At 69.0% G+C, this 57,671-nt stretch carries 47 protein-coding genes and 1 riboswitch (2 of these 48 running past the window's edge); of the genes, 26 read left to right on the forward strand and 21 right to left on the reverse strand.

Annotation, left to right across the window (positions count from 1 at the left end; translation table 11 throughout):
* The 4 genes from DFS13_RS28450 to DFS13_RS28465 all read left to right on the forward strand — a co-directional run.
* Positions 1-106, forward strand: partial view of an ABC transporter permease gene (locus DFS13_RS28450; protein WP_111442393.1) — the end only. 797 nt of this gene lie to the left of the window's left edge; the window shows 106 of its 903 coding nt (coding positions 798-903); the start codon falls outside the window, past its left edge; the stop codon is at positions 104-106.
* A 13-nt stretch (positions 107-119) separates the two neighbouring features.
* Entirely contained in the window at positions 120-1,151 is a 1,032-nt protein-coding gene (locus tag DFS13_RS28455) for an ABC transporter ATP-binding protein (RefSeq protein WP_048989208.1), read from the forward strand.
* Positions 1,152-1,235: 84 nt separating this feature from the next.
* Positions 1,236-2,060 carry a phosphodiesterase gene (locus tag DFS13_RS28460; RefSeq protein WP_006497657.1) on the forward strand — a complete coding sequence of 275 codons (825 nt, stop codon included), beginning with the start codon at positions 1,236-1,238 and terminating at the stop codon, positions 2,058-2,060.
* Between the two features lie 174 nt (positions 2,061-2,234).
* Positions 2,235-3,434 carry an MFS transporter gene (locus DFS13_RS28465; protein WP_111442404.1) on the forward strand — a complete coding sequence of 400 codons (1,200 nt, stop codon included), beginning with the start codon at positions 2,235-2,237 and terminating at the stop codon, positions 3,432-3,434.
* A 21-nt stretch (positions 3,435-3,455) separates the two neighbouring features.
* On the opposite strand, the gene DFS13_RS28470 is transcribed toward DFS13_RS28465, so the two are convergent.
* Positions 3,456-4,631 carry an EamA family transporter gene (locus tag DFS13_RS28470; RefSeq protein WP_048989211.1) on the reverse strand — a complete coding sequence of 392 codons (1,176 nt, stop codon included), beginning with the start codon at positions 4,629-4,631 and terminating at the stop codon, positions 3,456-3,458.
* Positions 4,632-5,122: 491 nt separating this feature from the next.
* On the opposite strand from DFS13_RS28470, the gene DFS13_RS28475 reads away from it, so the two are divergent.
* Both DFS13_RS28475 and DFS13_RS28480 read left to right on the forward strand, forming a co-directional pair.
* Entirely contained in the window at positions 5,123-5,476 is a 354-nt protein-coding gene (locus DFS13_RS28475) for a type II toxin-antitoxin system RelE/ParE family toxin (RefSeq protein ID WP_034200791.1), read from the forward strand.
* Positions 5,473-5,754, forward strand: coding sequence for a helix-turn-helix domain-containing protein (locus DFS13_RS28480; RefSeq protein WP_077020035.1), 282 nt, complete (start codon positions 5,473-5,475; stop codon positions 5,752-5,754). Before DFS13_RS28475 ends, DFS13_RS28480 begins: the two co-directional genes overlap by 4 nt.
* A 34-nt stretch (positions 5,755-5,788) precedes the next feature.
* Here DFS13_RS28480 and DFS13_RS28485 read toward each other — a convergent pair whose 3' ends face one another.
* The 3 genes from DFS13_RS28485 to DFS13_RS28495 all read right to left on the reverse strand — a co-directional run bounded on the left by DFS13_RS28485 (position 5,789) and on the right by DFS13_RS28495 (position 7,573).
* Complete coding sequence (locus DFS13_RS28485; RefSeq protein ID WP_006483716.1) at positions 5,789-6,577, reverse strand: molybdopterin-dependent oxidoreductase; 789 nt, start codon at positions 6,575-6,577, stop codon at positions 5,789-5,791.
* A 29-nt stretch (positions 6,578-6,606) separates the two neighbouring features.
* Positions 6,607-7,239 (reverse strand): cytochrome b/b6 domain-containing protein, encoded by a 633-nt coding sequence (locus tag DFS13_RS28490; RefSeq protein ID WP_048989213.1) that lies wholly within the window; start codon positions 7,237-7,239, stop codon positions 6,607-6,609.
* A gap of 76 nt (positions 7,240-7,315) precedes the next feature.
* A complete protein-coding gene (locus tag DFS13_RS28495; protein ID WP_006483713.1) occupies positions 7,316-7,573 on the reverse strand; it encodes a pentapeptide MXKDX repeat protein in 258 nt (85 codons plus the stop codon).
* A 270-nt stretch (positions 7,574-7,843) separates the two neighbouring features.
* A riboswitch (TPP riboswitch) is annotated at positions 7,844-7,960 on the forward strand.
* A gap of 75 nt (positions 7,961-8,035) precedes the next feature.
* Between DFS13_RS28495 and thiC the strand changes: the two genes are divergently transcribed.
* The 4 genes from thiC (at position 8,036) to DFS13_RS28515 (ending at position 11,972) form a co-directional block, all read left to right on the forward strand.
* Positions 8,036-9,967 carry a phosphomethylpyrimidine synthase ThiC gene (gene thiC / locus DFS13_RS28500; protein WP_006483722.1) on the forward strand — a complete coding sequence of 644 codons (1,932 nt, stop codon included), beginning with the start codon at positions 8,036-8,038 and terminating at the stop codon, positions 9,965-9,967.
* Between the two features lie 245 nt (positions 9,968-10,212).
* Entirely contained in the window at positions 10,213-10,425 is a 213-nt protein-coding gene (locus DFS13_RS28505; protein ID WP_011545020.1) for a glycine zipper 2TM domain-containing protein, read from the forward strand.
* Positions 10,426-10,641: 216 nt separating this feature from the next.
* Positions 10,642-10,896, forward strand: coding sequence for a hypothetical protein (locus DFS13_RS28510; RefSeq protein WP_006497666.1), 255 nt, complete (start codon positions 10,642-10,644; stop codon positions 10,894-10,896).
* 149 nt (positions 10,897-11,045) lie between these two features.
* Positions 11,046-11,972, forward strand: coding sequence for a DMT family transporter (locus DFS13_RS28515; RefSeq protein ID WP_006483721.1), 927 nt, complete (start codon positions 11,046-11,048; stop codon positions 11,970-11,972).
* 41 nt (positions 11,973-12,013) lie between these two features.
* On the opposite strand, the gene DFS13_RS40410 is transcribed toward DFS13_RS28515, so the two are convergent.
* Positions 12,014-12,235, reverse strand: a complete 222-nt coding sequence (locus DFS13_RS40410; RefSeq protein ID WP_155123394.1) for a hypothetical protein — start codon at positions 12,233-12,235, stop codon at positions 12,014-12,016.
* 243 nt (positions 12,236-12,478) lie between these two features.
* On the opposite strand from DFS13_RS40410, the gene DFS13_RS28525 reads away from it, so the two are divergent.
* The gene (locus DFS13_RS28525) at positions 12,479-13,759 is read left to right on the forward strand and encodes an EAL domain-containing protein (protein ID WP_006483719.1); all 1,281 of its coding nucleotides are present in this window, start codon (positions 12,479-12,481) and stop codon (positions 13,757-13,759) included.
* 60 nt (positions 13,760-13,819) lie between these two features.
* Here DFS13_RS28525 and arfB read toward each other — a convergent pair whose 3' ends face one another.
* From arfB to recC, 4 genes are read right to left on the reverse strand one after another with little or no spacing between them, the layout of a single operon-like run.
* Complete coding sequence (arfB, locus tag DFS13_RS28530; protein ID WP_006483724.1) at positions 13,820-14,224, reverse strand: alternative ribosome rescue aminoacyl-tRNA hydrolase ArfB; 405 nt, start codon at positions 14,222-14,224, stop codon at positions 13,820-13,822.
* Complete coding sequence (locus DFS13_RS28535; protein WP_111442394.1) at positions 14,221-16,527, reverse strand: AAA family ATPase; 2,307 nt, start codon at positions 16,525-16,527, stop codon at positions 14,221-14,223. Before DFS13_RS28535 ends, arfB begins: the two co-directional genes overlap by 4 nt.
* Positions 16,524-20,231 (reverse strand): exodeoxyribonuclease V subunit beta, encoded by a 3,708-nt coding sequence (gene recB, locus DFS13_RS28540; protein WP_111442395.1) that lies wholly within the window; start codon positions 20,229-20,231, stop codon positions 16,524-16,526. Before recB ends, DFS13_RS28535 begins: the two co-directional genes overlap by 4 nt.
* Entirely contained in the window at positions 20,228-23,566 is a 3,339-nt protein-coding gene (recC, locus tag DFS13_RS28545) for an exodeoxyribonuclease V subunit gamma (protein WP_111442396.1), read from the reverse strand. Before recC ends, recB begins: the two co-directional genes overlap by 4 nt.
* Positions 23,567-23,747: 181 nt before the next feature.
* On the opposite strand from recC, the gene DFS13_RS28550 reads away from it, so the two are divergent.
* Positions 23,748-26,039 carry an FUSC family membrane protein gene (locus DFS13_RS28550; RefSeq protein WP_006493074.1) on the forward strand — a complete coding sequence of 764 codons (2,292 nt, stop codon included), beginning with the start codon at positions 23,748-23,750 and terminating at the stop codon, positions 26,037-26,039.
* A gap of 290 nt (positions 26,040-26,329) precedes the next feature.
* On the forward strand, positions 26,330-27,697 hold the full coding sequence (locus DFS13_RS28555) for an amino acid permease (protein ID WP_006497673.1): 1,368 nt from the start codon (positions 26,330-26,332) through the stop codon (positions 27,695-27,697).
* Positions 27,698-27,844: 147 nt separating this feature from the next.
* On the opposite strand, the gene DFS13_RS28560 is transcribed toward DFS13_RS28555, so the two are convergent.
* The gene (locus DFS13_RS28560; protein ID WP_006476417.1) at positions 27,845-28,006 is read right to left on the reverse strand and encodes a hypothetical protein; all 162 of its coding nucleotides are present in this window, start codon (positions 28,004-28,006) and stop codon (positions 27,845-27,847) included.
* Positions 28,007-28,250: 244 nt separating this feature from the next.
* Here DFS13_RS28560 and DFS13_RS28565 point away from each other — a divergent pair, with 244 nt between their 5' ends.
* From DFS13_RS28565 to DFS13_RS28575, 3 genes are read left to right on the forward strand one after another with little or no spacing between them, the layout of a single operon-like run.
* The gene (locus DFS13_RS28565) at positions 28,251-29,294 is read left to right on the forward strand and encodes a Fe(3+) ABC transporter substrate-binding protein (protein WP_006490794.1); all 1,044 of its coding nucleotides are present in this window, start codon (positions 28,251-28,253) and stop codon (positions 29,292-29,294) included.
* Positions 29,284-30,972 (forward strand): iron ABC transporter permease, encoded by a 1,689-nt coding sequence (locus DFS13_RS28570; protein ID WP_111442397.1) that lies wholly within the window; start codon positions 29,284-29,286, stop codon positions 30,970-30,972. The genes DFS13_RS28565 and DFS13_RS28570 overlap by 11 nt, the downstream gene beginning before the upstream one ends.
* 4 nt (positions 30,973-30,976) lie before the next feature.
* On the forward strand, positions 30,977-31,750 hold the full coding sequence (locus tag DFS13_RS28575) for an ABC transporter ATP-binding protein (protein WP_048989219.1): 774 nt from the start codon (positions 30,977-30,979) through the stop codon (positions 31,748-31,750).
* Positions 31,751-31,780: 30 nt separating this feature from the next.
* Here the strand turns inward: DFS13_RS28575 and DFS13_RS28580 are convergent, their stop codons facing one another.
* The 4 genes from DFS13_RS28580 to DFS13_RS28595 form a co-directional block, all read right to left on the reverse strand.
* Positions 31,781-32,251: an Lrp/AsnC family transcriptional regulator gene (locus tag DFS13_RS28580; RefSeq protein WP_006484401.1), complete on the reverse strand. Its 471-nt coding sequence runs from the start codon at positions 32,249-32,251 to the stop codon at positions 31,781-31,783.
* Positions 32,252-32,497: 246 nt separating this feature from the next.
* Entirely contained in the window at positions 32,498-33,139 is a 642-nt protein-coding gene (locus DFS13_RS28585) for an NAD(P)-dependent oxidoreductase (RefSeq protein WP_062884648.1), read from the reverse strand.
* Between the two features lie 155 nt (positions 33,140-33,294).
* Positions 33,295-33,750, reverse strand: coding sequence for an Rrf2 family transcriptional regulator (locus tag DFS13_RS28590; RefSeq protein WP_006484400.1), 456 nt, complete (start codon positions 33,748-33,750; stop codon positions 33,295-33,297).
* Between the two features lie 90 nt (positions 33,751-33,840).
* Positions 33,841-34,269: a hypothetical protein gene (locus DFS13_RS28595; protein ID WP_006484403.1), complete on the reverse strand. Its 429-nt coding sequence runs from the start codon at positions 34,267-34,269 to the stop codon at positions 33,841-33,843.
* A 199-nt stretch (positions 34,270-34,468) separates the two neighbouring features.
* Between DFS13_RS28595 and DFS13_RS28600 the strand changes: the two genes are divergently transcribed.
* The 7 genes from DFS13_RS28600 (at position 34,469) to DFS13_RS28630 (ending at position 47,901) form a co-directional block, all read left to right on the forward strand.
* Positions 34,469-34,804, forward strand: coding sequence for a hypothetical protein (locus DFS13_RS28600; RefSeq protein ID WP_006493329.1), 336 nt, complete (start codon positions 34,469-34,471; stop codon positions 34,802-34,804).
* A 253-nt stretch (positions 34,805-35,057) separates the two neighbouring features.
* Positions 35,058-36,251, forward strand: coding sequence for an ammonium transporter (locus tag DFS13_RS28605; RefSeq protein WP_111442398.1), 1,194 nt, complete (start codon positions 35,058-35,060; stop codon positions 36,249-36,251).
* Between the two features lie 159 nt (positions 36,252-36,410).
* Positions 36,411-38,375, forward strand: coding sequence for a PhoX family phosphatase (locus tag DFS13_RS28610; protein ID WP_060263105.1), 1,965 nt, complete (start codon positions 36,411-36,413; stop codon positions 38,373-38,375).
* A 625-nt stretch (positions 38,376-39,000) separates the two neighbouring features.
* Positions 39,001-39,825 carry an IclR family transcriptional regulator gene (locus DFS13_RS28615; protein ID WP_006497679.1) on the forward strand — a complete coding sequence of 275 codons (825 nt, stop codon included), beginning with the start codon at positions 39,001-39,003 and terminating at the stop codon, positions 39,823-39,825.
* A gap of 255 nt (positions 39,826-40,080) precedes the next feature.
* Positions 40,081-41,454: an MdtA/MuxA family multidrug efflux RND transporter periplasmic adaptor subunit gene (locus DFS13_RS28620; protein WP_006497680.1), complete on the forward strand. Its 1,374-nt coding sequence runs from the start codon at positions 40,081-40,083 to the stop codon at positions 41,452-41,454.
* A gap of 15 nt (positions 41,455-41,469) precedes the next feature.
* Positions 41,470-44,589: an MdtB/MuxB family multidrug efflux RND transporter permease subunit gene (locus DFS13_RS28625; protein ID WP_111442399.1), complete on the forward strand. Its 3,120-nt coding sequence runs from the start codon at positions 41,470-41,472 to the stop codon at positions 44,587-44,589.
* Between the two features lie 3 nt (positions 44,590-44,592).
* On the forward strand, positions 44,593-47,901 hold the full coding sequence (locus DFS13_RS28630) for an efflux RND transporter permease subunit (protein WP_111442400.1): 3,309 nt from the start codon (positions 44,593-44,595) through the stop codon (positions 47,899-47,901).
* Between the two features lie 151 nt (positions 47,902-48,052).
* On the opposite strand, the gene DFS13_RS28635 is transcribed toward DFS13_RS28630, so the two are convergent.
* The 5 genes from DFS13_RS28635 to DFS13_RS28655 form a co-directional block, all read right to left on the reverse strand.
* On the reverse strand, positions 48,053-48,748 hold the full coding sequence (locus DFS13_RS28635) for a helix-turn-helix domain-containing protein (RefSeq protein WP_111442401.1): 696 nt from the start codon (positions 48,746-48,748) through the stop codon (positions 48,053-48,055).
* A complete protein-coding gene (locus tag DFS13_RS28640) occupies positions 48,726-49,688 on the reverse strand; it encodes an AraC family transcriptional regulator (protein ID WP_006491252.1) in 963 nt (320 codons plus the stop codon). Before DFS13_RS28640 ends, DFS13_RS28635 begins: the two co-directional genes overlap by 23 nt.
* 31 nt (positions 49,689-49,719) lie before the next feature.
* Positions 49,720-50,811 (reverse strand): porin, encoded by a 1,092-nt coding sequence (locus DFS13_RS28645; RefSeq protein WP_034200806.1) that lies wholly within the window; start codon positions 50,809-50,811, stop codon positions 49,720-49,722.
* A gap of 88 nt (positions 50,812-50,899) precedes the next feature.
* Positions 50,900-53,104 carry a xanthine dehydrogenase family protein molybdopterin-binding subunit gene (locus tag DFS13_RS28650; RefSeq protein ID WP_111442402.1) on the reverse strand — a complete coding sequence of 735 codons (2,205 nt, stop codon included), beginning with the start codon at positions 53,102-53,104 and terminating at the stop codon, positions 50,900-50,902.
* Positions 53,088-53,528: a (2Fe-2S)-binding protein gene (locus DFS13_RS28655; RefSeq protein WP_006491242.1), complete on the reverse strand. Its 441-nt coding sequence runs from the start codon at positions 53,526-53,528 to the stop codon at positions 53,088-53,090. Before DFS13_RS28655 ends, DFS13_RS28650 begins: the two co-directional genes overlap by 17 nt.
* A gap of 251 nt (positions 53,529-53,779) precedes the next feature.
* On the opposite strand from DFS13_RS28655, the gene DFS13_RS28660 reads away from it, so the two are divergent.
* Positions 53,780-54,163, forward strand: coding sequence for a VOC family protein (locus tag DFS13_RS28660; RefSeq protein WP_006491250.1), 384 nt, complete (start codon positions 53,780-53,782; stop codon positions 54,161-54,163).
* Between the two features lie 100 nt (positions 54,164-54,263).
* Here the strand turns inward: DFS13_RS28660 and DFS13_RS28665 are convergent, their stop codons facing one another.
* Positions 54,264-55,739 carry an NYN domain-containing protein gene (locus DFS13_RS28665; RefSeq protein WP_111442403.1) on the reverse strand — a complete coding sequence of 492 codons (1,476 nt, stop codon included), beginning with the start codon at positions 55,737-55,739 and terminating at the stop codon, positions 54,264-54,266.
* Between the two features lie 297 nt (positions 55,740-56,036).
* Between DFS13_RS28665 and DFS13_RS28670 the strand changes: the two genes are divergently transcribed.
* A complete protein-coding gene (locus tag DFS13_RS28670) occupies positions 56,037-56,666 on the forward strand; it encodes an SDR family oxidoreductase (protein ID WP_034200810.1) in 630 nt (209 codons plus the stop codon).
* 85 nt (positions 56,667-56,751) lie between these two features.
* On the opposite strand, the gene DFS13_RS28675 is transcribed toward DFS13_RS28670, so the two are convergent.
* Complete coding sequence (locus DFS13_RS28675; RefSeq protein ID WP_006497688.1) at positions 56,752-57,300, reverse strand: peroxiredoxin; 549 nt, start codon at positions 57,298-57,300, stop codon at positions 56,752-56,754.
* 278 nt (positions 57,301-57,578) lie between these two features.
* Between DFS13_RS28675 and cdpA the strand changes: the two genes are divergently transcribed.
* Positions 57,579-57,671 carry the 5' end (the start) of a cyclic di-GMP phosphodiesterase CdpA gene (gene cdpA, locus DFS13_RS28680; protein ID WP_012492445.1) on the forward strand. 1,650 nt of this gene lie beyond the right edge of the window, so the window shows 93 of its 1,743 coding nt (coding positions 1-93); it begins with the start codon at positions 57,579-57,581; the stop codon falls past the right edge of the window.

Here is a 57,671-nt window from a genome sequence, read left to right on the forward strand (position 1 = left end):
GTACACGATCCTGTTCCTGCTGATGACGCTGCCGCTGCTCGTCGCGATGCAGTGGCTCGGCGTCGATCCGTCCGGTACGCGCGCGCCGAAGCAGCGCCCGCGCTGATTTTTTCGCAGACATGAAACTCGATTCCACTCCCATCACCCTGACCGGCTGCGCGAAGACCTTCCGCGGCACACGCGTGCTCGAACCGCTCGACCTGTCGATCGGCGCCGGCGAAACGCTCGTGCTGCTCGGGCCGTCGGGCTGCGGCAAGACGACCACGCTGCGCCTGATCGCGGGCCTCGACACACCCGATGCCGGCGGCACCATCGCGTTCGGCGACGACGACGTCACCCTGCTTCCGATCGAGCGCCGGCAGGTCGGCATGGTGTTCCAGAACTACGCGCTGTTTCCGAACCTGACGGTGCGCGGCAACGTCGGCTACGGGCTGAAGATCCGCAAGACCGAGCCGCGTGCGTTGCGCGAACGCGTCGACGAGCTGCTCGCGATGATGCGACTCGACGCGCACGCGGACAAACCGGTCGATCAACTGTCGGGCGGCCAGCGTCAGCGCGTCGCGCTGGCGCGCGCGCTCGCGGTGCGGCCGCGCGTGCTGCTGCTCGACGAACCGCTGACCGCGCTCGACGCGAAGCTGCGCGACGTGCTGCGCCGCGACATGAACACGCTGCTGCGCACGCTCGGCGTGACGACCGTCTACGTCACGCACGACCAGGCCGAAGCGATGGAACTCGGCGACCGGATCGTCGTGATGGGTGCGGGCCGCATCGAGCAGATCGGCACGCCGCGCGAGATCTACTACCGCCCCGCGAACCGCACGGTCGCACAGTTCATCGGCACGCTGAACCGGCTGGCGGGCCAGTGGCGCGACGGCGCGCTCGAAACGACCGGCGGCGCGATCGTCACGCCGCATGCGGCCGACGAATGGTTCTTCCGCCCCGAGGACGCGCAGCTCGCCGATCCCGCGCATGCGCCGCTGCGCGGCGCGGTCGGCGCGTGCGCGTTCCTCGGCGAGCGCACGCGCCTCACGATCGAGCATGCGGCACCCGACGCGCTCGTGATCGACGTGCCGGGCCGCATCGCGCTCGCACGCGGCACGGCGGTCGGCCTCGCGATCGCGCCGGAAGGTCTGATCGCGCTCGGCGCGTAAGGCGTCGATCGGGCATCATTCATGCAGCACCCCACGGCGGCGCACACCGCCGCGACAACAACCAGACGATTCCGAGGAACGACGATGCTGCTTGCTCAAATCAGCGATCTCCACATCAAGCGTCCGGGCCAGCTCGCGTACCGGCGCGTCGACACGGCGGCCGCGCTCGCGCGCTGCATCGCGAAGCTGAATGCGCTCGTGCCGCGGCCCGACGCCGTGCTCGTCACCGGCGACCTGACCGACTTCGGCCATGACGACGAATACGGCAACCTGCGCGGGCTGCTCGCGGCGCTCGAGATCCCGTACTACCTGATGATCGGCAATCACGACGACCGCGCCGGATTGCGCCGCGCGTTCGCCGATCGCGCCGAGTTGCAGGACGGCGAATTCGTGCAATACGCGCTCGACGTCGGCGCGGTGCGCGTGCTCGCGCTCGATTCGCAGGTGCCGGGCGCGAGCCATGGCGACCTGTGCGACGCACGGCTCGCGTGGCTTGCCGCACAGCTCGACGCCGCACGCGAGCGGCCGGTGATCGTCGCGCTGCATCACCCGCCGTTCGTGTCGGGCATCGGCCACATGGACAAGCTGCGTCTCGCGCCCGCCGCCGCCGCGAAACTCGACGCGCTGCTGCGCGGTCATCCGAACGTCGAGCGCGTACTGTGCGGTCACGTGCACCGCACGATGTTCACGCGCTTCGGCGGCACGCTCGCGTCCGCGGTGCCGTCGCCCGCGCACCAGGTCGCCTTCGACCTGCGGGCCGATGGGCCATCCGCGTTCCGGCTCGAACCGCCGGCGTTCGCGGTCCACCACCATGCACCCGATACGGGAATGACGTCGCATCACGTCTATGTGGACGAAGGCGCGGGGCCGTATCCGTTCTACGAGCCGACGGGCGAGCTGGTCGACTGACCACGGGACGCGCGGCGCGTGCCGTGACGGGCGGTAGCTGGCCCGTCGCGCCGGCTGCCGCCGGCAGGATTCACGTCGCTCCGGTATGATCGGCAGCCTCGACCGGCGCCCGGCTCGCCGGCGCACCTGATGCGTGCGCCGCCTGCCGGGCCGCCCAACTCCGTGCCTGCCGCCATGTCCACTTCCTCCACCGACCGTTCGACCGACGCCGCCTCGCCCCACTACTCGCGCAGCCTGCTGTTGCTGCTCGCGACGATCGCGGGCGTGTCGGTCGCGAACATCTACTACAACCAGCCGCTGCTCGACAGCTTCCGTTCGGCCTTTCCGGACGGCGCATCGTGGATCGGCGCGGTACCGACCGCGACGCAGCTGGGTTACGCGGCCGGCATGTTCCTGCTCGCGCCGCTCGGCGACCGTTTCGATCGCCGCGGGCTGATCCTGCTGCAGATCGCCGGGCTGTCGATCGCGCTGATCGTGGCGGCCGCCGCGCCGTCGCTGGCCGTGCTCGCGGTCTCCAGCCTCGCGATCGGCATCCTCGCGACCATCGCGCAGCAGGCCGTGCCGTTCGCCGCCGAAATCGCGCCGCCGGCCGAACGCGGCCACGCAGTCGGCACCGTGATGAGCGGCCTGCTGCTCGGCATCCTGCTCGCGCGTACCGCGGCCGGCTTCGTCGCCGAGTATTTCGGCTGGCGCGCGGTGTTCGCCGCGTCGGTCGCGGCGCTCGTCGCACTCGCCGTCGTGATCGTGCTGCGGCTGCCGCGCAGTTCGCCGACGTCGACGCTGTCGTACGGCAAGCTGCTCGGCTCGATGTGGCATCTGGCCGTCGAACTGCGCGGGCTGCGCGAGGCGTCGCTGACGGGCGCCGCGCTGTTCGCGGCGTTCAGCGCGTTCTGGCCGGTGCTCACGCTGCTGCTCGCCGGCGCGCCGTTCCATCTCGGCCCGCAGGCGGCCGGCCTGTTCGGGATCGTCGGCGCCGCGGGCGCGCTCGCCGCGCCGTATGCGGGCCGCTTCGCGGACCAGCGCGGCCCGCGCGCGATCATCTCGCTCGCGATCGCGCTGCTCGCGCTGTCGTTCGTGATCTTCGCGCTGTCGGGATCGAGCCTCGTCGGGCTCGTGATCGGCGTGATCGTGCTGGACGTGGGCGTACAGGCCGCGCAGATCTCGAACCAGTCGCGCATCTATGCGCTGAAGCCCGAGGCGCGCAGCCGCGTCAACACGGTGTACATGGTGTGCTATTTCATCGGCGGCGCGCTCGGCTCGTCGGCCGGCGTCGCCGCATGGCGCGCGTTCGGCTGGACCGGCATGTGCGCGGCCGGCCTGCTGTTTACGGCGCTCGCCGGCTGGTTCCACCATCGCGGCGGCCGGCGCGGCTGAGCGCGACCGGCCACGGCGGCGTCACGCGTCGGTGCGCGACGCGGCCGGCTCGACGGCGGCGGGCGGCGGCGCGAACGCCGGGGCCGGATCGATCACCGCGGCGGGATCCATCACCGCTGCGGGCGTCGGCACCGCGAGCGGAACAGCGGAAGGCGCGAGGATCGGCGCCGCCTCCGGCGCGGCGATCGGCTCGACGACGGGCGAAGCGTCCGCCGTCGGCGCCTGCTCGGCCGCCACGGCCGGTGAACTGGTCGCCGCCGCCGCGGGCCGGCGCGCCGGATCGAACACGAACGACAACCCGACGCTGCCGAGGATCGCGACGGTCGCGACCACGGTCGCCATCGTCACCGGCTCGCCCAGCAGCAGCGCGCCGAGCGCGACCGCGACGATCGGGTTCACGTACATGCAGCTGCTCGCGATGATCGGGCTCGTGTGGCGGATCAGGTAGCCGTACGCGACGTACGCGGCCATCGTGCAGAACACCATCAGGTACGCGAACGCGAACACGGGCCCGACGGCCAGTTGCTCGACGCGTTCGCCGAGCAGCCACGCGACGATCGTCGACATCAGCCCGCCGAGGCCGATCTGCAGCGACGTCGACAGGAACAGGTCGGACGGCAGCTTGAGGCGCGTCGCGAGATGCGCGCCGCCCGCCCAGAACAGTGCGCCGGCCAGCACGCAGATCGTGCCGAGCGCCGAATTCGCGGCGGCCGCGCCGCCCGAATTCAGCACGACGATGCCGACCATCCCGAGCGCGACGGCCGCCCATTCGCCCTTCGTCACCGGCCGCCCCGCCACCGCCGCGATCACGGTCGCGAACAGCGGCACCGTGGCCACCATCACCGCGGCCGAACCGCTGCTGACCGTGCGCATGCCGAGCGCGATCGTGCCGGACGACAGCGCGACGAGCATCGTGCCGACGATCGCCGAGTTGCGGATTTCCAGCAGCGTCGGCCATTCGGGCTTGCGCCGCAGCGCGAAGATGAACAGGCCGATCCCGCCGAGCAGGTTGCGCAGCCCCGACAGCAGCAGCGGCGGGAACGACTGCAGCGCGAAATGCAGCCCGCTGTAGGTCGAGCCCCAGACGAAATAGATGAAGACGAGCGCGAGCGCCACGCGGCCGCCGCGGCTTTGCGGCAGGCGGATCCGGAACGAAAAGCGGGCAAGGAAATCGAGGAGGCGGTCGAGCGGCGTCATCGAGCCACCTGCCCGCACGTCACGCCGCGTGCTCCGCTGAAAGACGCCGGCGATGCCGGCAAACGGTCCACGCGGGACCGGGAAGGCAGAGCGAACGTGCGGAACGACATGGCAGTGCGAACGGCGACGAAAGAGAACCGGCAAGCGGCGGCAAAGGGACAAAAACGGGCAAAAAAAACGTGCGCACCCGCGTCGGCTGCACACGCTCGGCATTATGGCATCAAGGATTCGAAAGCATCGTCGGACCTGTCTGAAAGCCTATCGACTGATGTTTCGGCGCGACATTTTTCGCGCGGCGGTGCGGCGAAATCCGGGGCCGGATACGCAAGGCGCGGAGCGCCGGCGCCGCCATTCGCCCCCCTTGATCCAGCATCGGCCTGACGACCAGTTTGTGCGTCGGCGCGTCGTGACGCGCCTATCGTGACGGACGGCGCGCGCTCCTGGTGGCGCCCGCGGCTTCTTTCCGACACCTGCACAGACCATACAAAATTTTGTATAATCCAGACATTCTTCCGCCGAAGCCCGTCGTTTTCGTCGGCAGCGCGCTGGCCGATCTCCGCGGCTTTCCGTTGCCTGCGCGACGCGAAGCCGGCCCCCCGATCGATCAGGTGCAGCGCGGCCTCGCACCCGACGACTGGAAACCGATGCGCACGATCGGTGTCGGCGTGCGGGAAATTCGCCTGCGCGATGCAAGCGGCGCATTCCGGATCGTCTACGTCGCGACTTTCACCGAGGCCGTCTACGTCCTGCACTGCTTGCGCAAGCAATCGACGCGCACGAACAAGACCGATATCGACCTCGCCGCCCGCCGCTATCGGACGCTGACGATGGAGTTGAAACGATGACCGATGAACGTTACGCGAACGTCTGGGACGCAATCGAGCGCGAGCAGGCGGAAGCCGCGAACATGAAGCTGCGCTCCGAACTGATGATCGCGCTCAAGCAGCGCATCGCGCGGCTCGAACTGAGTCAGGCCGAGGCCGCGAAGCAGCTGGGCGTCACGCAGCCGCGCGTCTCCGACCTGATGCGCGGCAAGATCAACCTGTTCGGGCTCGACGCGCTCGTGAACATGGCCTCGGCAGTCGGCCTGCGCGTCGATCTGCAGGTGCGCGATTCCGCGTGACGCACACGCAAGCGGTGCACGCCGCGCGCACCGCTCACGATCCGCCGAACCAGTTGTAGCCCTGATCGACCCAGTAGCCGCCCGGGAACGTATCGGTCACGAAGATTTCCATGATGTGCTTCGGGTTCTTGTAGCCGAGCTTGGTCGGCATCCGCAGCTTCATCGGAAACCCGTATTCCGGCGGCAGCCGACGGCCGTCGTAATCGAACGCGAGCAGCGTCTGCGGATGCAGCGCGGTCGGCATGTCGATGCTTTCGTAGTAGTCGTCCGCGCACTTGAAGCCCACGTATTTCGCCCGCGTGTCGGCGCCGGCGCGCGCGAGGAATGCGCCGAACGGCGTGCCGCCCCAGCGGCCGATCGCACTCCACCCTTCCACGCAGATGTGCCGCGTGATCTGTTCCGCGTGCGGCAGCGCGCGAAGCTCGTCGAGCGTCCACACGCGCTTGCCCGTTACACGGCCGGACAACACGAGCCGATACGTCGATTCGTCGACGTGCGGCACGTCGTCGATCCCGTAGTACGCGTTGAACGGAAACGGTCGCGTGATATCGGCTTCGGCATAGGTCGGCGCGAGCCGGTCGGGATTGAACAGCCACGCCTGCACGCGATCGTTCATGCGCGACACTTTCTCGAGGAACGTGTTGACCGACGCGTCGTCCTGCAGCGTGCAGCCGGTCAGCATCGCGAGGCCGCCGAGCGTCAGCACGCGCCGGTTGAAGAGGCGTCGCGACGGCATCTCGAGCGTGCGGCGCACGTCGAGCTCGAGCGATTGCCGGTCGAGCGTCCAGCGCGGCGCGCTCCGGTTTTTTTCGGATTCCGACATGATGATTTCCTTCGCCCGCGACGCGCGGGTCAGCGGCCGCGCAGCATCGCGAGCAGCGAGCGCGGCACCAGCAACGCCATCGCGACGTGGACGACCACGAATGCGACCAGCAGCCCCATCGCCCAGAAGTGCACGATGCGCGCGTTGTCGTAACCGCCGAACAATTCGCGCAACAGCGGGAACTGCACGGACTTCCAGATCGTGAGCCCCGACAGCACCAGCACGACGAGATCGACGATCGCGGTCAGGTATGCGGCACGCTGCACTGCGTTGTAGACGCTCAGGTCGTCGTGCGACAGCCGTCCGCCGAGCGCGGCGCGTACGTCGCGCCACACCGACGCGGGCGTCACGGGCAGCAACTTGCGCGCGAAGCGCCCGGTCGCGATCGACATCGCGAGATAGAACAGCCCGTTGCCGAACAGCAGCCACATCGCCGCGAAATGCCATTGCAGCGCACCGCCGAGCCAGCCGCCCAGCGTGATGCCGTGCGCGAACGTGAACGACGGATAGATCGGCGACGCGTCGTAGATGCGCCAGCCGGACAACGCCATCAGGACCGCCGCGAGCGCGTTGAGCCAATGGCTCGCGCGCACCCAGCGCGGATGGATCGTCGGTGCGGGCGGCGGCGCGCCCGCGCGATCCGTGACAGGAACCGTTTGCATGATGAAGACTCCCGGGATGATGCAGCGGGACGCGACGCGCGCCGGTAACCGGGCGGCCGCGCCCCGCACGCATTCGTCAGTTCGACGGGCTCATCGCGTCCTTCTTCATCGCGTCGCCCTTCTTCATCGCGTCGTGGCCCATCGCATCCTTCTTCATCGCATGCTTCTTCATGCCGTCCTTCTTCATCGCGCCGTCCTTCGCCATCGCGTCGTGGCCCATCGCGTCCTTCGACATCGACATGCCGTCCTTCGACATCGCATCGTTCTGCGCGTAGGCCCCCGTGGCAATCGTGGCGAGTGCGGCGACACAGGCGGCGACGAATACGTTTTTCATGACATCTCTCCGATACATGGGTTTAGGAGTCGAATAGACGGAGCACGCGGCCGGAAATGACAGCGCTTGCGAAAATTTTTTCGAAGCCGGGAATAAGGGAAGGAAATGCTGCACTGCGCGCCGCTTGTGTCCGGGGCCGCGTGGCGGGTCGACGGCAACGCTTGCTGCGGCGCACCGTGCGCACGCCGGCGGCCACGAGCGGGCCATCGCCCGGCGGCATCCGCGCCGCACCCGGTTGAAACCGCCGCCAAGCCGGTGTATCGTGTGCCCTTGCTAACGCGGGGGTCCTGCAATGCGTTCGGTCAAACAACCGGCATTGCGGGTGAGAAATACCCTTTGAACCTGATCTGGATAATGCCAGCGCAGGGAAGCGTACGGATTTCGCCGTCATCCCTCTGACGAAACCCGCCGCCTCACGAATCTCGTCTCCTGCTTAGCTAGCGCCCCACATCAGGAGATTGCATGAACGCCAATCCGAAGTTTCTGTCCGCCGACGCCCACGTCGATGCCGCTGCTGTCGCGCCGCTGCCCAATTCGCGCAAGGTGTATGTGACCGGTTCGCAACCCGACATCCGCGTGCCGATGCGCGAAATCACGCAGGCCGACACGCCGACCGGCTTCGGCGGCGAGAAGAATCCGCCGATCTACGTGTACGACACGTCGGGCCCGTACACCGATCCGGACGCGAAGATCGACATCCGCGCGGGCTTGCCGGCGCTGCGCCAGCGCTGGATCGAAGCGCGCGGCGACACCGAAGTGCTCCCCGGCCTGTCGAGCCAGTACGGCCTCGAGCGCGCGGCCGATCCGGCCACGGCCGAGCTGCGTTTCCCGGGCCTGCACCGCAACCCGCGCCGCGCGCAGGCCGGCAAGAACGTCACGCAGATGCACTATGCGCGCCAGGGCATCATCACGCCGGAAATGGAATACATCGCGATCCGCGAGAACCAGCGCCGCGCCGAGTACATCGAGAGCCTGAAGTCGAGCGGCCCGAACGGCGCGAAGCTCGCCGCGATGATGGGCCGCCAGCACCCGGGCCAGGCATTCGGCGCCGCGGCCTTCGGCGCGAACGCGCTGGCCGAGATCACGCCGGAATTCGTGCGCGACGAAGTCGCGCGCGGCCGCGCGATCATCCCGGCGAACATCAACCACCCGGAATCCGAGCCGATGATCATCGGCCGCAACTTCCTCGTGAAGATCAACGCGAACATCGGCAACTCGGCCGTCACGTCGTCGATCGGCGAGGAAGTCGACAAGATGACGTGGGCGATCCGCTGGGGCGGCGACACGGTGATGGACCTGTCGACCGGCAAGCACATCCATGAAACGCGCGAGTGGATCATCCGCAACAGCCCGGTGCCGATCGGCACGGTGCCGATCTACCAGGCGCTCGAAAAGGTCAACGGCAAGGCCGAAGATCTCACCTGGGAAATCTTCCGCGACACGCTGATCGAGCAGGCCGAGCAAGGCGTCGACTACTTCACGATCCATGCGGGCGTGCGCCTGCAGTACGTGCCGCTCACCGCGAACCGGATGACGGGCATCGTGTCGCGCGGCGGCTCGATCATGGCGAAGTGGTGTCTCGCGCATCACAAGGAAAGCTTCCTGTACGAACACTTCGAAGAGATCTGCGAGATCATGAAGGCGTACGACGTGAGCTTCTCGCTCGGCGACGGCCTGCGTCCCGGCTCGATCTACGACGCGAACGACGAAGCGCAGCTCGGCGAACTGAAGACGCTCGGCGAACTCACGCAGATCGCGTGGAAGCACGACGTGCAGGTGATGATCGAAGGCCCCGGCCACGTGCCGATGCAGTTGATCAAGGAGAACATGGATCTCCAGCTCGACTGGTGCAAGGAAGCGCCGTTCTACACGCTCGGGCCGCTCACCACCGACATCGCGCCGGGTTACGACCACATCACGTCCGGCATCGGCGCCGCGATGATCGGCTGGTTCGGCACCGCGATGCTGTGCTACGTGACGCCGAAGGAACACCTCGGCCTGCCGAACAAGGACGACGTGAAGGAAGGCATCATCACGTACAAGCTCGCCGCGCACGCCGCCGACCTCGCCAAGGGCCACCCGGGCGCGCAGGTGCGCGACAACGCGCTGTCGAAGGCGCGCTTCGAGTTCCGCTGGGAAGACCAGTTCAACATCGGTCTCGACCCGGACAAGGCGCGCGAATTCCACGACGAGACGCTGCCGAAGGATTCGGCCAAGGTCGCGCACTTCTGCTCGATGTGCGGCCCGCACTTCTGCTCGATGAAGATCACGCAGGACGTGCGCGAATTCGCGGCGCAGCAAGGCGTGTCGGAAACCGAAGCGCTGAAGAAGGGGATGGAGGTCAAGGCGGTCGAGTTCGTGAAGACCGGCGCCGAGATCTACCACCGTCAGTAAGCGCGCGCGGCGAGCCGCACCGGCTTGCATCGCGATGCACGGAGCCCGCTTTCGAGCGGGCTTTTTTGCGCATGTCGTTTGCGCATGCCGTGTGCCTGCGGGGCCGTGCGAAACAATTGATTACGAAACCGCGCGAGCCTTAACAAGTCCTTACAGCAGCGTCATGGGACGGCGCGTAGATTGGGGATATGCGCGGCCGCCAGCCGGTCGTGCGCCTTCCGTTCACTACCACAAGGACAACGATCATGAACTCGATTCGGCGTTTTGGGGTATGCGCGCTGCTCGTCGCGACCGTGGCCAGCCTGTCGGCTTGCGATTCGATGTCGCGACGCCAGCGCGATACGGCAATCGGTGCGGGTGTCGGCGGCGTGGCCGGCGCGGCGATCGGCGGCAACGCGCTGTCGACGCTGGGCGGCGCGGCGGCCGGCGGCATCATCGGTAACCAGGTCGGCAAGTAACGAGCGCGACACCGGCCGGTTGGGCGTCGCCCACCTGCAGGCCGGTCGGTTCAACGGCGTTTCCGCGATGCGGAAGCGCCGTTTTCGTATGTGTGCCGCAACAGGCGCTGCCGCTCTGCCCGGAAATGATCGGTTACCGTTTTTCATACCGTGTCATCGGGACTCGGCCTAAGCTTGAAGCATCTGCCGATGGCCGGCTTCCGCCGGAGACACATCATGAACAGGACCTTCGTCGCCGCGGCGCTTGCCTGCACGACGCTTGCCGGCTGCTACTACCCCTACGGCTACTATCCGGGCGGCTATTACACGGCGGCGCCGGTGCCGGTCCAGCCCGCGCCCGTGTATGTCGATCCGGCCCCCGCCTATTACTATCCGGCGCCAGCGTATGCGCCTGCATGGGGCGGTTATTGGGGGCCGGCGCTGTCGCTCAATTTCGGTTTCGGCGGACGCGGCGGCTGGCGTCATCACTGATCTGATCGGCCGCGCCACGCGCGGCCGGCTATCCGCCCCCCCGGGAAGCGGCGAAATTCCCGTTTCTTGTCGTTTCATCCGATCGTGAAACGACGATGCGGTAACGCGGTGTAAGATTCCTCGCATCCCGTCCCCGCCCCCGCCGATCGATGTCGCCCAAGAACGCTTTCCTGCTGACCGTGCTCGCCGCCCTGTGGGGCGCCTCCTTCCTGTTCATCCGGATCGGCGTGGTCGATTTCGGCGTCGCGCCGCTGATGGCACTGCGCGTGGGTATCGGCGCGCTGTTTCTCGCGGGCTTCGCGCTGACGCGCTTCAAACCGGCCGATCTCGGCGCCCGGTTGCGCCGCCATGCGTGGCCGCTGTTTGTCGTCGGCGCGCTGAATTCCGGCATCCCGTTCTGCCTGTTCGCGTTCGCCGAGCTGACGCTGTCGGCCGGCGTCACGTCGGTGATCAACGCGACCACGCCGCTGTGGGGCGCGCTCGTCGCCTACCTGTGGCTGAAGGACAAGCTGTCGCTGCCGCGCGCGCTCGGTCTCGTCATCGGGTTTGCGGGCGTGCTCACGCTCGTGTGGAACCAGATCGCGAATGCGCACGGCGACACGGGCGCCGGCGCGACCGCGCTCGCCGCCGCGGCCGCCCTCGGCGCGACGCTGCTGTACGGCATCGCGGCCAACTATACGAAACGCAAGCTCAGCGGCGTCGATCCGCTCGTCAACGCGGCCGGCAGCATGATCGGCTCGACCATCCTGCTGCTGCCGTTCGCGATCGCGACGTGGCCGGCCGCGCCGGTCGGCGTGCACGCATGGAGCGCGGTGCTCGCCCTCGGCGTCGCATGCACGGGCATCGCATATTTCATCTTCTTCTACCTGATCGCGCATATCGGGCCGGCCCGCGCGATTACCGTGACGTTCGTGATCCCCGTGTTCGGGCTGCTGTGGGGGGCGCTGTTCCTCGGCGAACACGTGTCGGCCGTGATGATCGAAGGCTGTGCGATCGTGCTCGTCGGCACCGCGCTCGCAACCGGCGTGATCAAGCGGATCCCCGGCGTGCGCCCGCGCGGCGGCGAAGCGGCCTGACGATCGGCGCGCCGGGCGCACGAACTGCCGCCGGCCGCCCGTCACGCGGTAATGCCGGCGGCGAAGCGACGCGGGTGTGCCGACGGGCTGCGAATCGCATCGTGACGCGCGGGCATTCGCCCCATTCGTCTGACGGCGGCGGCCACCGCCGGGATTTCCCGCATCAGCCTGCGCGTCGCGCCGCGGCGACGCACGGTCATGCCGAGGCCCTGTCGCGAGATTGTCATCTGCCGCTGCGGCGCGCTTCGTTTCGCGACGGTCATGCACCGCGCGCATGCACGCGGCGCCCCTCGCTGCACCGCCGGGCACGGGCCGGAATCGCGGTGTACCGTTTGCGTCTGGAGTTACCCTGATACGCGCGCCGCGGCAATCCCGTTACACTCGGAAAACTCATCCGCAGAAGGCGGTCTCGATGCCCCACGTTCTTTTGCGTCCGCCTGCGCATGCGGCTGCATCGGCGTGGCGATGCGCCGCCGCCCCGCCGTCCGCTCCCGGGCACCGTTGACATGAAGTCCACCCGCGACCTGTCGCTCGACGCCCTGCTCGAACGCCTCACGCCGACACCCCAGGGCTGGCTCGCCACCTATCGCACCACGACCTTGCGCAGCGTGTTCCAGCCCGTGCTGTCGATCACGCACAAGCGCGTCGTCGGCTACGAGGCGCTGCTGCGCGTCGTCGACGGGAACGGCACGCTGGTGTCGCCCACCGCGCTGTTCGACAAGACGCGCGGCGACGCCGACGCGCTGCTGCTCGACCGGCTCGCGCGCTGCCTGCACACGGCCAACTTCGTCGCGCAAGGCATCGGCGACGGCTGGCTGTTCCTGAACGTGACGCCGCGCGTGCTCGATACGGGCCTCGTGCAGCGCGAGTTCGTCGAAGCGCTATGCCGGCATTTCGCGCTGCCGCCGAATCGCATCGTGCTGGAAGTGGTCGAGCAGCCGGCGCGCGACGAAGCCGCGCTCGCCCGCACGATCGACATGATCCAGCATCGCGATTTCCTGATCGCGATCGACGACTTCGGCACCGGCTTCTCGAACTTCGACCGCGTGTGGCGCGCACGGCCCGACATCGTGAAGCTCGACCGCTCGCTGGTCGAGCGTTCGACCGGCTCGGCCGACGATCGCCGCATCATGCATCACCTCGTGTCGATGCTGCACCAGGCCGGCGCGATGGTGCTGGCCGAAGGCGTCGAAAGCGACGACGCACTGCAGGCGCTGATGGAAGCCGACATCGATTTCGTGCAGGGTTTCCAGTTCGGCCAGCCCGATGCGTCGATCGCGCACGCGAGCGCGGCGGCGCCCGCGATGCTCGACGCCGCGTGGCGACGCTTCATCGCGCGCCGGCACACGCCGGCGGTCGCCGAACAGCCCGGCTTCGACGCGATCGAACGGCTGGTGCTCGGCGGCGCAGCCGCGTTTTCGGCAAGCGGCAACCTGCACGACGCCGCGCAACGCGTGTTCGCGGTGCCGGCCGCGCGCCGCGTGTTCGTCACGGACGAGACCGGCGAACAGTTCCTGCCGTCGATCGGCGCCCCGCTCGACGACAGCCAGGCGAGCGTCACCCGTCTCGCGCCGCTGTTCCCGGAAACCCACAGCAACTGGTCGCGGCGCCCGTATTTCCAGCGTGCGATCGCCGCGCCGGGACGCGTCGCGCTGATGGGCCCGCACTTCTCGCTGACGGAAGGCCGCGACTGCTATACAGCCGCCGTCGCGATCCGCGCGCAGAGCCGGCTCGTCGTGTTCTGCGTCGATTTCGTGCTCGACAGCGCGGGAACCGTGATGCGCTAGCCGGCGCACTTAGCGCGCGCGTCGCAGGTTCGCCGGCGACTGGCACTGGCCCCTCGCTCGTCAGTCGATCACCTTCCCGCGTCCCGACTTCACCACGCTGCGGCGTGACTTGTGCTCGAGCCGCCGCTCCTTCGACGCGCGCGTCGGCCGCGTGGCGACCCGGGCGCGCGGCGTGTACGCGACGCTGCCGATCAGCGTATCGAGCCGGGCCAGCGCGGCCTCGCGGTTTTTCTCCTGGGTCCGGTATTCCTGCGACTTGATCACGACGATGCCATCGCGCGTGATGCGCTGGTCCGACAGCGCGAGCAACCGCTCCTTGAGGACCGGCGGCAGCGACGACGCGCGAATGTCGAAGCGCAGGTGAATCGCGCTCGATACCTTGTTCACGTTCTGGCCGCCCGCGCCCTGCGCGCGCACGGCCGTCCATTCGACCTCGGCCGGATCGAGCGTGTAGCGGATCATCATCGCGAAGCCTCCGTGCGGCGCCGGGCGAGCGCCTCGTCGACGCGGGCCGCGAGCCCCGAATCGCGCTGCGTGCGCGTCGCGACCGCCTGCGCCAGCACGCGCCGCGGCCCGATTACCTGCACGCGCGTGCGGGCGCGCGTGACGGCCGTATAGACCAGCTCGCGCGTGAGCACCCGGCCGAACGACGCGGGCAACACGAGCGCCGCTTCGTCGAATTCCGAGCCCTGCGACTTGTGCACCGTCAGCGCGAACGCCGTTTCGTGCGGCGGCAGCGCGGCCGGCGACACCGCGCGCGCGGTGCCGTCCGCGCGCCGGAACCACACGCGCAGCACACCGTGTGCGTCGGGCAATGCAATGCCGATGTCGCCGTTGAACAGCCCGAGCGCATAGTCGTTGCGCGTGACCATGATCGGCCGCCCGGTGAACCAGTGCGCACCGACCGCGAGCGGCACGCGCGCCGCATGCCTGACGTGCGCGGCCACCAGCGCATTGACGTGCTCCGCGCCGCGTGAACCGCTGCGGGTCGCGCACAGGATCCGGAACCGGTTGAGCGCGTCGAACAGCGGCAACGGATCGGGCACCGGTGCGGCCAGCGCGTCGCGCAATGCGTCGAGGTATGCGCCGAAGCGCCGGGCGAGCCGCTCGACCGTCGACGACGCCAGCGTGTCGCCCGCATCGTCGTGAAACGATGCGGCCGCCGAATCGTCGGCGGGCAGCGCATCGAGCGCCGCCTGCACGTCGCCGCGGCGGATCGCGAGCGACAGCCGTCCGATCGGCGAATCGAGCCCGAAGCGGTAATTGCGTTCGAGCCACACGACGCAGTCCGCGAGCGGCGCCGCAGCGGGCGCGATGGCGGACGCGGCAGCCGCGGCGGCTTCGCCTGCCGACGGCGACGCAGCAGTCACCGATGCGAGCGCCGCGTCACCCGCATCGAACGGCGGCAGCTCGACGGCGTCGAGCCACGCGAGTTCGTCGGCCTCGATCCAGGCGGGCGTATCGTCCGATGCGCTGGCATCGAGCGGTGCCGACTCGGTGGGTGGCGGCGGCGCGATGTCGGTCGACGACACTTCATCGTCCTGCGGTTCGTCGTCGAACAGCGATGCCTGCCGCGTATCGACTTTCGACCGAGACGCCGATCTGCGCGAAACAGGAGCGGATGCCGATGGCGGCGCCGGTGCCCGTGCGGCAGCGGGCACCGGATTCGCAACGGGAACCGCTGCCGGCGCCGCTTCGTCCGGCACCGGCAACGCGGCGACGAACGCCGCCTCGTCGACGCCCAGCGCCTGCGCGATGCGCGTGCGCGCCGCGGCGGTGAACGCCGGCCGCGCGCTCAGCTCCGCGAATACGGCGCCGGCCTCGACCGCGGCCAGTTGGTCCTTGTCGCCCAGCAATACGAGCCGCGCACCCGGCGCGAGCGCGTCGAGCAGATGCGCGGCGAGCGCGACGTCGATCATCGACGCCTCGTCGACGACGATCAGGTCGTACGGCAACGGATTGTCGCGATGATGCCGGAAGCCGGCCGCCCCGCCGCCGCCCAGCAACCGATGCAGCGTGTACGACGTGTCGGGCAGGCGCGCCGCGAGCTCGGGCGGCAGATCGCCGGCACGCGCGTGCAGCGCCTCCTGCATCCGCTGCGCGGCCTTGCCGGTCGGTGCGGCCAGCGCGATGCGCAGCCCCGGATGCGCGTCGAGCAGACAGGCGAGCACGCCGACGACGGTCGTCGTCTTGCCCGTGCCCGGCCCGCCGCTGACGATCGTCACGCGACCGGTCAGCGCGACGATCGCCGCGACGCGCTGCCAGTCGACTTCGCCGGTAGCCGGCCCGAAGTAACGGGCGAGACTGTCGCGCAACCGGTCGGGCGACAGGCCTTCGTCCGGCGCGGCGACGCCCGCCTGCGCGACGAGCGCATCGGCGAGCCGCCGTTCGTAATCGAAATAGCGCGACAGGTACAGATGATCGTGCCGGTCGACGATCAGCGGTCGTTCGTCGCCGCGTGCCAGCGTGCCGAACGCGACCACGCCGCTCGCGGCAAGCGCCGCGCGGACCTCGTCGAGCGGCGCTTCGTAACGCTGCGCGAGCGCAGCAAGCGCGACGCACACGTGGCCACCGGCGGTCGCGCGGCTCGTCGCGAACGCGGCGCGCGCCGCCCAGCGGGCCGATGCGGACGGCGCACCGGCACGCCGCGCGAGATCGCCGATGCGGCGCGCGAAGCCTTCCGCGAGCGCGATGCCGAAATCGGCCGGCTCGGGCAACCGCGCGACGAGGCCGCCGGTAAATTCGAGCATGTCGTCGGATGCGGTCATGCGCGGCCCCCTTCCATCATCCGGTCGAGTGCGTCGACCAGCGCGCGGGCGGGCCGCCGTGCATGCACGCCCGCCGGTTCGCCGCCGCTGCGCCAGCCGGGCCGCACGCCCCGCACGAACAGGTACAGGTAACCCGCGATGTGCGTGTCGTAGTCGTAATCGGGCAGCCGGCCGCGCAGGTAGCGATGCAGCGCGACCGTATAGAGCAGCGCCTGCAGGTGATACGCGTGATCGGCCATCGCAATGTCGAGCGCGCGCGGGCCATAGGCGTCCGGCGTCGTGCCGAGGTGGTTCGACTTCCAGTCGACGATCCAGAAACGGCCGTCGTGTTCGACGATCATGTCGATGAAACCCTTGATGAAACCGGCGAGCGTGCCCGCCTCCAGTGCAACGTCCGGATAGCCGTGCGCGACCAGCAGCCGGCGCAGCGCCATCAGGTCGAGCGACGGCGCCGGAAACAGGAAACCCATTTCGTCGAGCCGCTTCGCCGGATCGAGATCGACGAGCCGCATGCCCGGCACCAGCTCGGTGTGCACGACGTCGTCGACGAGCCGCGCCATCATCGCCGGCAGGCGCGCGGCAAGCGCCGGCTCGGCCTCGACCGGCCGGTCGTGCAGCGCGCCGAGCGCGGCCTTGTGCCACGACTCGGGCTCCGTGAACCGGCTGAGCTCGAACAGGCGGTGCAGGCATTCGCCGGCCGCCGCGCCGCGCGGGAACACGAGGATGTCGTCATCCGGCGGCTCGGCCGCGACCGTATCGGCCAATATCAGTTCGCCGTCCGGCGTCACCGCGGCCAGCGCATCGTGATCGGGCCGCAGTTCGTCGTCGGGCACGGCCGCGACGCCCGCCTCCTCGCGCGCCATCGATGCGGTCAACGAACTGAAGCTCGCCATCCGCCACGCATCGCGCAGCACGCGCGTCGCATGACGCGCGGCGAGCGTCTGCGATGCGTCGTGCCCGGCCGCGACACGCTCGCGGCGCGCCGGCACGGGTAGCGGCGCGACGCACACGGGGCCGCCGGCGAGCGCGCGCCATGCCGCCTCGAGCGCGGCTTCGTCGGGCGGCTCGTCGAGCCACGCGTCGAACGCATGGCCGGCACCGGCGACGAGCCAGTTGAGCACGCTGCGCCGCGCTTCGCGCGTCGAGCGCGACGACAGGTAAGGCCCGGCGACGACATAGCAGCGATACACGGCGCGCGTGAGCGCGACGTAGACGAGCCGTGCGCGTTCCGCGGCCTGCTCGCGCAATGCCTGCCGCGCCGCGTGCGCGGCCGCTTCGTCATCGCACCCGTAATGCAGCACCGCATCGCCCGCCTCGTCGTGATACTCGCGCGCATCGGGCAACGCGGACGACGGCGGCTCACGCAGCGCACCGTCGTTCAGGAACGGACAGAACACGATCGCGTACTCGAGCCCCTTCGACTTGTGCACCGTGACGATCTGCACGAGATTGCGATCGGATTCGAGCCGCAATTGCGCTTCCTCGCCGCCGCCGTCGAGCCGTTGCGCGGCGAGCCAGCGCAGCGTCGGTGCGATGCCGGGCTGCGCGGACGCACGCGCCTGCGTCAACTCGGCCAGATGGTTGATGTCGGTCACGCGGCGCTCGCCGTCCGCGCCGGCCATCAGCCGTTCGGCGATCCGCAGCTCGCGCGTGAACGTGCGCCACATCACCGCGAAGCCGCGTTCGCGCCACAGCAACCGATACCGCGAGAAGCGCTCGACCCAGCTCATCGCATCGGCACTGTCGGCCGCCGACGCGCCGGGTGGCGCGCCGCCGTCGCCCTGCTCCATGCGCCACAGCGCGCCGGCATCGAGGCCGAACCAGTCGGAGGCGAGCGCCGCGCGCAGACGCCGCAGGTCGCCCGGCGCATCGATCGCCGCCAGCACGCGTTCGAGCTGCTCGGCGTCGCCGGTCGAGAACACCGACGCCTGCGCGAGCTCGACGCTGCCGATGCCCCATGTCGCCAGCACGCGCTTCACGAGGCTACCCTGCCGGTGCGTCTGCACGAGCACTGCGATATCGCCCGGCGACAACGGCGTGTCGCCCAACCGCACGCGCCCTTCGCGTGCGCCGCGCATCAGCCGCGCGATCTCGGCCGCGCAAGCCTGCGCGGCCTGCGCCTGCGCTTCGCGCTTGAGCAGCGTGCCTTCGCCGCCCGGCAGCGCCCACACCCGGAAATCGCCGGCCGGGCCCGGATCGGTTTCGTCGACGAACGGCGCGCGCACGCGCGTGCCGGCGCGCACCGCGTAGTAGTCGAGCCCGTCTAGCACGAACGCGCGCGGATTCGACAGGAAGAAGCGGTTGCACGCATCGACGATCGCAGGCGTCGAGCGCTGGTTGACCGCGAGCGTGTAGCACGCGCTCGCCCGTGCGCGCGCGGCGAGATAGGTATGCAGATCGGCCGCGCGGAAACTGTAGATCGCCTGCTTCGGATCGCCGACGAGGAACAGCGGGCCGCCCGGCGCGAAGATCCGGTCGAAGATCGCGAACTGCAGCGGATCGGTATCCTGGAACTCGTCGATCAGCGCGGCCGGATAGCGCGCGCGCAGCGTCTCGGCAAGCCACGGATGCGCGTGCAGCGCGTGATACAGGTTCGCGAGCAGATCGTCGAACGACACGACGCGTCGCGTGCGCTTGCGCTCGGCCAGCTCGGCCGGCGCCATGTCGAGCCATTCGGCGATCAGCGCGAGCCAGCGGGCGCGCTGCGCGGCCTCGGCTGCGGCCACGGCCGCTTCGAGCGCGTCGGCCACGTCGAAGAACGCGTGCGCGGGCGTCGTGCCGCCTTTCTTGGTCGCCTTCGTCAGCGCGGTTTGCGTGAGCTTCAGCGCGGCCTTCGGCAGCGCGGCCGTCGCGTCGCCCTGCTCGAAATGCACCGTCCAGGCGGCGAGCGCGTCAGCGACCGCGCCCGGCTTGTGCGAGCGTTGATTCAGCACGGGCTGCGCGGCGCGCAGCAACGCATCGATCGCGTCACGCTCGGCCGCCCACATCCGCGCGGCCTCCGCGAAGCATTCGGCTGCGGCCGCTTCCGCCGCTTCGTCCGGCTCGGCCACGCCGTCCCAGCGCAGCGCGGCGAGCGGCTTCTTCAGCCGGCGTGCGAGCTGCGCATCGAGCGCGGCCGGGCCGGCCCCCGATTCGACGAGCCAGGTCGCGAAGCCCGGCCAGCGCGCGGCCGCCGGTTCGACACGCGTGCGCCAGAAATCCGCCGCGAGCTCGAAGCGCAGCGACGCATCGTCGGCCTCCATGTCGAACGCGAACGGCATCGCCGCCGCGAACGGCGCTTCCTGCAGCGCGCGCTGGCAGAACGCGTGGATCGTATGGATCGCGGCCTGGTCGAACGCCCGCAACGCGCGCCGGATTCGCTTCACGGCCGTCTCGGGATCGAGCGCGCCGCCGTCGCCGAGCGTGGTCTCGAGCAGGCGCGCGATGAACGGATCGCCACCGTCGTCGCCCGTATCGAGCGCATGCGCGAGCTGCGCGAGCCGGCCGCGAATCCGCTCGTGCAGTTCGGCCGTCGCCGCTTTCGTGAAGGTCACGACAAGGATTTCGTCCGCGCCGAGATCCTTTTCGAGCAGCAGGCGCACATACAGCGCGCAGATGTTCCAGGTCTTGCCGGTGCCGGCCGACGCCTCGATCTGATTGACGCCGTCGAGCGGACACGCGAACACGTCGAGTTCGAGCGCCTGCGGCTGCGACACGGCGCTCATGCGACCTCCTTCAGATGCTCGACGAGCGGCTCGAACACGAGCCGCGCGAGCGTGCCGAACGGTTCGTCGAGCGACGGATGCGCGCCACGCCACGCGATCGCGATGGCCGGATCGTCGGCTTCGCTCACGACCCGCTCGTTGATCCACACGCTCGCGGCCTTCGCCTCGCCGTCGGACACCCGCGCCCATGCACTGCGCGGGAAAAACCGCAGCGGCATGCGCCGCCCCGCGCGAAACAGCGCGGCAAGCGGCGCGAGCCGCTCGAGCGGCGCCGCGACGGGCGTCAGCTCGAACGCACCGCCGCTGCCGAACCACAGCGTGCGGCGCGGGCCGCCCGGCTCGATCGCACAGTAGACGAGATGCGCGAGCCACGCGGACAGGTAGTCGCGCGCACTCGGCCGCGCATAGCGATAGATGACCTGCCCGGCCGCCGTCAGCCGGTTCAGCGTTCCGTGTAGTTCGAGCGGCGCACTCACCGCGTCGGCCGCCAGCATCGCGTCGTCGGCGCCGAACAGCGCCTGTTCGGCGTCGGGCCACTTCGGCACGACGGTGAGCGAGAACGGCCGCCGCTCGATGCCGTCGGCCAGCGCACGACGCACATTCGACGCAAGCTGCGTCATCGAACCGAGCGCCTGGTCGCGCCACACCGCGCCCGTCGCGCCGCCGGGCAGTTCGGGGCTCGCGTCCGCAATGCGCAGCGCGTGATCGTACACGCCGCCGTCGCCCGCTTCGATCAGGAGCGGCAGCACACGCTCGGCCAGCGCGTCGCTGCCGGCAAAATCCAGCGCGAACGGCTCGGTATCGAGCAGTTCGGCCTGCGCGTCGGCCAGCACGATGCCGAGCCGGCCGCGCAGCAATGCGCGTGCCGGATGCCGCCAGAAACGTTCGAATTCGCTAAACGCAACGGGCTCGACCGGTTCGGCCGGCAGCGGCTGCGCGAAGAACGGCTGCTCGCGCGGCCCATCGCGCGATGCTTCGGCGGCCAGCAGCGACGCGAGCGTGGCCCGCTCGGCGTCGTACGAAACGAGTTCGCTGCCCGGCTCGAAATACGCGGCCGCGAACGGTTGCAGCGGATGCTCGACGATGAACGCGCGCCGCGCGGCTTCGACCGCATCCGGTGCGGCGTCGGGCCCGGCCGTGACGAGCGCCAGATGATCGAGCAGCTCGTCGACGAGCGCCGCGGGCGGCAATGGCGCGTTGTCGCGGATGCTGCGGCCCGTATAGGCGATCAGCAACCGGTCGCGGGCAGCCAGCAGCAGGTCGAGGAACAGATTGCGCTCGTCGTCGCGGCGCTGCCGGTCGCCCAGCTTCGGCAGCACGGCCATCAGGTCGAATTCGTCCGCGCGCGCGAGACTCGGCAGCACGCCGTCGTCCATCCCGAGCAGGCAGACGACGCGATACGGCAGCCCGCGCAAGCTCGTCAGCGACGAGAACGTGACGCCGCCCCACGGCACCCCGCCGCGGGCCGGATCGTCGAGCGCCGCGGCGAGCCCCGCGCGGACGACGGCCGCCGGCAACGCCTCGTCGGGCGCGCCCTCCGTCATCGCGGCCAGCATCGCATCGAGCGCGTCGCGCACGCCGGCCAGCGCGTCGGCATACGCGGCGCCCGAATCGAAGAAGCGCGCGAGCGTGTCGGCGAACAGTTCGCTCCAGCCGCGCGGCGTGTGCGACTCCTCGAGCCGCCGCGCGAAGCCGTCGAGATCGTCGGTGAACCGTGCAAGCCGGCCGAGCAGTTCGGCCTCGCTGCCCGTGGCCGCCTCGATCGGCAACCACGCACCGATCGGCGCCGCGCCTTCGGGCATCGCATAGCCGAGAAAGAGCCGCGCGAGCGCATCGGAGAACGTATGGCGCGGCGCGGGCACGGCCGCGTCGTCGCTCGCGCGCGGCGACAGCCCGCGCCGCGCGCCGGCGGCCGCGAGCCAGGTCTGCACCGTTTCGAGCGCGGCCGCGTCGATGTCGTAGCGCGCGGCCACCGCATCCACGCGCAGCCATTCGACCAGCTCCGGCGCGCCGACCTGCCGCTCCGGCAATGCGAGCCAGTCGAGCAGCACGCGCGCGACCGGGTTCGCCTGCGACGGCGGCAGGCCGGTGATCCGGTAAGGCACCCGCGCGCCGCCGGCGCCGGCCGTGCCGAACACCGCGTCGATCAGCGGCCCGGCCGCGGCCAGATCGGCCACCGCGACGAGCACGTCGGACGGCTGCAGGCTCGCATCGGCGTCGAACCACGCGAGCAGCCGGTCGTGCAGCACCTCGAGCTGGCGCGCGAGGCTGTGGCACACATGCACCTCGATCCCGCGCTCGACCGGCGTGTCGCCGGTTTCGGCCTCCGGCTGCAATTCGAGGATCGCGTTCTGCACGCGCGCGAGCCAGGTGGGCGCGGGATTCTCGACGAACCGCGACGCATCGCCCGACGCCGCGCTTTCAGTCAGCTCGTGCAGCATGTGCAATTGCGCCTGTGTCTGCCTGCCCCATTCGGCGAGCAGCGGATGACCGACTTCCTGATAGTCGAGCCGCCCGGCCGCATCGAGCGCCTCGGCATGCGCGGCGGTCACGATGTCGAACCAGAATTCGCGGCACGGGTTCAGCGCATAGACGCGCACGTCGATCCAGCGCGACAGTTCGCGCAACAGCGCGACGTGCAGCGGCGGCATCGTCGGCAGCGCGAACACGCTGACCGATTCGGGCCAGTCGGCGCGCGCAACCGCATCGGCATCGAGATGGCGCGCTTCGACGAGGAAGCGGTGCGCCGGCGGCGTGCCGCTGTCGCTCAGCTCGGCGAGCAGCGCGCGCCACAGCGCGGCCTGCCAGCGCTCGTCGTCGCGCGCGGCATCGCTGATCCCGCGCGGCGCGCCGTCGCCCGCGAGCACCGACTCGCCGGCCTGCCACGCGGCCAGCCATTCGGGGCGATAGGTCAGGTAGTGATCGAGCACGGCCGCGACACGATGGGCCAGCTCGTAACGCATCGCGTCGTCGGACGCCGACAGATAGGCGGCGAGCCGCGGCGATGCGAGCCACGGCGCACCATCGGCCGCCTGCGCGAACAGCCGGTAGCAGCGCCACACCAGCCGGTCGGGCGCGAACGGGGAGCGCGCGGGCACCGTCAGCACGCGGCCGATCTGCGCCCACAGCCACTGCGCGAGATAGGTGAACTCGACGTTCGCGCACACGCCATTGCGCGCGGCGATGTCGAGCTCGAGGCGGCGACGCAGCGCCGCGCTCGGCACGATGACCTGTTGCGGCGCCCACGGGCCGTTGCGGGCCGGGAACGCGGCCAGATCCTCGAGCAGCGCGTCGGCCAGCGTTTCGTGACGGTTCGAATAGAAGAGATGGAGCATGAGGCGGGCGTCGGAACCTCGCACCGACGGGGCCGGGCGAACACAATGACCAAGGATAGCAAAGGGCTGCAGCCGCGACCATCGTCCGGAAAGCCAGCTTTTGCGAGCCGCGAAATACGATAGACTCGTCGCCAGTCAATACGCCGCCCCCGGGCGTCTTCGTCTGCCATTCAGCCCATCGATGCGCTATTCGGTCGAAATCAGAAAGTTTTTCTACAGCCAGTACTTTTTCGGCGGCCTGCGGATCGCGGTCGGCGTGTCGCTGCCGGCCGTGTTGTGCCTGATCGTGTTTCACAACCGGGAGCTCGGCTTCACGATCTCGACGGGCGCGCTCGGCGCATGCGTCGTCGACATGCCGGGCCCGCTGAAGTACAAACACAACGAAATGCTCGCGTGCAGCGTGATCGGCTTCCTGGCCGCGCTCGCCACCGGCCTCGCGACACCGAACATCTTCGCGCTGTGGCTCACGATCGTGCCGCTCACGTTCGTGCTGTCGCTGATCGTCGTCTACGGCAACCGCTGGCCGCAGATCAGCTTCGCGACGCTGTTCATGATGGTGATGACGCTCGAGGAGAAGTTCACGCCGCTGCAGGCGTTCGTCAACGCCGGCTGGATTCTCGCGGGCGGCCTCTGGTACACGTACTGGGCCACGCTCGTGTCGCAATGGCAGGCGCGCCGGATCGAGCAGCAGGCGCTGGCCGAAAGCCTGTTCGCATGCGCCGACTACCTGCTCGCCCGCGCGCAGTTCTACGATCTCGACGCCGATCTCGACGAGTGCTACCGCAATCTCGTCGCCCGGCAGATCACCGCGGTCGAAACGCAGGAAACCGCGCGCGACATCGTGCTGCGCAACCTGCCGAAGCTGCGGCGCGGCAAGCTCGATCCCGGCCGCACGACGATGTACAACCTGTTCATCAACAGCGTCGACCTGCACGAGCTGTTCGTCGGCGCGCACACCGATTACCCGCTGGTGCGCAACACGTTCGGCGGCACGGACCTGATCATTTTCTACCGCGACCTGATCCGCAAGGCCGCCGCCGATCTCGAGGAAATCGGCCTCGCGGTGCTCGAAAACCGCGCGCCGCATTCGCGCATCAGCGTGAAGGCCGAACTGCGCGCGATCGAGTACGAGATCGAGCTGATGCGCAAGAAGAACTTCGCGGCCACCAACGCGGAAGCGTATGCGGCCGTGCTCGCGACGTTCCGGCGCATCTGGAGCGCGACGCGCCTGATCGACCGGATGCGCCGCAACCTGTCGGGCCACGCCGATCCGCAGCAGACCGAACTGAAGATCGACAAGGCGCTCACGCGCTTCCTGCAGCGCCGCCGCATGTCGCCGCTGCTGATTTTCTCGAACCTGAACATGCGTTCGCCGAGCTTTCGCCATGCGCTGCGCGTGACGATCGCCGTCGCGGTCGGCTTCTGGATCGGCCGGCTGCTGCCGCTCACGAACGCCTACTGGATCGTGATGACCACCATCATCATCCTGAAGCCCGGCTACTCGCTGACCAAGCAGCGCAACGCGCAGCGGATCATCGGCACGCTGATCGGCTGCGCGGCGAGCATCGCGCTGATCTACACGGTGAAGGAGCCGCACCTGCTGATCGCGATCATGTTCGGATCAATGGTGATGAGCTACAGCCTGCTGCTGTTCAACTACGCGGCGAGCGTCGTGTTCACGTCGTCGTACGTGCTGCTGATGTTCCACCTGCTCGCGCCGGGCAGCATGCGGATCATCGGCGAGCGCGCGATCGACACGGTGGTCGGCTGCATGATCGCGATCGCCGCGAGCCGGCTGTTCCCGTACTGGGAATACCGGCTGATGGGCAAGCTCGTCACCGACATGCTGACGTCCACGCGCAAGTATTTCGAGGCCGTGTGGCGCGCGGGGCGCGGCATGTCGCCGCCGCCGGTGCCGGCCGCCGACGGCGCGGCCGTCGTCGCGGGCGTGGCCGCCGCGGTCGAGGCGCCCGTGACCAGCCTCGACGACGACTACCGCTACCGCCTCGCCCGCAAGGACGTGCACATCGCGTTCGCGAATCTCGGGCAGGCATTCCAGCGGATGATGATCGAGCCGAAGGCGCACCAGCGCTTCGTGCCCGAACTGAACGACCTGCTCGTGCAGACGCACGTGCTCGGCGCGCAGATCACGGCCGCCGCGCCGCTGATCCGCAGCGCATGCGCGGCCGATGGCGGCCTGGTGCACGACGACGCATTGCAGCGCGGCCTCGCCGCCGTGCTCGACAATCTCGAGAAGGCGGAAGCCGGCGAGCCGCCGCCGGCCGATCAGCTCGAAGCGTCGAAGCAGATCACGCGCGATCTCGATGCGATGGTCGTGTCCGCGGAGCAATCCGACGCGGTCGGCGCGGAGCTCACGCACGACCTGAAGGTGCTCGCGCACCAGTGCAAGCAGATGCTCGCGTCATCGCTGCTGATCCGCAAGGATGCGAGCGTGATCCGCCTGCCCGCCTGACCCCGCATCCCCGCGCCGGCAGGCCGACCCGCGCGCCGCGGATCGGCCACCGGCGCACTCCGGTTCAACGATTCCCCGAAGCATGCCCCACCCGCTCCACGCGGCCCGCGCATCCGGCGCGCGAGCGCCCCACGCCCCATTCCGTTCGACGCGCCAGTCAGGGAATACCCAATTCCGGTCACCGGGTCCGGCTTGTTATCATTCGTTCACATTCAAGTTGTATAGACAACTTGAGCCAATCGGGCCGGCCCTGCTCGCCCGGTTCGTCGCATAACGATATCGGAGACTCGATGAAAAACTTGCAGCGCCATCTCAGCGCGCGGCACATCCGCTTTCTCGCGCTGGGCTCGGCGATCGGCACGGGCCTGTTCTACGGTTCGGCGTCCGCGATCCAGCTCGCGGGCCCGGCCGTGATCCTCGCGTACGTCCTCGGCGGCGCGGCCGTCTACATGGTGATGCGCGCGCTCGGCGAAATGGCCGTGCGCGAGCCCGTCGCGGGTTCGTTCGGCCACTACGCGACCGAGAACCTCGGCCCGTTCGCGGGCTTCGTCACGGGCTGGACCTATACGCTCGAAATGGTGATCGTCGCGATCGCCGACATCACCGCGTTCGGCATCTACATGGGCTTCTGGTTTCCGGATGTCCCGCAATGGATCTGGGTGCTCGGCGTCGTCGCGATCATCTGCGGGCTGAACCTGTGCCACGTGAAGGTGTTCGGCGAGCTCGAATTCTGGCTGTCGATCATCAAGGTCGGCGCGATCGTCGCGATGATCGGCGGCGGCGTCGCGATCCTGCTCACCGGCATGCACTTCGGCCATTCGGCCGACATGCCGACGTTCGCGAACCTGTGGAATCACGGCGGCTTCTTGCCGAACGGCGTCGGCGGGCTGATCGCGTCGCTGTCGGTCGTGATCTTCGCGTACGGCGGCATCGAGGTGATCGGGATGAGCGCCGGCGAGGCGAAGGACCCGGAACGCGTGATTCCGCGCGCGATCAACGCGGTGCCCGCCCGCATCCTGCTGTTCTACGTGCTGACGATGGTCGTGCTGATGTCGATCAGCCCGTGGACCGGCGTCGGCAGCGACGGCAGCCCGTTCGTCCAGATCTTCTCGGCGCTCGGCGTGAAGTCGGCCGCGACGATCCTGAACCTCGTCGTGATCAGCGCGGCGATCTCGGCGATCAACAGCGACATCTTCGGCGCGGGCCGGATGATGTTCGGGATGGCGCGGCAGGGTCAGGCGCCGCGCGTGCTGATGACGACGTCGCGCCACGGCGTGCCGTGGGTCACGGTGCTCGTGATGGCCGGCGCGCTGCTGGTGGGCGTGCTGCTCAACTACCTGATGCCGAAGGACGTGTTCCTGGTGGTCGCCGCGATCGCGACGTTCGCGACCGTGTGGGTCTGGCTGATGATCCTGCTGTCGCAGGTGGCGATGCGTCGCCGTCTGTCGAGCGCCGAAGTCGCCGCGCTGAAGTTCAAGGTGCCGCTGTGGCCCGTCGCGCCGGCGCTGACGATCGCATTCATGGGCTTCGTGATCGTGATGCTCGGCTGGTTCGACGATACGCGCGTGGCGCTGTATGTCGGCGCGGCGTGGCTCGCGCTGCTCGCGGCCGTGTTCTACGCACGGATCCGCCCGAAATTCGCCGCTGCGTCACGTTGACGCACGGCTGACCTGCGAGTGCGGCGCGTCGGTTCCGGCGCGCTTTCTACTGTCCCGGTTCCGCGCGGCGCCCGTCGCGCGAGAACCGCGGATCGACCCCGTTCGCCTCCCCGCACGCGCGGCCCGACCGGCCCGCGCCCCGGCACGTCAGTGCGATGCGGCGCTCGCGGCCTCGGCCGGATGGGCCTCGTCGTACGCGTGCTTCTGCGAAATCGCGTTGTACAGGATCGTCCCGATCACGAGCAGCACGGCCACGACGATCAGGATGCTCACGTTGCGGACTGGGTTCTTCTTGCGCTGATCGTTCATGGTCGGTGCTGCTCCGTCAAATTCGTCGAAGCGGGCATTCTACGCGCTTGCGCCCGCGCTGCGCCGCCCGGTGTTCCGATCGCCCGTCCCTGTCCTCCCCGCCGCTTTCCGCAAGCTTTCGTTTGTTAATCGTTCCCATTTCGATCTAGAATCCTGAGTCTTTCATTTTGTAATGTTCCGGATCGCTCGGGCGGCAGGCGCGCCCCGGAACGCTCCCTCGTCCACCTGCCCCACCGGAGTCTTCATGTCGAATCCGCGCACCCGCCTGCTGCCGCTCGCCGGCGCCCTCGCCCTGGCTGCAGCCGCCTTCGCGCCGCTTGCCCAGGCGGCCGAGGAAGTGAGCCTGTACACCACCCGCGAGCCGAAGCTGATCCAGCCGCTCATCGACGCGTTCACGAAGCAGAGCGGCGTCAAGGTCAACACGGTGTTCGTGAAGGACGGCCTGCTCGAACGCGTGAAGGCGGAAGGCGCGCAGTCGCCGGCCGACGTGCTGATGACGGTCGACGTCGGCAACCTGCTCGACCTCGTCGACGGCGGCGTCACGCAGCCGGTGCGCTCGAAGGCACTCGACGACGCGATTCCCGCGAACCTGCGCGCCACGAACGGCGACTGGTACGCGCTGTCGCTGCGCGACCGCGTGCTGTACGTCGAAAAAGACCTGAAGGTCGATGCGTTCCGTTACGAGGATCTCGCCGATCCGAAATGGAAGGGCAAGGTCTGCATCCGCTCGGGCCAGCATCCGTACAACACCGCGCTCGTCGCGGCGATGATCGCGCACGACGGCGAGGCCGCAACCGAGACATGGCTGCGCGGCGTGAAGGCGAACCTCGCGCGCAAGGCGACCGGCGGCGACCGCGACGTCGCGCGCGACATCCTCGGCGGAATCTGCGACGTCGGCCTCGCGAACGCTTACTACGTCGGCCACATGAAGCACGCGGAACCGGGCAGCGATGCGCGCAAATGGGGCGACGCGATCAAGGTCGTGCGCCCGACGTTCGCGAACGCGAAGAGCGGCGGCACGCACGTGAACATCAGCGGCGCGACGGTGGCGAAGCATGCGCCGCACAAGGCCAACGCGGTGAAACTGCTCGAATACCTGGTGTCGCCGGAAGCGCAGGCGCTGTATGCGCAGGCGAACTACGAATACCCGGTGCGCGCGAACGTGAAGCTCGACCCGGTGATCGCGAGCTTCGGCACGCTGAAGGTCGATCCGCTGCCGCTGGCGGATATCGCGAAGCATCGCAAGCAGGCAAGCCAGCTCGTCGACAAGGTCGGCTTTGACAACTGACGCCTCGCCCGCCGACGCCTGCCGCGAGCCGCGCGGCCCGCGTCCGTGGCCGCGCGCGGGCAGCCTGTGGCTGCTCGCGGCGCTGACGATCGCCGCGGCGGTCGCGGCGCCGCTCGCGGTGCTCGTGGCCGCCGCGTTCGACGCCGATCTCGCGCACTGGCGGCATCTCGCCAAATTCGTGCTGCCGCACGCGCTCGTCAATACGCTGCTGCTGCTCGCCGGCGTCGGCGCGATCGTGTCGATCGTCGGTACGGGCTGCGCATGGCTCGTCACCGCCTACGATTTTCCCGGCCGCCGGATCCTGACCTGGGCGCTGCTGCTGCCGCTCGCGGTCCCCACCTACATCGTCGCGTTCGCGTATCTCGACCTGCTGCATCCGATCGGCCCCGTGCAGGGCGCGATCCGCTGGCTGCTCGGCTTCGACAGCCCGCGCCAGTTCCGCCTGCCCGATTTGCGCTCGCTGCCCGGCGCGATCTTCGTGCTCGGCTTCGTGCTGTATCCCTATGTCTATCTGAGCACGCGCGCGATGTTCGTCACGCAGTCCGCGAGCCTGCTCGAAGCCGCGCGCACGCTCGGCGCGGGCCGCCTCGCGACGTTCTGGCGCGTCGTCGTGCCGCTGGCCCGCCCGGCGATCGCGGTCGGCGTGAGCCTCGCGCTGCTCGAAACGCTGAACGATATCGGCGCGTCGGAATTTCTCGGCGTGCAGACGCTGACCGTGTCCGTCTATACGACGTGGATCACGCGCTCCGATCTCGCCGGCGCCGCGCAGATCGCGCTCGCGATGCTCGCGATCGTCGTCGGCACGATCGCGCTCGAACGCTACGGGCGCCGCCGCCAGCGCTATGCGCACGGCCGGCGCATGCGGCCGATCGCGCCGCGCCGCCTGACCGGCGCGGCCGCGCTGGGCGCCGCCGTGCTCGGCTGGCTGCCCGTCCTGCTCGGCTTCGGCGCGCCGGCCGCGTACCTCGCGGTCGAAACGGCCAAGCGGCTGCACCTCGTCGGCGGCGTCTCCGCGCAACTGATGACCGGGCTCGCGAACACGCTGACGATCGCGACCGCCGCCACCGCCACGACGCTCGCGTGCGGGCTCGTCGTCGCGTGGGCCGCCCGCGCGCAGCGCGACAGCGCCCGTACGGGCCCTGCCCGCCTGTGCGCGCGGATCGCGAGCCTCGGCTACGCGGTGCCGGGCACCGTGCTCGCGATCGGCCTGCTGATTCCGTTCGCGGCGGCCGACCGGCTGTTCGGCGCGGCGCTCGGCCGCGACGGGCTGCTGCTGATGGGCTCGGCCACCGCGCTCGTGATCGCCTATACCGTGCGTTTCCTCGCGATCCCGGCCGGCGGCATCGAGGCCGGCCTCGCGCGCATTCCGCCGTCGCTCGAACAGGCCGCGCGCTCGCTCGGCGAGACGGCCGGCGGCACGCTGCGCCGCGTTCACCTGCCGCTGTTGCGGCCCGCGCTCACGACGAGCGCGCTGCTGGTGTTCGTCGACGCGATGAAGGAATTGCCGGCGACGCTGCTGCTGCGCCCGTTGAATTTCGACACGCTCGCGACCTGGCTGTATGCGGAAGCCGCGCGCGGCACCTATGAAGAAGGCGCGGTCGCCGCGCTCGCGATCGTGCTGGCCGGGCTCGTGCCCGTGATCCTGCTCGCTCGCACCCGCCACAAGATCGGAGCCTGACACCGTGAACCTGCTCGAACTCGACGACCTCTGCGTCGCCTACGACACGCCGCACGGCCGCCGCACCGTGGTCGACGGCCTGAGCCTCGCGCTGCCGCGCGGCGACATCGGCTGCCTGCTCGGCGCGTCCGGCTGCGGCAAGACCACCGTCCTGCGCGCGATCGCCGGCTTCGAACCGGTGCGCATGGGACGCATCGTGCTGGACGGCACGCCCGTCGCGGCGCCGTCGCTCGACGTGCCGCCCGAGCGCCGGCGCATCGGCATGATGTTCCAGGATTACGCGCTGTTTCCGCACCTGAGCGCGGCCGACAACGTCGCGTTCGGCCTGCGGCGCCTGCCGAAGGCCGAACGGCGCCTGCGCGTCGCGGAGATGCTCGAACTCGTCGGCCTCGCCGATTCCGGCGATGCGTATCCGCACGAACTGTCGGGCGGCCAGCAGCAGCGCGTCGCCCTCGCGCGCGCACTCGCGCCGTCGCCGGAATTGCTGCTGCTCGACGAGCCGTTCTCGAATCTCGACGTCGATACGCGCGAGCGGCTCGCATTCGAGCTGCGCGACATCCTGAAGCACACGGGCCACACCGCGATCCTCGTCACGCACAATCAGGCGGAAGCGTTCGCGATCGCCGACCGGATCGGCGTGATGAAGGACGGGCAGCTCGCGCAATGGGATACGCCGTATGCGCTGCACCATCATCCGGCCAGCCCGTTCGTCGCGGATTTCGTGCGCCGCGACGCGCTGGCCGACGAACGCGCACGCGCGCTCGCGCGCGGCCGCTGAAGCCGCGCGGCCGGCGCGGCGGGGTGCCCGTCAGGCGGGCTCGGCCAGATCGCGCACGGGCAGCGCGGTCGAATACTTGATCTGCTCCATCGCGAACGACGAGCTGACGTCGAACAGCGGCACCGTGCGAATCAGTTGCTTGTAGACGCGGTCGTAGTCGTCGATGCCGGCCACCACGACGCGCAGCAGGTAATCGGTCTCGCCGCTCATCCGGTAGACCTCGACCACTTCCGGCATGTCGCGCACCGCCTGCGTGAAACGCTGCGCCCATTCCTCGGTGTGCTGGTTCGTGCGGATCGCGACGAACACGGTCGTGCCGACCCCGAGCTTGCGCGGATCGCACAGCGCGACCTGCGCGCGAATCGCGCCGGTTTCCTTCAGCCGCTGCACGCGCTTCCAGCATGGCGTCTGCGACAGGTTCACGCGCTGTGCCAGTTCCGCGATCGGCAGTGTGGCATCCGCCTGCAGCAGCTCCAGCAGCTTGCGATCGATGGCGTCCATTTCTCCATTCCCTCGTCGATAGAAATTTATTCTATTCATCCTGCCCAACGGGGAACAATATGAAAACTGCCGCGGCGCGTCGACCGGTGTAAATACCGATCCGGCACGCAGACGATTCGTCCGCCGCGCCAAACGAAACAGGCGACGCCCCCGCCGGGGTGGCATCGCCTGAAATTGACTGCGCGTCGCGGCTCGCACGTCGCGCCGGGCCGGCCGGCGCTCACCGCCCGCCGGCCGTCATGCCGCTCAATACGCGACCGTCGCGATCTCGCGCACGAAGCTGTCCTGCTCGAGTGCGTCGACGAACGCGACCGCGTAGTCTTCCACCGAGATCTTGCTGTTGCCCTGCGCGTCGACGATCAGCTTGCCGACGCCCGTGCGGAACGTGCCGGTGCGCTCGCCCGGTGCGATCAACGCGGCCGGCGCGAAGAAGGTCCAGTCGAGATCGGCGACCGTCTTCAGGTAGTCGAGCGCATCGCGGTGCGCGAGCGCCTGCGCCTTGTATGCCTCCGGGAATCCTTCGGTGTCGACGAGCTGCTTGCCCGGCGCGACTTCGAGCGAACCGGCGCCGCCCACCACGACGAGCCGCTTCAGGCCGGCCTGGCGCGTGCCGGCGACCAGCGCCTTCGCGGCCGCGACGACCTGCGCCGCATCTTCCTGCTTCGGGCCGTACGCGCTGGCGACGACGTCATGGCCCGGCAGCGCGGCCGCAATGCTGGCCGCGTCGAACAGGTCGGCCGCCTTCGCGGTGATGCCGCCGACGGATGCGTGCGGATGGCGCGACAGCGCCGTGACGCGGTGGCCGCGCCGCACGGCTTCCGCCGCAATGCGCGTGCCGATCATGCCGGTGGCGCCGAACAGCGCGATATTCAATGAACGTTGCGTCATATCGATTCTCCAGAAATGAAAATATGTAACACACTCAATTACATATAAGACCGAAAAAAACGGGGCAAAGCCCCCGTCGTGCCGATCGCCGCGCGTACGCGCCGTCCGGCTTCCCGCCCTGCCTGCCGCCGGGTACCCGTGGCACCCGGCGCCGGTCACCCGCCGGCGCGCGCCGCCCGTTGCGTGCGCTGCTCCAGATCCAGCATGTCGGCCGTCACGTCGGCCAGCGTGCGCGTGGCGAGCGACGCCTCCATCGCGCGCTGCGCGTCGCCGATATAGCCGGTCAGCGCGCTCTGAATGTGCCGCCCGACGAGACATGCCGGATTCGGCGCCTCGCGATGCAGCGCGAACAGTTGCGCATCGTCGACCGCGCGATACACGTCGAGCAGCGTGATCTCGCCGGGCTCGCGCGCCAGCAGCGCGCCGCCGCCCGCGCCGAGCTGCGACGTGGTCAGGCCTGCGGCCGCCAGCATCGACAGCAGCCGGCGAATCAGCGCCGGATTCGTATTCACACTGCCCGCGATGATGTCGGACGACAACGGTACGCCTTCCTGCATCGACAGCAAGGCAAGCACGTGAACGGCAAACGCGAACCGGCTGCTGGTATTCATTCCTGACTCACTCGGCGACGCCGGCCCGACCCGCAACCGGTGACATGTGTAACCATAATAATTACATTTTGCGGATCGTGCAAGCCCGCGTCATTCACCGCTCGCGGGTTTGGCCCCCGCGGCGCTCTGCTGGCTCCACTGCTGGAGTTTCTTGCCGGCTTCGGCGATCTTCGCGCCCGCTTCGGAAGCCGCATGCGCGACGACCGCGGACGCCGCCGCGTCGATCTGCGCCTGCGCGGCCGACGCGAGGCCGCTCGCGGACAACGGCGGCACGGCCGACGCCGCGGACGCGATACCGGCCTTCGCCGCGTTGATCTGCTGGTTGACGGTGCTCGCCACCTGGTCGAGCGCCTTTGCCGCATTGTTCGCGGCGTCGGCGGCCGCGCTCGCGGCCGTATCGGGTTGCGCGACCGGCGTACCGGACTTCTCGCAGCCCGCGAGCAACAGCAGCGCACCGGCGGCCACGGCCGCCAGCACGGACCCGGGCACGCGACGCGCCCGCGATGTCTTCATGTTCATCAGCAATCTCCGGCCGCGCGTTGCACGACCTCGTGGTTGGACCGGTGTCGATGATACCGCCTGTGGAACAGGCCCAATCACGACCCGGCATTAAAAATGCCTTTCAATTTCGGATTCGTCTGATTCAATCGCACGCGCCATGCCTCTAAAGTGGGCACGCTTCAATCCGCTTCGTACGTGTCCCCCACTTTTCCTCGTTATGGCTTTCCTCGTCGACTGGCTCATCGTCCTGGCCGCGCTGCTCGCCGCCACCCTGTTCCTGTGCCTGCGTGCGCCGTCGGCGCGCCGCCTCGCCGAATCGGGGCGTCCGCGCCGCATCGCGTGCGCGCGTCTGCTCACGCAGGCCGTGATCGGCTTCTGGACGGCCGCGCTGATCGTCGCGCAAGGCATCCTCGGCGCCGACGGCGACGGCCAGTCGCTCGCGGGCTTCGCGGCGCTCGCGTTCGCCGCGCTCGGGCTGGCGACCGTCGCCGCCTACTGGTCGGCGTGCGCGCTGCGGCTGCGCCGGCCGCCCGCGCTGTTCGCGCGCCACTGACGCGCCAGATCGGTGCGTGACAGCGCACGCCGCGCACCGCTTCGTTCGTCGTACGCACCAGTTCAGCACGCGCCGCACCACGTGCGTGCAGCCGGCACCGCCGTCGCTCGCCCTCGATCACGCCCCGATCCCGTGCGCGATTCACCGGAATGCCGCATCGCGCGGCAACCGGGCACCAATTTCACGCAGTCGTTCACCAGGTTGGCTCGATACTTGCATTCCTTGCCCGTTTTTTGCGCAAGGAAGTAACGGCATGGATGGTCTGAAATCCGGCGTCGACACCCTGTTCCTGTTGATCGGCGCCGTCATGGTGCTCGCGATGCATGCGGGCTTCGCATTTCTCGAACTCGGCACGGTCCGCAAGAAGAACCAGGTCAACGCGCTCGTGAAGATCCTGGTCGACTTCTCGGTGTCGACACTCGCGTATTTCTTCATCGGCTACACGATCGCGTACGGCGTCGAATTCTTCGACGACATCGGCACGCTGTCGCAGCACAACGGCTACGCGCTCGTGCGCTTCTTCTTCCTGCTGACGTTCGCCGCGGCGATCCCGGCGATCGTGTCCGGCGGCATCGCGGAGCGCGCGAAGTTCAACCCGCAGCTCGTCGCGACGCTGATCATCGTCGGCTTCATCTATCCGTTCTTCGAAGGGATCGCGTGGAACGAGCGCTTCGGCGTGCAAGCCTGGCTCTCGCACGCGTTCGGCGCGCCGTTCCACGACTTCGCGGGCTCGGTCGTCGTGCATGCGTTCGGCGGCTGGGTCGCGCTGCCGGCCGTGCTGCTGCTCGGCGCGCGCCACGGCCGCTACGCGAAGGACGGCCGGATCGCCGCGCACCCGCCGTCGAACATCCCGTTCCTCGCGCTCGGCGCCTGGGTGCTTGCGGTCGGCTGGTTCGGCTTCAACGTGATGAGCGCGCAGACGCTCGACAAGATCAGCGGCCTCGTCGCGGTGAACTCGCTGATGGCGATGGTCGGCGGCACGCTCGCGGCATGGATGGCCGGCCGCAACGACCCGGGCTTCACGTACAACGGGCCGCTCGCTGGCCTCGTCGCGGTATGCGCGGGCTCCGACGTGATGCACCCGATCGGCGCGCTCGTCACGGGCGCCGCGGCCGGTGCGCTGTTCGTCGCGATGTTCACCTGCGTGCAGAACCGCTGGCGCATCGACGACGTGCTCGGCGTCTGGCCGCTGCACGGGATGTGCGGCGCGCTCGGCGGGCTCGCGGCCGGCGTGTTCGGGCAGCCGGCGCTCGGCGGCCTCGGCGGCGTGTCGTTCCTGTCGCAGCTCGTCGGCACGCTCGGCGGCATCGCGCTCGCGAGCGCGGGCGGCACGCTCGTTTACGGCGCGCTGAAGGCGACCGTCGGCCTGCGTCTCGACCGCGAAGCCGAATTCGACGGCGCCGACCTGTCGATCCACCGCATCTCGGCCACGCCCGAGCGCGATTGACCCGCTGAACGCCCCCGGACGCGTCATTACGTTTTCAATTCAAAAAACTTTCATCTAGCGTCCTTACACTTCCGTCCAGTTTTCAATATGCCTTCGCGGAGCTTGCCGCTCGCCCGCTTCGCGAAGGCCATTCTTCCAACAACCGAAACTGGACTCCACATGCCCGCGTTGCCCAATGCTTCCCGTCGTCAGGCCCTGAAGATCCTCGCCGGCGCGCCGATGCTTCCCCTTTCCGGCCTCGCGCTGCCGGCCCTGCTGACGGGTTGCGGCGGCGACGACGATCCCGCGTCGACGCCGGCCCCGGTCGCTGCTGCCTATACGTCGGCGGCATTCTCGGCGATGGCCGCGCCGACGCTCGACAACGCGGCCGCGATGGCCACGACGACGGTCGGCTCGACGCTGTCGGTGTCGTTCTCGGACGGCTCGTCGCGCAACTTCAAGCTCGCGTACCGGCCGTTCTTCGTGACGGGCGACATGGTGCCGGACGGCAAGGGCGGCACGACGCTCGCGGGCGGCTACTACGACATCAACAACCAGCCGATCATCGATCGCTCGGTCGCCGGCAAGGAGCGCCAGTTCTATTCCGACTGCCCGGACGGCAGCTCGCTCCTGACGCTGAAGAACGCGAACGTGCCCGGCGTGAAGGGCAACACGGTGTTCGCGGTCGTGCAGTTCGAATACACGACGCGCGACCAGGCGAGCGCGTCGCAGTACGGCCAGCTGCCGTCGCCGATCGCCGTGCTCACGCTCGACCAGGACCCGGCCACCGGCGCGCTGAAGGTCGTGAAGTACCACAACGTCGACACGTCGAAGGCACACGGCCTGTGGATCACCTGCGGCGCGAGCCTGTCGCCGTGGGGCACGCACCTGTCGAGCGAGGAATACGAGCCGGACGCGACGAAGGCCGCGACCGACGCGCAGTTCAAGGCGTTCAGCAAGAACACGTTCGGCGACGAGACGAAGGCGAACCCCTACCACTACGGCCACCTGCCCGAGATCACCGTGAACCCGGACGGCACCGGCACCGTGAAGAAGCACTACTGCCTCGGCCGCATCTCGCACGAGCTGATCCAGGTGATGCCGGACCAGCGCACCGTGATGATGGGCGACGACGCGACCAACGGCGGCCTGTTCATGTTCGTCGCCGACAAGGCGGCCGACCTGTCGGCCGGCACGCTGTACGTCGCGAAGTGGACGCAGACGTCGTCCGCCGGTGCCGGCACCGCGACGCTCACGTGGATCAAGATCGGCCACGCGACCAGCATCGAGATCGAGACGCTCGCGAACACGCTGAAGGCGTCGGACATCATGGACCTGGTGACCACCGATCCGAACGATGCGAGCTACACGAAGATCCACTTCGGCGGCAAGTTCAACTGGATGCGCGTGAAGCCGGGGATGGAAAAGGCGGCCGCGTTCCTCGAGACGCACCGCTACGCGGCGCTGCTCGGCGGCAGCATGGCGTTCACGAAGCTCGAAGGCACGACCGTGAACGCGAAGGACAAGATCGTCTACACGGCGATGTCGCGGATCGAAACGTCGATGGTCAAGGGCAACGCGGTGTCGCGCGACGTCGCGGTCGACAAGAAGATCGCCGCGGGCGCCGTCTACGCGCTGAACCTGAAGGCCGGCCAGCGCGACACGACGGGCGGCGCGATCGACAGCGAATGGGTGCCGGTCGACATGGGCGCGCCGGCCGCGCTGGTCGGCGAGGACCTCGCCGCGGCCGATGCGCTCGGCAACCTCGCGAACCCGGACAAGATCGCGAACCCCGACAACCTGAAGTTCTCCGAAAAGCTGCGCACGCTGTTCATCGGCGAAGACTCGGGCATGCACGTGAACAACTTCCTGTGGGCCTACAACGTCGACACGAAGTCGCTCGCGCGCGTGCTGTCGTGCCCGGCCGGCGCCGAATCGACGGGCCTGCACGCGGTCGACGAGATCAACGGCTGGACCTACATCATGAGCAACTTCCAGCACGCGGGCGACTGGGAAGCGCCGCTGCACGACAAGGTCAAGCCGACGCTCGACCCGCTCGTGCGCGCGAACTACAAGGATCGCTTCGGCGCCAGCGTCGGCTACCTGACGGCCGAGCAGACCAGCATCAAGCTCGCGAAGGACTGACCGCCTCGCGCGAGGGGGCGTTGCGCCCTGCAGGGCGTCCCTGACCGGGCGTCCCTAACCGGGCGTCCTTTCTTCATCACCGTTCATTCGTCGGCGCTCCACGCCGTTTCACGCGCGATGCCCACTGCGGGCGTCGCGCTTTTTTTTGCGTGCGGGAAGCGTACAGACGGCGCCCATCGCGCGTGCCAGCACGCGCGAAACTGGCCCGGACGGGCATTTGTGGCGATCAGGAGATAATACGGGCCGACGCGTCCGGGCGGACCGTCGGAAGACAGGCAAAAAAAAGCGCCACGGAGACCGTGGCGCTAAAAAAGTTCTAGCCATTCCGAGGGCCGTGCTAGAACCTGAGAGACTGCGCGAAACATCGTTGCCGGTTAAACTCTTGAAACGATGTTTCGAAAACGTGAGACATTCTTTCCGTTTCCGCCCGACAAGTCAAGCGGTATTTGCACCGGTTCATGCACTTTCCGGCAACGCTCATTTGAGCGTTTTCCTAATAAACCAAGGGTGAACCCGTAAAATCTCATCCAATGACCGGTTCACCCACGGAACATGCATCTTTTGACAATAGTCCTACAATACCAACAAAATTGAAATCGAGTTTCGGAATTAGAGAGAATCCCTCGTGTCGACAACTGTAACCCCTCCCGCGTCGCGGGACCGTGAATCGTCACCCGACGAGATCACCGCCCTCGCCCGCGGCCTCGCCGTGCTGCGCCGTATCGCGGCTGCCGACGCGCCCGTCAGCAACCGCGAACTGACCGAATTGACCGGCATCCCGAAGCCGACCGTCTCGCGCATCACCGCGACGCTCGTCAGCGCCGGCTTCCTGTTCCAGTTGCCCGACAGCGAGCGCTTCGTGCTCACCGCGTCGGTGCTCGAACTGAGCCACGGCTTCCTGCGCAACTTCGACATCCGCGCGCGGTCGCGGCCGTTCATGATCGAGCTGGCCGAACGCACGTCGCTGTCCGTGCACCTCGCGGTGCGCGACCGCCTCGACATGGTCGCGATCGACGTGATCCGCCCGCGCTCGGCCGTGCTCGTCACGCGCCTCGAGATCGGCTCGCGGATGGACATCGCGCGTACGGCCGTCGGCCGCGCGTATCTCGCCGCGCTGGAGGACGACGAGCGTCGCCTGCTGCTCGAATCGCTGCGCACCACCGCCGGCGACGACTGGCCACACGTGTCCGCTCGCCTCACGCCCGCGCTCGACGAAGCGATGCGCGACGGCCATGCGATCGCGATCGGCGAATGGCGCGAGGGCCTCAATGCGGTCGCGGCCGGTTTCGTCGGCCCGTCGGGTCAACGCTATTCGGTGAATTGCGGCGGCGCGTCGCACCAGTGCCCGCCCGAATGGCTGCAGGAACACGTGGTGCCCGCGCTGCAGGAATGCATCGCGAAAATCACCCGCGAAATCGGCGGCGCGCCGGCCCGGCGCATCGGCGTGTAATCGTTTCGTCATCGCCGTGTCGCGTTCTGTAACGACCGTAACCCGTTGAAAGATAGACCGCTGGACTGTAACGGGGACGGCACGTAGGATCATGCCCATCGTCGCGCCGCATTCGCGGCGCGCACCGCTCTTTTCCCGCGCGGATCGGCGGGGCCCCGGACCGAGCCGGGCCGCCCCGTCCCGTCACCCGCACGCCCACGCGCAGCCCAGCAGTCCGATTTCCGGCACGCCGCGCCGTCTTCCTGACAGAACACGATGGATAACGAACAAAAGCCCACGCCCCCTTCGAAAGACCCCGCGCCCGCCGCCGCACGGCGCCCGCGCCGCACGCTGCTGCTCGGCACCGTCGCGGTCGTCGTCATCGGCGGCCTGCTGTGGTGGCATCCGTGGAACCGCACGCCCGCGGCAGGCAGTTCAGCGCAAGGCGCGGGCGCCAGCGCGGCCGCTGGCAGCCATCGCGGCCGCGGCGGCCCCGCCGCGATGGCGAACGTTCCGCAGCCGGTGCAGGTCGCCACCGCGACGCAGGGCGAAATGCCGATCGTGCTGTCCGCGCTCGGCACCGTCACGCCGCTCGCGAACGTGACGGTGAAGACGCAACTGTCGGGCTATCTGCAATCGGTGTCGTTCCAGGAAGGCCAGATCGTCAAGAAGGGCGACGTGCTCGCGCAGATCGACCCGCGTCCGTACCAGGTCGCGCTCGAGAACGCCGAAGGCACGCATGCGCGCGACGCGGCGCTGCTCGCGACGGCCCGCCTCGACCTGAAGCGCTACCAGACGCTGCTGTCGCAGGACTCGATCGCGTCGCAAACCGTCGATACGCAGGCGTCGCTCGTCAAGCAGTACGAAGGCGCGGTGAAGACCGACCAGGCCGCGATCGATTCCGCGAAACTGAACCTCACGTATGCGCGCATCACGGCGCCGGTGTCGGGCCGCGTCGGCCTGCGCCAGGTCGACCCCGGCAACTACGTGACGCCGGGCGACACCAACGGCATCGTCGTGATCACGCAGTTGCAGCCGATGAGCGTGATCTTCACGACGTCGGAAGACAACCTGCCGCAGATCCTCAAGCAGGTGAACGCGGGCCGGAAGCTGTCGGTCACCGCGTACAACCGCAACAACACGGTGCCGCTCGAGACGGGTTCGCTCGCGACGCTCGACAACCAGATCGACACGAGCACCGGCACGGTCAAGCTGCGCGCGAACTTCGATAACAAGGAAGGCATGCTGTTCCCGAATCAGTTCGTGAACACGCGGCTGCTCGTCGACGTGCTGCGCAACGCGACGATCGTGCCGACCTCCGCGGTGCTGACCGGCTCGATCGGCCAGTTCGTGTACGTCGTGAAGCCCGACAACACGGTGACCGTGCGCAAGGTCACGATCGGCCCGGTCGACGGCGAACGCACGAGCATCGTCAGCGGCGTGACGCTCGGCGAGCGCGTGGTGACCGACGGCTCGGACCGCCTGCGCGAAGGCTCGAAGATCTCGATTCCGGCCGACAAGCCGAAAGGCGCCTCGGGCGCGCACGGCGCCGGCGCGGCGTCGGGCGCATCGGCTGCGTCCGGTGCAGCCGGCCATCGCGGCGGACACCGGCACGGCGCGTCGCAAGCCGCGGCCCCCGCGGCCCAGTAACGCGCGGGCCGCTCGATGAATCCATCCCGCCTCTTCATTCTCCGGCCGGTCGGCACCGCCCTCCTGATGGCGGCGATCATGCTGGCCGGCCTCGTCGCGCTGCGCTTCCTGCCGCTCGCCGCGCTGCCCGAGGTCGACTACCCGACGATCCAGGTCCAGACCTTCTACCCGGGCGCGAGCCCGGAGGTGATGACGTCGTCGGTCACCGCGCCGCTCGAACGCCAGTTCGGGCAGATGCCGTCGCTGAACCAGATGTCGTCGCAAAGCTCGGCCGGTGCGTCGGTGATCACGCTGCAGTTCTCGCTCGACCTGCCGCTCGACATCGCCGAACAGGAAGTGCAGGCCGCGATCAACGCGGCCGGCAACCTGCTGCCGTCCGACCTGCCGGCTCCGCCGATCTACGCGAAGGTGAACCCGGCCGATGCACCGGTGCTGACGCTCGCCGTCAAGTCCAAGACGCTGCCGCTCACGCAGGTGCAGGACCTGGCCGACACGCGCCTCGCGATGAAGATCTCGCAGATCGCCGGCGTCGGCCTCGTCAGCCTGTCGGGCGGCAACCGCCCGGCCGTGCGGATCCAGGCGAACCCGACCGCGCTCGCGCAGTACGGGATGAACCTCGACGACCTGCGCACGACGATCTCGAACCTGAACGTCAACACGCCGAAGGGCAACTTCGACGGCCCGACGCGCGCGTACACGATCAACGCGAACGACCAGCTGACGAGCGCCGACCAGTACAACAGCGCGGTCGTCGCGTACAAGAACGGCCGCCCGGTGATGCTGACCGACGTCGCGACGGTCGTCGCCGGCTCGGAGAACACCAAGCTCGGCGCGTGGGTGAATGCGGACCCGGCGATCATCCTGAACGTGCAGCGCCAACCGGGCGCGAACGTGATCGCGACCGTCGACGCGATCAAGGCGCAGTTGCCGAAGCTGCAGGAAACGCTGCCGGCCGCGCTCGACGTCGAGATCGTCACCGATCGCACGACGATGATCCGCGCGGCCGTGCGCGACGTGCAGTTCGAGCTGCTGCTCGCGGTCGCGCTGGTCGTGCTGGTGATGTACCTGTTCCTCGCCAACGTCTACGCGACGCTCATCCCGAGCCTGTCGGTGCCGCTGTCGCTGATCGGCACGCTCGCGGTGATGTACATGGCCGGCTTCTCGCTGAACAACCTGTCGCTGATGGCGCTCACCATCGCGACCGGCTTCGTCGTCGACGATGCGATCGTGATGATCGAGAACATCGCGCGCTACGTCGAGGAAGGCGAATCGGGACTCGAGGCCGCGCTGAAGGGCTCGCGGCAGATCGGCTTCACGATCATCTCGCTGACGGTCTCGCTGATCGCGGTGCTGATCCCGCTGCTGTTCATGGGCGACGTGGTCGGGCGCCTCTTCCACGAATTCGCGATCACGCTCGCGGTGACGATCGTGATCTCGGCGATCGTGTCGCTCACGCTCGTGCCGATGATGTGCGCGAAGCTGCTGCGCCATTCGCCGCCGCCGGAGAGCCACCGCTTCGAGGCGCGCGTGCACCAGGCAATCGACTGGGTGATCGCGCGCTACGCGGTCGCGCTCGAATGGGTGCTGAACCGCCAGCGCTCGACGCTCGTCGTCGCGCTGCTGACGCTCGGGCTGACCGCCCTGCTCTATGTATTCGTGCCGAAGGGCTTCTTCCCCGCGCAGGACACCGGCGTGATCCAGGCGATCACGCAGGCGCCGCAGTCGATCTCGTACGGCGCGATGGCCGAACGCCAGCAGGCGCTCGCGGCCGCAATCCTGAAGGATCCGAACGTCGACAGCCTCACGTCGTTCATCGGCGTCGACGGCAGCAACATCACGCTGAACAGCGGCCGGATGCTGATCAACCTGAAGGCCCGCGACGAACGCACCGAAACCGCCGCGCAGATCATCCGCGACCTGCAGCAGCGCGTGTCGAACATCACCGGCATCTCGCTGTTCATGCAGCCGGTGCAGGACCTGACGATCGACTCGACGGTCAGCCCGACGCAGTACCAGTTCATGCTGACGAGCCCCAACTCGGAAGAATTCGCGACCTGGGTGCCGAAACTCGTCGCGCGGCTGCAGCAGGAGCCGTCGCTCGCCGACGTCGCGACCGACCTGCAGAGCAACGGCCAGTCGGTGTACATCGAGATCGACCGCCCGAGCGCCGCGCGCTTCGGCATCACGCCGGCGACCGTCGACAACGCGCTGTACGACGCGTTCGGCCAGCGCATCGTGTCGACGATCTTCACGCAGTCGAACCAGTACCGCGTGATTCTCGAATCGGAGCCGAAGGAGCAGCACTACGCGCAATCGCTGAACGACATCTACCTGCCGTCGGCCGGCGGCGGCCAGGTGCCGCTGTCGTCGATCGCGTCGTTCCACGAGCGGCCGTCGCCGCTGCTGGTCGCGCACCTGTCGCAGTTCCCGTCGACGACGATCTCGTTCAACCTCGCGCCGGGCGCGTCGCTCGGCGAAGCCGTCAAGGCGATCGAGGCCGCCGAGAAGGACATCGGCCTGCCCGGCTCGTTCCAGACGCGCTTCCAGGGCGCGGCGCTCGCGTTCCAGGCGTCGCTGTCGAACCAGCTGTTCCTGATCCTCGCGGCGGTCGTCACGATGTACATCGTGCTCGGCGTGCTGTACGAGAGCTACATCCACCCGATCACGATCCTGTCGACGCTGCCGTCGGCCGGCGTCGGCGCGCTGCTCGCGCTGATGATCACCGGGCACGACCTCGACATCATCGGGATCATCGGCATCGTGCTGCTGATCGGCATCGTGAAGAAGAACGCGATCATGATGATCGACTTCGCGCTCGAGGCCGAACGCGTCGAAGGCAAGCCGCCGCGCGAGGCGATCTACCAGGCCTGCCTGCTGCGCTTCCGGCCGATCCTGATGACGACGCTCGCCGCGCTGCTCGGCGCGGTGCCGCTGATCGTCGGCTCCGGCGCGGGCTCCGAGCTGCGCCAGCCGCTCGGGATCGCGATCGCCGGCGGCCTGATCGTGTCGCAGGTGCTGACGCTGTTCACGACGCCCGTGATCTACCTCGGCTTCGATTCGCTCGCGCGCCGCGTGCGCGGCTGGTTCGAACGGCACGGGCCAGGCGCCGATGCAGGCAAGCACACGGGCGCATAACCGATGAACCTGTCGCGCCCCTTCATCACCCGCCCCGTCGCGACGACGCTGCTCGCGCTCGGCGTCGCGCTCGCGGGCCTGTTCGCGTTCATCAAGCTGCCGGTGTCGCCGCTGCCGCAGGTCGACTTCCCGACGATCTCGGTGCAGGCGTCGCTGCCGGGCGCGAGCCCGGAAACGGTCGCGACCAGCGTGACGAGCCCGCTCGAGCGGCACCTCGGCTCGATCGCGGACGTCTCCGAAATGACGTCGACGAGCACGGTCGGCAATGCGCGGATCATCCTGCAGTTCGGCCTGAACCGCGACATCGACGGCGCCGCGCGCGACGTGCAGGCCGCGATCAACGCGGCGCGCGCCGACCTGCCCGCCGCGCTGAAGAGCAACCCGACGTACCGCAAGGTCAACCCGGCCGATTCGCCGATCATGATCGTGTCGCTGACGTCGGAGACGTCGTCGCCCGCGAAGCTGTACGACGCCGCGTCCACGGTGCTGCAGCAGTCGCTGTCGCAGATCGACGGGATCGGCCAGGTCACCGTGAGCGGCTCCGCGAACCCGGCCGTGCGCGTCGAGCTCGAACCGCAGTCGCTGTTCCACTACGGGATCGGCCTCGAGGACGTGCGCGCGGCGCTGGCGTCCGCGAACGCCAACGCGCCGAAGGGCGTGATCGAATTCGGCCCGCAGCACTACCAGCTCTACACGAACGACCAGGCGTCCCAGGCGTCGCAATACCGCGACCTCGTCGTCGCCTACCGCAACGGCTCGGCCGTGCGGCTGTCCGACCTGTCGGACGTCGTCGATTCGGTCGAGGATCTGCGCAACCTCGGCCTGTCGAACGGCAAGCGCGCGGTGCTCGTGATCCTCTATCGCTCGCCCGGCGCGAACATCATCGACACGATCGACCGCGTGCGCGCGGCGCTGCCGCAGCTCACCGCGTCGCTGCCGGCCGACATCACGGTCACGCCGGTGCTCGACCGCTCGACCACCATCCGCGCATCGCTGAAGGACACCGAGCATACGCTGCTGATCGCGGTCAGCCTCGTCGTGATGGTCGTGTTCCTGTTCCTGCGCAACTGGCGCGCGACGCTGATCCCGAGCGTCGCGGTGCCGATCTCGATCATCGGCACGTTCGGCGCGATGTACCTGCTCGGCTTCTCGATCGACAACCTGTCGCTGATGGCGCTGATCGTCGCGACCGGCTTCGTCGTCGACGATGCGATCGTCGTGCTCGAGAACATCTCGCGGCACATCGAGAACGGCAAGCCGCGGATGCAGGCCGCGTTCGACGGCGCGCGCGAAGTCGGCTTCACGGTGCTGTCGATGAGCATCTCGCTCGTCGCGGTGTTCCTGCCGATCCTGCTGATGGGCGGGATCGTCGGGCGGTTGTTCCGCGAGTTCGCGCTGACACTGTCGCTCGCGATCGCCGTGTCGCTCGCGGTGTCGCTCACGGTCACGCCGATGATGTGCGCGCGCCTGCTGCCCGAACAGCACGACCCGCAAAGCGAGGGCCGCTTCGGGCGTTTCCTCGAACGCGGTTTCGCGCGCCTGCAGCGCGGCTACGAGCGCTCGCTGTCGTGGGCGCTGCGCCGGCCGCTCCTGATCCTGCTGACGCTGTTCGCGACGATCGGGCTGAACGTGTACCTGTACGTCGTCGTGCCGAAGGGCTTCTTCCCGCAGCAGGACACCGGGCTGATGATCGGCGGCATTCGGGCCGACCAGTCCACGTCGTTCCAGGCGATGAAGCTGAAGTTCTCCGAGATGATGCGGATCGTGCAGGCCAATCCGAACGTGAAGAGCGTCGCGGGCTTCACCGGCGGCACGCAAACCAACTCCGGCTTCATGTTCGTCACGCTGAAGGACCGCACCGAGCGCAAGCTGTCGGCCGACCAGGTGATCCAGCAGCTGCGCCCGCGGCTGGCGGACGTGGCCGGCGCGAGCACGTTCCTGCAGGCCGCGCAGGACATTCGCGTCGGCGGCCGGCAGAGCAACGCGCAGTACCAGTTCACGCTGCTCGGCGATTCGACCGCCGACCTGTACAAGTGGGGGCCGCTGCTGACCGAGGCGCTGCAGAAGCGCCCCGAGCTGACCGACGTGAACTCCGACCAGCAGCAAGGCGGCATGGAGGCCATGGTGACGATCGACCGCGCGACGGCCGCGCGGTTCGGCATCAAGCCCGCGCAGATCGACAACACGCTGTACGACGCGTTCGGCCAGCGCCAGGTCTCGACGATCTACAACCCGCTGAACCAGTACCACGTCGTGATGGAAGTCGCGCCGAAATACTGGCAGAGCCCGGAGATGCTGAACCAGGTGTGGATCAGCACGTCGGGCGGCAGCGCGAACGGCTCGCAGACCACCAACGCGGCCGCCGGCACCTTCGTCGCGACCTCGGCCGGCACGTCGAGCGCCGGCACGGCCGCGCAAAGCGCCGCGGCGATCGCGTCCGACTCCGCGCGCAACCAGGCGCTCAACTCGATCGCGGCGAGCGGCAAGTCGAGCGCGTCGTCGGGCGCGTCGGTGTCGACGTCGAAGTCGACGATGATCCCGCTGTCGGCGATCGCGACCTTCGGGCCGAGCACGACGCCGCTGTCGGTCAACCACCAGGGGCTGTTCGTCGCGACGACGATCTCGTTCAACCTGCCGCCGGGCGTGTCGCTGTCGCAGGCGACGCAGGTGATCTACCAGACGATGGCGCAGGTCGGGGTTCCGCCGACGATCGTCGGCAGCTTCCAGGGCACCGCACAGGCGTTCCAGCAGTCGATGAACGATCAGCCGATCCTGATCCTCGCCGCGCTGCTGGCCGTCTACATCGTGCTCGGGATCCTGTACGAGAGCTACATCCATCCGATCACGATCCTGTCGACGCTGCCGTCGGCCGGCGTCGGCGCGCTGCTCGCGCTGCTGCTGTTCAAGACCGAGTTCAGCATCATCGCGCTGATCGGCGTGATCCTGCTGATCGGCATCGTGAAGAAGAACGCGATCATGATGGTCGACTTCGCGATCGACCAGACGCGCAACCAAGGGAAGTCGTCGTTCGACGCGATCCACGAAGCGTGCCTGCTGCGCTTTCGCCCGATCATGATGACGACGATGGCCGCGCTGCTCGGCGCGCTGCCGCTCGCGTTCGGCAACGGCGACGGCGCCGAATTGCGCGCGCCGCTCGGGATCGCGATCGCCGGCGGCCTGGTCATGTCGCAGGTGCTGACGCTCTATACGACGCCGGTCGTCTACCTGTACATGGACCGGTTCCGCGTATGGGCCGAGAAGCGCCGCAACCGCCGCGGCAATACCGGCGGGCCGGCGGTCGCCGGCGAGTAACGGCAAGTAGCGGCGAGTAGCGGCGAGCGGCCGGACGCGAACGGGGCGGGGCATGTCGTACCGCCCCGCCCCGGCCGTCGGCCCGCGCCGCCGCGAAGGTCGCGCGCAGCCGGCATCCACGCCGGTGGGCCGCGACGACGGCCGACGGCGCTCAGCGGCGCTCGGCCTCGGCCGGATCGGCCAGCGCGTCCGCCAGGCGCCGCGCCGCGTCGTCGATCATTGCCGGTATCCGCCGCCATCGCGCGTCGCCCGGCACATCGAGCGCGACGCCGATCGCGAGCGCCCCGCCCGCATCCACCGGTATCGCGACGATGCCGGCCTCCTGCCGCGACGCGCGTTGCCGGCCAAACCGCCGGACGGGCCGACCACCCGTGTCGGCCGCGTCGCTTTGGTCGTCCGCAGCGTCCTCTATCCGCCCCGCGAACCGCGCGCCGACGCGCGTGACGAGGCACGCGGCCCCGTCGGGCGCCGCCTGCGCGAGCACGACGACTTCCGCGCCATCCCGCCCGAGCAACTGCGCGGCGAGCCCGCTGCGCGCACACAACGCGTCCAGCACCGGCTGCGCGTGCGCGACCTCCGGCCGCGCGCCGAGATACGCGGCCGCGACCCGCGCGGCGGCCGGCCCCGGCCGATAGCGGCCGTGCGGATCGACGACCAGAAACGCATGCCGGACCAGCGTCCTCAGCAACCGCGCGATCGAGTTGCGCGGCACGTCGAGCCGCGTCGCCAGGTCCGCGGCGGTCGGGAGCGACGGCCCGGCCGCGACCGCTTCGAGAATCGCGAGCCCGCGCGCGAGCGCCGGCACCCGATGGCGCAACGCGCGGTCATCCATGTCGTGCAAGGTCATACAGGTCCCGTGCGTTGCGCGCATAGCGGCGCGGCGCCATCCCCGACCAGCGATGGAACGCGCGCGCGAACGCCTTCTCCGACGTGTAGCCGACCCGCTCGGCGATCTCGATCAGGCGCAGCTTGCCGTTCGCGAGCTCGCCGCTCGCCAGATACATCCGGTAGGCGGTCAGATGACCGATCGGCGTCTCGCCGACGAGTTCGGCGAAATGCGCGCAAAAGCGCGAACGCGACATGCCGGCCTCGGCCGCGAGGCTCGCGAGCTGCCAGTTGCGCCGCGGGTCGCGATGCATCAGCGCCATCGCGCGGCCGATCTGCGGATCGGTGAGGCCACGCAGCCAGCCCGTGTGATTCGCCGACGATTGCAGATGCGCGCGCAGCAGCTGCACGAACAGCACGTCGGCCAGGCGCGTCGCGGCGACCGCCCAGCCCGGCTGGCACGCCATCGATTCCTGGATGAAGCTCTGCAGCGTGCTCGCGAGCCACGGCGCGACGGCCGCATCGTTGGCGCGCACGTGGATCAGCGTCGGCAACACCGAGAACAGCGGGCTGCGCACGATGTCGCGATACACGACGATCCCCGTATAGAGCTCGCTGGTCGCGCCGCCGCCGCCCGCGACGAACTCGAGCGGCGTATCGAAGCGCGGCCGGATGCCCTTGTCGGCCATCAGCGTGTCGAACGGCACGGGCGGCACGTCGAGCGACGACGCCATCACGTGCTCGTCGCCGTGCGGCAGCAGCACGAAGTCGCCCGGCTCGACGTGCACGGGCGCGGCGCCCGCGACCGCCAGGAAGAACGGGCTGCCCGCGCAGGTGCGAAACGGCGCGCCCGCGACGGCCGGCTTGCGGATCGCCCACGGCGCGCTCAGCGTGAAGCGTCCGGTGACGACCGCATCGGCCCGCAGGTCGGTCAGCACGTCGCTGAGAAGATCGGTCGTCATCGTCGAAGTCTCCGTGGAGCGCGCCGCCGCATCAGAAGCGCTGCTGGATGCCCGCCATCGCGCCGACCTGGTTGCGGCCGGTGCCGACCGTGCCGCCTGCCGCCACCGCCGACGTGCCGAACGCGCTGTTCGTCATGTAACCGACCGACGTATAGACCAGCGTGCGCTTCGACAGGCTGTAATTCGCGCGCCCGACGAACAGGTTCGAGTCGTAGCGGCCGCGCAGCAGATAGCGCACGGCCTGTGCGTCGAATGATAGCGCCGGCGTCGCGTAGACCGTGCCGCCCGCGAAAAAGAGGTCCGACTGGCCGTGGGCCGCGGCCGCCGTGTTGCGGCGGATCCAGCCCGCGCCGAGCTTCGCGATGCCGAGCTTGACGTACGCATCGACGATCGTGCGCGTGTCCGTATAGCCTGGGCTCGACAGCGGCGCCGACGCGCCCGTGCCGCCGTGCATCACGTCGTACGATGCGGCCACGCCGAACTGCGGTGCGTCGTACGCGACCATCATCGTGTATTGCCGGCAGGCGACGGGGTCGCCCGGCACGTTGCCCGCGCAGTTCGTGGCCGACGGGCCGGCCGGGCCCGCCGCATCGCGCCCGGTGCTGTACGTACCGCCGAGCGTCACGCCGCCGAAGTGGCCGAGATAGCCGATCGCGCTGTCGCTGCGCGCGTTCGGCAGATAGCTGTCGAAGCTGGCCATCGAATGAATCGACGGGCCGATCACGTCGGCGTTGAGCAGCACGAGCATCGACATGTTCATCTGCCGCCCGAGCGTGAGCGTGCCGTACGGCGAATCGATGCCGACGTTCGCCTGCCGGCCGAACAGGCGGCCGCCGTAGTTCAGCGCGCCCGAGTTCAGCGCGAAGCCGTTTTCGAGCACGAAGAACGTGCGGTAGCCGCCGCCGAGCGCCTCGACGCCGCGCAACCCGAAGCGCGACGGCACTTCGCCGGTCAGCGACGGCATGCCGGCGACCGCGCCGCCGCCGGCCGCATGGTTGTAGTACTGCACGCCGGTGTCGACGATGCCGTACAGCGTCACGCTGCCCTGCGCCTGCGCGCCCGGCGATGCGGCGGCGGCGGCCGCGAACGAGACGGCCGTCGCGGCCGTGCGAAAGGTTTTCATCGAAGTCTCCAGACCAATCGTGTAGTTATGCTTGCTATTGACCGGCGACGCGCGGGGCGCCGCCGGCCGGTGGGGGATATCGGGTCGTTCAGGTCGCGAGCGGCGTATCGAACGGCATCGAACGCGGCCGCTCGCCGGTCGCGCGCCAGATCGCATCCGCCACCGCCGGCGCGACGGGCGGCAACGCGACCTCGCCGCAGCCTTGCGGATCGCGGTCGCTGTCGACGATCACCACCTCGATCTTCGGCATCGCGGCCAGGCCGAGCAGCGGATAGTCGGCGAAATTGCGCTGCACGACCGCGCCGTGCTCGAACGTGATTTCGCTCCTGAACGTGTTGGTGAGCGCAAAGCCGACGCCGCCCTCGACCATCTCGCGAATCAGCAGCGGATTGATCGCGCGGCCGCAGTCGATCCCGCACACGATCCGCTCGAGCCTCACGCTGCCGCGCGTCACGCGCACCTCGGCGACCGCCGCGACGTACGTGCTGAACGCGCCGCCGCGCCCGGTGTACAGCGAATACGCGACCCCGCGCGACAGGCCGGCCGGCGCGCGGCCGAACCAGTTCGCGCGCGCGGCCGTCGCATCGAGCACGCGCAGCGCGAGCGCATCGTGCTTCAGCAACGCGCGCCGGTATTGCACCGGGTCGGCCCGCACCGTATGCGCGAGCTCGTTCACGAAGCTTTCGAGGAAGAACACGGTCGACGTGCTGCCGACGCTGCGCATGAAGCTGACCGGGATCGGCTGCATCACCGTGACGGAATCGACCAGCAGGTTCGGCACGTCGTAGCAAAGGTCGTACAGGCCGTCGAGCATCGTCTCGTCCCAGCCGCCCGCCTTGTCGTAGCGGTCGCGCTTGATCGCCGCATACAGCGAATGGCCGGCGACGCGCGCATGCAGCGCGACCGGCAGGCCGTCGCGGCCGAGCGCCGCGCGAAACCGCGCGGACGCGCACGGCCGGTAGAAGCCGTGACGGATGTCGCCCTCGCGCGAGCGGATCACCTTCACGGGCCGCCCGACCGCCTTCGACGCGACGGCCGCATGCACGACGAAATCGGGCACGTACTTGCGGCCGAAGCTGCCGCCGAGAAACGTCGTGTTGACGATCACGCGCTCGGCCGGCACGCCGAACAGCGCCGACAGCGTCCAGCGCACCTTGTCCTGCCCCTGGATCGGCCCCCAGACCTCGATCTCGCCGGCCCGCACGTGCACGGTCGCATTGACGGGCTCCATCGTCGCGTGAGCGATGTACGGCGTGTGGTAGTCGGCTTCGACGACGTTGCCGGACTCGGCGAGATGGCGCCCGGGCTCGCCGACCTGCGTCGCGACCACCGCGTGCTCCGCCTGCAGCGCGCCCTTGCGCTGCGCGAGGATCGTCGTGCTGTCGAATGCCGGCGTCGGGCCCGCGTCCCACACGATGTCCGCCGCGTCGCACGCCTTCTTCGCCTGCCAGTAGGTCTGCGCGACGACGATCACCGCGTCCTTCGCGACCACGACGTCCGCCACGCCCGGCATCGCGCGCAATGCGTCGCGGTTCTTCACGGCGCTCGGCTTGCCGTTCAGCGTCGGCGCCATCGTCAGCGCGCCGACCAGCATGTCGGGCACCTGCACGTCGATGCCGAAGATCGCGCTGCCGTCGACCTTCGCGGGCACGTCGAGCTTGTGCAGCGGACGGCCGATCAGCGTGTGCGCGGAAGCCGGTTTCAGGCGCGGCTGCGGATCGTGCGGCAGCCTGGCCGCGTCGTCGACGAGCGCGCCGTACGACAGCGAACGCCCGCTCGGCGGATGGATGACGCGGCCGTCGCGCGTCACGCACTGCGTGTCGCGCACGCCGAGCCGCGCGGCGCCGGCCCGCAGGAACGCCGAGCGCGCCTGCGCCCCCGCGATCCGCAACCGCGTGTAGAACATCGTCGCCGACATCGATGCGCCGACGAATTGCTGCGGCGCCTCGTTCGCGGCATCGATCCGGTACGCGTCGCGTCCCGTGACGAACTCGACCGTCACGCTGCGCCAGTCGGCATCCATCTCGTCGGCCAGCACCTGCGGCAGCCCGGTATGGACGCCCTGCCCGACTTCCGCCTGCGACAAGCCGATGATCGTCCGGCCGTCCGCGTCGACGCGAACCCAGTCGTTGATCTCGCGAAAGCGCGCGCCGTCGCCGGCCGCCTGCACGACGTCGCCGAATGCCAGCGGCAGCAGCAGGCTGCCCGCCAGCGCGACGCCGCCCTTCAGGAACACGCGTCGCGCCGCGTTCGGCACGGGCTGCGCCCGCACCGCGTCAGCCGGCCGCGACATGGATCGCCTCGCGAATGCGTTGATAGGTCGCGCAGCGGCACAGGTTCGTGACGGCCGCGTCGATCTGCGCGTCGGTCGGCTTGCGGTGGCGCGCGAGCAGCGCGGCCGTCGCCATCACCATCCCCGACTGGCAATAGCCGCATTGCGGCACGTCCTTCTCGATCCACGCGCGCTGCACCGGATGCGAGCGGTCGTGCGACAGCCCTTCGATCGTCGTGATCGCGCGGCCCGCGACGCTCGCCGCCGGCAGCACGCACGCGCGCGCGGCTTCGCCGTCGAGATGCACGGTGCAGGCGCCGCACGCGCCGATGCCGCAGCCGTATTTGGTGCCCGTCAGTCTGGCCGAGTCGCGAATGACCCACAGGAGCGGCGTATCGGGATCGCCGTCGAAATCGAACGGCTGGCCGTTCAGCATGAAGCGCATCGTCTGTCTCCCTGTTGCGCATCGCCCGTTCGTCATCCGGCGGATGACGGCGATGGCTTGACAGGAATTCTTGGCGGCGCAAAAAGCGGCGCCAATGACCTTTGCTCCCGAAAAAGTAGCCGTTCGTCCAGATCGTTTCAGCCGACGAATGGCGCGTGCCGCCCGGTTCGCCGCGGCCCCGGCTTGCGGACGGGCCGCGATCGGCTATCGTGTGTCCATGCCCACCGCCGTCCCCTTCCCGGGAACCCGCCATGAACGTCCAGCTCAACCACACGATCGTCTGGTGCCGCGACAAGCATGCGTCGAGCCGCTTCCTCACCGAACTGCTGGAATTGCCGCCGCCGACGCCGTTCGGCGCGATGCTGGTCGTCGCGCTCGACAATCGCGTGTCGCTCGATTTTTACGAACAGGCGGGGGAGATCCGATCGCAGCATTACGCGTTCCTGATCGACGAGGCCGGCTTCGATCGCGTGCTCGCGCGCCTTCGCGAACGCGGCTTGCCGCACTGGGCCGATCCGGCGAAGCGGCAAGCCGGTGACATCTACCGCCACAACGGCGGACGCGGCGTCTACTTCGACGACCCGGACGGTCACTTCCTCGAAGTGATGACGCAGCCGTACGTGCTGAACGGCTAGCGCGACAGGCCGGCATGGCGCCGGCCCGGACGGCGCGGCGCGGGTGTCGCCCGGTTGCGGACGAAACCCGGACGACTGCCCCGGCTGCCGCCGGCTGCCGTTACTCGGCGGCGGCCGTCGTCTTGCGCGGACGACGCGCGCGCGGCGCCGCCTTGCGGGCCGGCTTCTTCGGCTTCGCGGCGGCCGGTGCTTCGGGAGTCGCGTCGACGGTTGCTTCGACCGACGCCACGCCGTGCGACGGTTGCGCGGCGTCGTCCCGAGCGCCGGAAGCGCGAGGCGCCGGCTCGGCGTGCCGCTCGTCATGCGCCGCGTCGCGATGCGGTTCGTCCGCATGCTGGCCGTGCGCGTGCGCATCGCCGCCATGCGGCGTGTCGCCCTGCGCGGCGGTGTCCGCCTTGCCGGCCGCGTGGCGACCGGCGGCCTTCGCGGCCGCGCCCTTCTTCGCGCCGGTCTTCTTCGCCGCGCTCTTGCGCGCACGCTTGCGCCCATCCTTCGCGTCGCCGTGCGCGTCGGCCACCGCGGGTGCTTCGGGCGTCTCGGGCGTGTCGGCCGGCGCCGCGTCGGCGACCTCAGCAAGTTCCGCGTCTTCCGCCTCGACCTGCACGCTTTCGTGAACGACCGATTCCGCCCGCTGCCCGCGACGGCGCGCCTCGCGGCCGGCCGGTACCGGCTCCGCCGCCCGTGTGCCATGGTGGCCGCCGTGGTGCGCCGCGCCGCCCTCACCACCCGCCGCAACGTGCTCGGCGGCCGCCGACTGGCGGGCCCGCGACACGAACGCGCCCGACTTGTCGTCGCGCCCCACTTCGAGCAGGCCGCGCGCCTGCGCCTCGTCCAGCAGGTTGCCGAACGCGCGGAACCCGTAATACGACTCGTTGAAATCCGGCTTGCGGCGCTTGATCGCGCTCTTGAGCACCGACGCCCAGATCTTGCCGACGTCGTCGCGCTCCGACGCGAGCGCGTCGAAGGTCTCGACCGCCAGCGCGATCGCCTCGGCCTTGCGCGCGTCCATGTCGTGCTTGCGCGACGGCTCGTCCGGCCGCTTCGCGCCGCCGTTGCCCGCGCGCTGCTGCTGTTCGCGCTTCGCGAGCGCACGCTGCTGCTCGCGCACCAGATCGTCGTAGAAGATGAATTCGTCGCAGTTCGCGACCAGCAGGTCCGACGTCGATTTCTTCACGCCGACGCCGATCACCTTCTTCGCGTTCTCGCGCAGCTTCGACACGAGCGGCGAAAAATCCGAATCGCCGCTGATGATCACGAACGTATCGACGTGCGACTTCGTGTAGCAAAGGTCGAGCGCGTCCACGACGAGCCGGATGTCGGCCGAATTCTTGCCCGACTGGCGCACGTGCGGAATCTCGATCAGCTCGAAGCTCGCTTCGTGCATCGACGCCTTGAAGCCCTTGTAGCGATCCCAGTCGCAATAGGCCTTCTTCACGACGATGCTGCCTTTGAGCAGCAGGCGCTCCAGCACGGGCTTGATGTCGAATTTCTCGTACTTCGCGTCGCGCACGCCGAGCGCGACGTTCTCGAAGTCGCAGAACACGGCCATGCTGACGTTGTCCAGGGGTAATGCCATGTGTACTCCAACCGGTGGGCCGCCGCGTTATTCACACGTGGCGGCGAAAAATGCATCGCGCACATGATAGCCGGTCGGCGCGTCATTCCCGCATCCATGTGAATGAATGACCCGGCCGCGCATGCCGGTGCGCCGGGAGCCGGTACGCCCGACTGCCGGTATGCCCGACGCCGGTACGCCCGATGCCGGTACGCCCCTTATTACGCGCCCGCCGCCGGGTCAATTCGACATTACACTTGAGTTATCGGTCGTCCGTCCCTATCTGGATGGATGACGCATCGAGCAAGGAGCGGTTTCATGACGACGAAGGTACTGCTGATTGGCGCGACCGGCCGGACGGGCCAGGCCTGCGCGGATCTGCTGCTCAAGCAGCCGGAGTTCGAGGTCACGGCGCTCGTGCGCCGGCACGGCTATGCGCTGGCGGGCGCACGGGTCGTCGAGGCCGATCTGACGAACGATTTCTCGCACGCTTTCCAGGGCATCACGCACGTGATCTACGCGGCCGGCTCGGCCGAATCGGACGGCGCGACCGAAGAGGAGCAGGTCGACCGCGACGCGGTGGCCCGCGCGGCCGACTACGCGCTCGCCTACAACGCACAGAAGCTCGTGGTGGTCAGCTCGCTGTCCGCGTACCGGCCCGAGCAGGGGCCGGACGCGCTGCACCACTATTCGCAGATGAAGCGCGAAGGCGACGACCGCGTGATCGCATCGGGCGTCGACTACGTGATCCTGCGCCCGGGCCCGCTCACCGACGATCCGGGCGTCGGCAAGATCGCGCTGACCGATACGTGGCTCGATCCCGCGCCGCCCGTGTCGCGCCAGGACGTGGCATGGGCCGCGATCGAGGCGATCAAGCTCGGCATTTCGCGCAAGATCGTCGGCTTCGTCGGCGGCAGCGTGCCGATCGAGCAGGCGTTGCGCGCATGACGGCCCGTTGCGCGCCGCCGGCAGGCGGCGCATGCCCGTGCCCGCGGCCCGCACGACGGGCCGTTTTCATGCGCGGGGCAGCCGCTTACTGCTTCGGATGCGCGTCGGCCCACGCCTTCACGGCGGCAAGCGTGTTCTCGACATGCTTGTCGGGCGACAGGCTCGTGTATTCGTAGAGAATCTTCCCTTCCGGCGAAATCACGTAGGACACGCGGTTCGCCCGGTCGAGCGCCGGCAGCTTCGCGTCGTATTCGCGGATGATCTTCGCGTCCGGGTCGGCCGCGACCGGGAATTTGCTCCGGCACTCGCTCACCGAGAACTTCGTCAGCGTGTCGATGTTGTCGGCCGACACGCCGATCACCGTCGCGCCGTAAGCCTTGTAACGGTCGACCGCGTCCGCGAACGCATGCGCCTCGATCGTGCAACCCTTCGTGAACGCCGCCGGATAGAAATACAGCACGACCGGCCCCTGCTTCAGCGCGTCCGCGAGCGAGTACGTGTAAGTCTTGCCGCCCAGCGACGCCTGCGTCGTGAAATCGGGCGCCGCGGCGCCCGGCTTCAGTTCCGCCTGCGCCAGCAGCGCATGGCCGGCCATCAGCGCCGCCATGGCGCCCAGCAACAGTTTTCGCTTCATCTGCGTCCTCATTTCTTATAAAGTCAGCCTCGATGCAGGCCCCTCGGGCGTTCGCCTGACGAACACCTGCCTCGTTGATCCGGACCGCGACAGCCCCGCGCGCGGCCGGCCCGTTAAAGATTTCTGACAGTCTGCCGTTATTCCTTCCGGACAACCGGTTCCAGCCCTTCACGTCAGCGAGAAACATGGAAGCCAACAGGAAACAGACGTCACGCAAGGGCTCCTGGCGCAGCGCCTTGCATACGCTGCGCCGCTTCGCTCGGTCGGGCGGCGCGCTGATGCCCGCGCGCGCCGTCGCGCCGCGCCGCGACGATTCCGTGCGCAACTGGCTGGAACAGACGGTCGGCACGGTGGATTTCCTCGCCCATGTC

This window comes from Burkholderia sp. 28_3, from assembly GCF_003253915.1.
Classification (GTDB): domain Bacteria; phylum Pseudomonadota; class Gammaproteobacteria; order Burkholderiales; family Burkholderiaceae; genus Burkholderia; species Burkholderia cenocepacia.

Bases quoted from the DNA above. Each gene is read 5' to 3' on its own strand.
- DFS13_RS28490 (WP_048989213.1), bottom strand. From the start codon at position 7,239: ATGCAAACGGTTCCTGTCACGGATCGCGCGGGCGCGCCGCCGCCCGCA.
- DFS13_RS28470 (WP_048989211.1), bottom strand. From the start codon at position 4,631: ATGACGCCGCTCGACCGCCTCCTCGATTTCCTTGCCCGCTTTTCGTTC.
- DFS13_RS28455 (WP_048989208.1), top strand. From the start codon at position 120: ATGAAACTCGATTCCACTCCCATCACCCTGACCGGCTGCGCGAAGACC.
- DFS13_RS28560 (WP_006476417.1), bottom strand. From the start codon at position 28,006: ATGAACGATCAGCGCAAGAAGAACCCAGTCCGCAACGTGAGCATCCTG.
- DFS13_RS28535 (WP_111442394.1), bottom strand. From the start codon at position 16,527: ATGACCGCATCCGACGACATGCTCGAATTTACCGGCGGCCTCGTCGCG.
- DFS13_RS28590 (WP_006484400.1), bottom strand. From the start codon at position 33,750: ATGAATACCAGCAGCCGGTTCGCGTTTGCCGTTCACGTGCTTGCCTTG.
- DFS13_RS40410 (WP_155123394.1), bottom strand. From the start codon at position 12,235: ATGACCGTCGCGAAACGAAGCGCGCCGCAGCGGCAGATGACAATCTCG.
- DFS13_RS28610 (WP_060263105.1), top strand. From the start codon at position 36,411: ATGCCCGCGTTGCCCAATGCTTCCCGTCGTCAGGCCCTGAAGATCCTC.
- DFS13_RS28665 (WP_111442403.1), bottom strand. From the start codon at position 55,739: ATGGCATTACCCCTGGACAACGTCAGCATGGCCGTGTTCTGCGACTTC.
- DFS13_RS28585 (WP_062884648.1), bottom strand. From the start codon at position 33,139: ATGACGCAACGTTCATTGAATATCGCGCTGTTCGGCGCCACCGGCATG.
- DFS13_RS28505 (WP_011545020.1), top strand. From the start codon at position 10,213: ATGAACTCGATTCGGCGTTTTGGGGTATGCGCGCTGCTCGTCGCGACC.
- DFS13_RS28630 (WP_111442400.1), top strand. From the start codon at position 44,593: ATGAACCTGTCGCGCCCCTTCATCACCCGCCCCGTCGCGACGACGCTG.
- DFS13_RS28625 (WP_111442399.1), top strand. From the start codon at position 41,470: ATGAATCCATCCCGCCTCTTCATTCTCCGGCCGGTCGGCACCGCCCTC.
- arfB (WP_006483724.1), bottom strand. From the start codon at position 14,224: ATGATGATCCGCTACACGCTCGATCCGGCCGAGGTCGAATGGACGGCC.
- recC (WP_111442396.1), bottom strand. From the start codon at position 23,566: ATGCTCCATCTCTTCTATTCGAACCGTCACGAAACGCTGGCCGACGCG.
- DFS13_RS28605 (WP_111442398.1), top strand. From the start codon at position 35,058: ATGGATGGTCTGAAATCCGGCGTCGACACCCTGTTCCTGTTGATCGGC.
- DFS13_RS28645 (WP_034200806.1), bottom strand. From the start codon at position 50,811: ATGAAAACCTTTCGCACGGCCGCGACGGCCGTCTCGTTCGCGGCCGCC.
- recB (WP_111442395.1), bottom strand. From the start codon at position 20,231: ATGAGCGCCGTGTCGCAGCCGCAGGCGCTCGAACTCGACGTGTTCGCG.
- DFS13_RS28600 (WP_006493329.1), top strand. From the start codon at position 34,469: ATGGCTTTCCTCGTCGACTGGCTCATCGTCCTGGCCGCGCTGCTCGCC.
- DFS13_RS28480 (WP_077020035.1), top strand. From the start codon at position 5,473: ATGACCGATGAACGTTACGCGAACGTCTGGGACGCAATCGAGCGCGAG.
- DFS13_RS28550 (WP_006493074.1), top strand. From the start codon at position 23,748: ATGCGCTATTCGGTCGAAATCAGAAAGTTTTTCTACAGCCAGTACTTT.
- DFS13_RS28670 (WP_034200810.1), top strand. From the start codon at position 56,037: ATGACGACGAAGGTACTGCTGATTGGCGCGACCGGCCGGACGGGCCAG.
- DFS13_RS28660 (WP_006491250.1), top strand. From the start codon at position 53,780: ATGAACGTCCAGCTCAACCACACGATCGTCTGGTGCCGCGACAAGCAT.
- DFS13_RS28495 (WP_006483713.1), bottom strand. From the start codon at position 7,573: ATGAAAAACGTATTCGTCGCCGCCTGTGTCGCCGCACTCGCCACGATT.
- DFS13_RS28510 (WP_006497666.1), top strand. From the start codon at position 10,642: ATGAACAGGACCTTCGTCGCCGCGGCGCTTGCCTGCACGACGCTTGCC.
- DFS13_RS28465 (WP_111442404.1), top strand. From the start codon at position 2,235: ATGTCCACTTCCTCCACCGACCGTTCGACCGACGCCGCCTCGCCCCAC.
- DFS13_RS28515 (WP_006483721.1), top strand. From the start codon at position 11,046: ATGTCGCCCAAGAACGCTTTCCTGCTGACCGTGCTCGCCGCCCTGTGG.
- DFS13_RS28555 (WP_006497673.1), top strand. From the start codon at position 26,330: ATGAAAAACTTGCAGCGCCATCTCAGCGCGCGGCACATCCGCTTTCTC.
- DFS13_RS28565 (WP_006490794.1), top strand. From the start codon at position 28,251: ATGTCGAATCCGCGCACCCGCCTGCTGCCGCTCGCCGGCGCCCTCGCC.
- DFS13_RS28655 (WP_006491242.1), bottom strand. From the start codon at position 53,528: ATGCGCTTCATGCTGAACGGCCAGCCGTTCGATTTCGACGGCGATCCC.
- DFS13_RS28595 (WP_006484403.1), bottom strand. From the start codon at position 34,269: ATGAACATGAAGACATCGCGGGCGCGTCGCGTGCCCGGGTCCGTGCTG.
- DFS13_RS28650 (WP_111442402.1), bottom strand. From the start codon at position 53,104: ATGTCGCGGCCGGCTGACGCGGTGCGGGCGCAGCCCGTGCCGAACGCG.
- DFS13_RS28620 (WP_006497680.1), top strand. From the start codon at position 40,081: ATGGATAACGAACAAAAGCCCACGCCCCCTTCGAAAGACCCCGCGCCC.
- DFS13_RS28525 (WP_006483719.1), top strand. From the start codon at position 12,479: ATGAAGTCCACCCGCGACCTGTCGCTCGACGCCCTGCTCGAACGCCTC.
- thiC (WP_006483722.1), top strand. From the start codon at position 8,036: ATGAACGCCAATCCGAAGTTTCTGTCCGCCGACGCCCACGTCGATGCC.
- DFS13_RS28580 (WP_006484401.1), bottom strand. From the start codon at position 32,251: ATGGACGCCATCGATCGCAAGCTGCTGGAGCTGCTGCAGGCGGATGCC.
- DFS13_RS28635 (WP_111442401.1), bottom strand. From the start codon at position 48,748: ATGACCTTGCACGACATGGATGACCGCGCGTTGCGCCATCGGGTGCCG.
- DFS13_RS28640 (WP_006491252.1), bottom strand. From the start codon at position 49,688: ATGACGACCGATCTTCTCAGCGACGTGCTGACCGACCTGCGGGCCGAT.
- DFS13_RS28485 (WP_006483716.1), bottom strand. From the start codon at position 6,577: ATGTCGGAATCCGAAAAAAACCGGAGCGCGCCGCGCTGGACGCTCGAC.
- DFS13_RS28675 (WP_006497688.1), bottom strand. From the start codon at position 57,300: ATGAAGCGAAAACTGTTGCTGGGCGCCATGGCGGCGCTGATGGCCGGC.
- DFS13_RS28460 (WP_006497657.1), top strand. From the start codon at position 1,236: ATGCTGCTTGCTCAAATCAGCGATCTCCACATCAAGCGTCCGGGCCAG.